The 57671-nt window shown below is 33.9% G+C and carries 48 protein-coding genes; 20 read left to right on the forward strand and 28 right to left on the reverse strand.

Annotated features, from left to right (window positions below; translation table 11 throughout):
• A partial coding sequence (locus tag AC1DY0_RS14550) for a T9SS type A sorting domain-containing protein (RefSeq protein WP_477189311.1) occupies positions 1-2465 on the forward strand: 2465 nt, incomplete at its 5' end.
• A 358-nt stretch (positions 2466-2823) separates the two neighbouring features.
• Here AC1DY0_RS14550 and AC1DY0_RS14555 read toward each other — a convergent pair.
• From AC1DY0_RS14555 to AC1DY0_RS14615, 13 genes are all read right to left on the reverse strand, one after another.
• Positions 2824-3492, reverse strand: coding sequence for a ferredoxin reductase domain-containing protein (locus AC1DY0_RS14555; protein WP_477189312.1), 669 nt, complete (start codon positions 3490-3492; stop codon positions 2824-2826).
• 5 nt (positions 3493-3497) lie between these two features.
• A complete protein-coding gene (locus AC1DY0_RS14560; RefSeq protein WP_477189313.1) occupies positions 3498-4271 on the reverse strand; it encodes a slipin family protein in 774 nt (257 codons plus the stop codon).
• A gap of 52 nt (positions 4272-4323) precedes the next feature.
• Positions 4324-5169 carry a class I SAM-dependent methyltransferase gene (locus AC1DY0_RS14565; RefSeq protein ID WP_477189314.1) on the reverse strand — a complete coding sequence of 282 codons (846 nt, stop codon included), beginning with the start codon at positions 5167-5169 and terminating at the stop codon, positions 4324-4326.
• A gap of 236 nt (positions 5170-5405) precedes the next feature.
• Positions 5406-6731 (reverse strand): ammonium transporter, encoded by a 1326-nt coding sequence (locus tag AC1DY0_RS14570; protein ID WP_477189315.1) that lies wholly within the window; start codon positions 6729-6731, stop codon positions 5406-5408.
• A gap of 629 nt (positions 6732-7360) precedes the next feature.
• The gene (locus tag AC1DY0_RS14575) at positions 7361-8677 is read right to left on the reverse strand and encodes an ammonium transporter (RefSeq protein WP_477189316.1); all 1317 of its coding nucleotides are present in this window, start codon (positions 8675-8677) and stop codon (positions 7361-7363) included.
• A gap of 342 nt (positions 8678-9019) precedes the next feature.
• Positions 9020-10090 (reverse strand): aminotransferase class I/II-fold pyridoxal phosphate-dependent enzyme, encoded by a 1071-nt coding sequence (locus AC1DY0_RS14580; RefSeq protein WP_477189317.1) that lies wholly within the window; start codon positions 10088-10090, stop codon positions 9020-9022.
• Positions 10091-10111: 21 nt separating this feature from the next.
• Positions 10112-11128: a dipeptide epimerase gene (locus tag AC1DY0_RS14585; protein ID WP_477189318.1), complete on the reverse strand. Its 1017-nt coding sequence runs from the start codon at positions 11126-11128 to the stop codon at positions 10112-10114.
• Positions 11129-11237: 109 nt separating this feature from the next.
• The gene (locus AC1DY0_RS14590; protein WP_477189319.1) at positions 11238-11615 is read right to left on the reverse strand and encodes a PH domain-containing protein; all 378 of its coding nucleotides are present in this window, start codon (positions 11613-11615) and stop codon (positions 11238-11240) included.
• A gap of 152 nt (positions 11616-11767) precedes the next feature.
• Complete coding sequence (locus AC1DY0_RS14595; protein ID WP_477189320.1) at positions 11768-12175, reverse strand: CPBP family glutamic-type intramembrane protease; 408 nt, start codon at positions 12173-12175, stop codon at positions 11768-11770.
• Complete coding sequence (locus AC1DY0_RS14600) at positions 12124-12567, reverse strand: hypothetical protein (protein ID WP_477189391.1); 444 nt, start codon at positions 12565-12567, stop codon at positions 12124-12126. The genes AC1DY0_RS14595 and AC1DY0_RS14600 overlap by 52 nt, the downstream gene beginning before the upstream one ends.
• 184 nt (positions 12568-12751) lie before the next feature.
• Positions 12752-13252: a GNAT family N-acetyltransferase gene (locus tag AC1DY0_RS14605; protein WP_477189321.1), complete on the reverse strand. Its 501-nt coding sequence runs from the start codon at positions 13250-13252 to the stop codon at positions 12752-12754.
• 154 nt (positions 13253-13406) lie between these two features.
• Complete coding sequence (locus AC1DY0_RS14610; RefSeq protein ID WP_477189322.1) at positions 13407-13778, reverse strand: nuclear transport factor 2 family protein; 372 nt, start codon at positions 13776-13778, stop codon at positions 13407-13409.
• 54 nt (positions 13779-13832) lie between these two features.
• Positions 13833-14381 carry a GNAT family N-acetyltransferase gene (locus tag AC1DY0_RS14615; RefSeq protein WP_477189323.1) on the reverse strand — a complete coding sequence of 183 codons (549 nt, stop codon included), beginning with the start codon at positions 14379-14381 and terminating at the stop codon, positions 13833-13835.
• A gap of 196 nt (positions 14382-14577) precedes the next feature.
• Between AC1DY0_RS14615 and AC1DY0_RS14620 the strand changes: the two genes are divergently transcribed.
• The 3 genes from AC1DY0_RS14620 (at position 14578) to AC1DY0_RS14630 (ending at position 17839) form a co-directional block, all read left to right on the forward strand.
• Complete coding sequence (locus AC1DY0_RS14620) at positions 14578-15066, forward strand: DUF1905 domain-containing protein (protein ID WP_477189324.1); 489 nt, start codon at positions 14578-14580, stop codon at positions 15064-15066.
• A 155-nt stretch (positions 15067-15221) separates the two neighbouring features.
• A complete protein-coding gene (locus tag AC1DY0_RS14625) occupies positions 15222-16199 on the forward strand; it encodes a Gfo/Idh/MocA family protein (protein WP_477189325.1) in 978 nt (325 codons plus the stop codon).
• A 104-nt stretch (positions 16200-16303) separates the two neighbouring features.
• Complete coding sequence (locus AC1DY0_RS14630; protein ID WP_477189326.1) at positions 16304-17839, forward strand: YifB family Mg chelatase-like AAA ATPase; 1536 nt, start codon at positions 16304-16306, stop codon at positions 17837-17839.
• A gap of 207 nt (positions 17840-18046) precedes the next feature.
• Here AC1DY0_RS14630 and AC1DY0_RS14635 read toward each other — a convergent pair whose 3' ends face one another.
• The 8 genes from AC1DY0_RS14635 to panB form a co-directional block, all read right to left on the reverse strand.
• Entirely contained in the window at positions 18047-19333 is a 1287-nt protein-coding gene (locus AC1DY0_RS14635; protein WP_477189327.1) for a DEAD/DEAH box helicase, read from the reverse strand.
• A 184-nt stretch (positions 19334-19517) separates the two neighbouring features.
• Positions 19518-20378 (reverse strand): KPN_02809 family neutral zinc metallopeptidase, encoded by an 861-nt coding sequence (ypfJ, locus tag AC1DY0_RS14640; protein ID WP_477189328.1) that lies wholly within the window; start codon positions 20376-20378, stop codon positions 19518-19520.
• A 78-nt stretch (positions 20379-20456) separates the two neighbouring features.
• Positions 20457-23849 carry a PAS domain S-box protein gene (locus AC1DY0_RS14645; protein ID WP_477189329.1) on the reverse strand — a complete coding sequence of 1131 codons (3393 nt, stop codon included), beginning with the start codon at positions 23847-23849 and terminating at the stop codon, positions 20457-20459.
• A 742-nt stretch (positions 23850-24591) separates the two neighbouring features.
• Positions 24592-25362, reverse strand: a complete 771-nt coding sequence (locus AC1DY0_RS14650) for a hypothetical protein (protein ID WP_477189330.1) — start codon at positions 25360-25362, stop codon at positions 24592-24594.
• A gap of 438 nt (positions 25363-25800) precedes the next feature.
• Positions 25801-27129: an aldehyde dehydrogenase gene (locus tag AC1DY0_RS14655; RefSeq protein ID WP_477189331.1), complete on the reverse strand. Its 1329-nt coding sequence runs from the start codon at positions 27127-27129 to the stop codon at positions 25801-25803.
• Between the two features lie 74 nt (positions 27130-27203).
• A complete protein-coding gene (locus AC1DY0_RS14660) occupies positions 27204-27893 on the reverse strand; it encodes an RluA family pseudouridine synthase (RefSeq protein WP_477189332.1) in 690 nt (229 codons plus the stop codon).
• A 51-nt stretch (positions 27894-27944) separates the two neighbouring features.
• Positions 27945-28295, reverse strand: coding sequence for a four helix bundle protein (locus AC1DY0_RS14665; protein WP_477189333.1), 351 nt, complete (start codon positions 28293-28295; stop codon positions 27945-27947).
• A 51-nt stretch (positions 28296-28346) separates the two neighbouring features.
• Positions 28347-29165 (reverse strand): 3-methyl-2-oxobutanoate hydroxymethyltransferase, encoded by an 819-nt coding sequence (gene panB / locus AC1DY0_RS14670; protein WP_477189334.1) that lies wholly within the window; start codon positions 29163-29165, stop codon positions 28347-28349.
• Between the two features lie 216 nt (positions 29166-29381).
• Between panB and AC1DY0_RS14675 the strand changes: the two genes are divergently transcribed.
• The 12 genes from AC1DY0_RS14675 (at position 29382) to AC1DY0_RS14730 (ending at position 44141) form a co-directional block, all read left to right on the forward strand.
• Positions 29382-30725, forward strand: a complete 1344-nt coding sequence (locus tag AC1DY0_RS14675) for a sigma-54-dependent transcriptional regulator (protein WP_477189390.1) — start codon at positions 29382-29384, stop codon at positions 30723-30725.
• A gap of 163 nt (positions 30726-30888) precedes the next feature.
• Positions 30889-31170 (forward strand): DUF7674 family protein, encoded by a 282-nt coding sequence (locus tag AC1DY0_RS14680; RefSeq protein WP_477189335.1) that lies wholly within the window; start codon positions 30889-30891, stop codon positions 31168-31170.
• A 112-nt stretch (positions 31171-31282) separates the two neighbouring features.
• A complete protein-coding gene (gene kdpF / locus AC1DY0_RS14685) occupies positions 31283-31360 on the forward strand; it encodes a K(+)-transporting ATPase subunit F (protein WP_072975519.1) in 78 nt (25 codons plus the stop codon).
• Between the two features lie 23 nt (positions 31361-31383).
• Positions 31384-33105, forward strand: coding sequence for a potassium-transporting ATPase subunit KdpA (gene kdpA, locus AC1DY0_RS14690; RefSeq protein ID WP_477189336.1), 1722 nt, complete (start codon positions 31384-31386; stop codon positions 33103-33105).
• 9 nt (positions 33106-33114) lie between these two features.
• Positions 33115-35148: a potassium-transporting ATPase subunit KdpB gene (gene kdpB, locus AC1DY0_RS14695; RefSeq protein ID WP_477189337.1), complete on the forward strand. Its 2034-nt coding sequence runs from the start codon at positions 33115-33117 to the stop codon at positions 35146-35148.
• A 78-nt stretch (positions 35149-35226) separates the two neighbouring features.
• Complete coding sequence (locus AC1DY0_RS14700) at positions 35227-35781, forward strand: K(+)-transporting ATPase subunit C (protein WP_477189338.1); 555 nt, start codon at positions 35227-35229, stop codon at positions 35779-35781.
• 214 nt (positions 35782-35995) lie between these two features.
• Positions 35996-37072, forward strand: a complete 1077-nt coding sequence (locus tag AC1DY0_RS14705; RefSeq protein ID WP_477189339.1) for a porin — start codon at positions 35996-35998, stop codon at positions 37070-37072.
• Between the two features lie 124 nt (positions 37073-37196).
• On the forward strand, positions 37197-38324 hold the full coding sequence (locus tag AC1DY0_RS14710) for a sensor protein KdpD (RefSeq protein WP_477189340.1): 1128 nt from the start codon (positions 37197-37199) through the stop codon (positions 38322-38324).
• Between the two features lie 85 nt (positions 38325-38409).
• Positions 38410-40146, forward strand: a complete 1737-nt coding sequence (locus AC1DY0_RS14715; RefSeq protein WP_477189341.1) for an ATP-binding protein — start codon at positions 38410-38412, stop codon at positions 40144-40146.
• A gap of 149 nt (positions 40147-40295) precedes the next feature.
• Complete coding sequence (locus tag AC1DY0_RS14720; RefSeq protein ID WP_116795341.1) at positions 40296-41408, forward strand: sensor histidine kinase; 1113 nt, start codon at positions 40296-40298, stop codon at positions 41406-41408.
• A complete protein-coding gene (locus AC1DY0_RS14725) occupies positions 41401-42087 on the forward strand; it encodes a response regulator (protein ID WP_116795340.1) in 687 nt (228 codons plus the stop codon). Before AC1DY0_RS14720 ends, AC1DY0_RS14725 begins: the two co-directional genes overlap by 8 nt.
• A gap of 110 nt (positions 42088-42197) precedes the next feature.
• On the forward strand, positions 42198-44141 hold the full coding sequence (locus AC1DY0_RS14730) for a KUP/HAK/KT family potassium transporter (protein WP_477189342.1): 1944 nt from the start codon (positions 42198-42200) through the stop codon (positions 44139-44141).
• 145 nt (positions 44142-44286) lie between these two features.
• On the opposite strand, the gene AC1DY0_RS14735 is transcribed toward AC1DY0_RS14730, so the two are convergent.
• The gene (locus AC1DY0_RS14735) at positions 44287-45714 is read right to left on the reverse strand and encodes an L-serine ammonia-lyase (RefSeq protein ID WP_477189343.1); all 1428 of its coding nucleotides are present in this window, start codon (positions 45712-45714) and stop codon (positions 44287-44289) included.
• 210 nt (positions 45715-45924) lie between these two features.
• Positions 45925-46332, reverse strand: a complete 408-nt coding sequence (locus tag AC1DY0_RS14740; RefSeq protein ID WP_477189344.1) for a hypothetical protein — start codon at positions 46330-46332, stop codon at positions 45925-45927.
• Positions 46333-46657: 325 nt separating this feature from the next.
• Here AC1DY0_RS14740 and AC1DY0_RS14745 point away from each other — a divergent pair, with 325 nt between their 5' ends.
• Complete coding sequence (locus tag AC1DY0_RS14745; protein ID WP_116795336.1) at positions 46658-46825, forward strand: hypothetical protein; 168 nt, start codon at positions 46658-46660, stop codon at positions 46823-46825.
• 72 nt (positions 46826-46897) lie between these two features.
• On the opposite strand, the gene AC1DY0_RS14750 is transcribed toward AC1DY0_RS14745, so the two are convergent.
• Both AC1DY0_RS14750 and arsC read right to left on the reverse strand, forming a co-directional pair.
• The gene (locus AC1DY0_RS14750; RefSeq protein WP_477189345.1) at positions 46898-49339 is read right to left on the reverse strand and encodes a TonB-dependent receptor; all 2442 of its coding nucleotides are present in this window, start codon (positions 49337-49339) and stop codon (positions 46898-46900) included.
• Positions 49340-49420: 81 nt separating this feature from the next.
• A complete protein-coding gene (gene arsC / locus AC1DY0_RS14755; RefSeq protein ID WP_477189346.1) occupies positions 49421-49762 on the reverse strand; it encodes an arsenate reductase (glutaredoxin) in 342 nt (113 codons plus the stop codon).
• Positions 49763-49868: 106 nt separating this feature from the next.
• Here arsC and AC1DY0_RS14760 point away from each other — a divergent pair, with 106 nt between their 5' ends.
• Positions 49869-50786, forward strand: coding sequence for a lysostaphin resistance A-like protein (locus AC1DY0_RS14760; protein WP_477189347.1), 918 nt, complete (start codon positions 49869-49871; stop codon positions 50784-50786).
• Positions 50787-50822: 36 nt separating this feature from the next.
• The gene (locus tag AC1DY0_RS14765) at positions 50823-51875 is read left to right on the forward strand and encodes an AMP-binding protein (RefSeq protein ID WP_477189348.1); all 1053 of its coding nucleotides are present in this window, start codon (positions 50823-50825) and stop codon (positions 51873-51875) included.
• An 83-nt stretch (positions 51876-51958) separates the two neighbouring features.
• On the opposite strand, the gene AC1DY0_RS14770 is transcribed toward AC1DY0_RS14765, so the two are convergent.
• From AC1DY0_RS14770 to glgP, 3 genes are all read right to left on the reverse strand, one after another.
• The gene (locus AC1DY0_RS14770) at positions 51959-52390 is read right to left on the reverse strand and encodes a DoxX family protein (RefSeq protein ID WP_477189349.1); all 432 of its coding nucleotides are present in this window, start codon (positions 52388-52390) and stop codon (positions 51959-51961) included.
• Between the two features lie 281 nt (positions 52391-52671).
• Complete coding sequence (locus AC1DY0_RS14775; RefSeq protein ID WP_477189350.1) at positions 52672-54300, reverse strand: acyl-CoA carboxylase subunit beta; 1629 nt, start codon at positions 54298-54300, stop codon at positions 52672-52674.
• Positions 54301-54686: 386 nt separating this feature from the next.
• Positions 54687-56351, reverse strand: a complete 1665-nt coding sequence (gene glgP / locus AC1DY0_RS14780; RefSeq protein ID WP_477189351.1) for an alpha-glucan family phosphorylase — start codon at positions 56349-56351, stop codon at positions 54687-54689.
• 293 nt (positions 56352-56644) lie between these two features.
• Between glgP and AC1DY0_RS14785 the strand changes: the two genes are divergently transcribed.
• The gene (locus tag AC1DY0_RS14785) at positions 56645-57559 is read left to right on the forward strand and encodes a phospholipase A (protein ID WP_477189352.1); all 915 of its coding nucleotides are present in this window, start codon (positions 56645-56647) and stop codon (positions 57557-57559) included.
• Positions 57560-57671 lie beyond the last annotated feature (112 nt).

Below are 57671 nucleotides of genomic sequence, written 5' to 3' on the forward strand. Positions count from 1 at the left end.
GTGCGGGAGGATTGAGTGCGGGAGGATTGAATTTGACCCCACCGGCAGATTATTCGAACAACACCGATGCTGGAACGGCCACGGCAAGTTATACTTATGCGGAAACCGCGAACTATTTGAGCAGCAGCGACAGCAAGACTTTTGAAATCGGCAAGGCGGTTACTACCACCGTGGTTACGATTAATGGAGGACCTTTCACTTACACAGGTTCGGCCCAAACTCCGGCGACAGTTAGCGTAACGGGTGCGGGAGGATTGAATTTGACTCCGCCGGCAGATTATTCGAACAACACCGATGCTGGAACGGCGACAGCAAGTTATACTTACACGGAAACCGCGAACTATTTGAGCAGCAGTGACAGCAAGAACTTTACCATCGGCAAGGCAGTTACTACCACCGTGGTTACGATTAATGGAGGACCTTTCGCTTACACAGGTTCGGCCCAAACTCCGGCGACAGTTAGCGTAACGGGAGCGGGAGGATTGAATTTGACCCCACCGGCAGATTATTCGAACAACACCGATGCTGGAACGGCCACGGCAAGTTATACTTATGCAGAAACCGCGAACTATTTGGGCAGTAGTGACAGCAAGATTTTTGAAATCGGGAAAGCAAATCCAATAATTTTGGTTACGCCTTACAGTGTTACCTACGATGCTTTGGCACATACCGCCATTGGAACAGCTAAAGGAGTTTTATCCGAAGCTCTAGCAGGATTGGTGGTAAGTGGTACAACACATACCGATGCTGGAACATATACTGGCGATGCTTGGGTATTTACCGATGTCACCGGAAACTACAATAATGCTAACGGAACGGTAGATAATAGCATAGGGAAAGCCGATGCTGATGTAACTGTTACAGGCTATACGGGTGTGTATAATGCATTGCCACATGGAGCAACAGGCTCAGTTGTGGGAGTTGCTCTTGATCCTACAGCGACTGGTAGTACATTAACTTTAGGTTCTAGTTTTACAAATGCCCCAGGCGGTACTGCAAATTGGAATTTTGTAGGAGGTACAAATTATCTTGATAAATCAGGAACAGTTGCAATAGTGATAGGTAAAGCCAACACTAGCGTAAGTGCAATAGGAGGTACTTTTGATTTTGATGATAATGTTCATTCAGTAACAGCTCATGCAATTGGTATCGGTGGAAGTACTATTACTACTCCATTTACTTTTAACTATGTTGGAACAAATTGCTTAGGTGCCTATAATTCTTCCTTGGCACCTTCTGCTCCCGGAACTTATACTGCAACGGCAACATTTGAAGGTAATTCCAATTATAATGGTTCTTCTGCAACAGCCAGTATTACTATTATATCAATAATGACTGCTAGCGCTACCGGTACCAATAATGTTTGTAATGCGGGTAATTTAGGAACAGCAACAGTTGTAGCAGCCCTTGGCAAGAGCCCATATTCGTATTTGTGGAGTAATGGAGCTTTAACCCAAACGATAACTGGTTTAGCAGCGGATACTTATAATGTTACCGTAACGGATGCTAATAATTGTACAAAAACAGCTTCTTATATCGTTATGCAACCGTCAGCTTTGTCTGCAACTATTGTTACTGATAAATCCACCCTCTACTTTGGTTATTCAGGTGATCAGTCTGCAAATATAACGGTAACACCATCTGGAGGAACTGCTCCATATACTATAAAAATAACGATGGTTAATGGCGTAAGCCCTTCTGTTGCACCAGCTGCTGTGAGGGTAGGTGGTAAACTAATCTGTGGATTTGTTAATACGGCAGGGAAAGAGGTTTGGACTCCAGGATTGAATACAAATGCAGCGCTGTCAACAGGTACTACTTGCACAACAAATTCGGTGGCTGCTTCGTCTACTTCAAATCCTATTAATGGTAGTTATTCCGTAAATGTGGTGCTCTTGACTGATGCAAGATTCGTAGCTACTGTAACGGATGCTAATGGATGTTCTTATACTACTCCATATGAATTGGCAGCTAGAGTTGATGCAGAAGATGTGCGTTGTTTTGCGGGTAATAGTGGTGTAGTTAAAGTAGCTCTATGTCATCAAACGGGAAGCGCTAAGAATCCTTGTACGGCTATTTGCGTTGATCAGTCGGCTGTACAGGAGCATCTTAATCATGGAGATTTTTTGGGTAAATGTACGAGTAACTGTAAAGCTCCAGTTTCTAATGCAAAATTGCTCCAATCTGATAAAACACTCGTAGAAACTACAGATGTAGAACCTGTTGAATTTGCCGTAAAAGTTTTTCCTAATCCAACTGAAAATCAGTTTACTTTAGTCTTGGAAGGAGGCGGTACTGAAAAAATTGAGGTATTGGTTTATGACATGCTTGCGCGTAAGGTGAAAAGCATTGAAAAAAATGAAAACCAACCGATTGTTTTCGGAGAAGAATTTCCTGCAGGGGAATATATCGTATTAATTAGACAGGGAGATAACGCAAAAACATTGAACCTGATAAAAAAATAAATTATTATAGAATTTAAAATTAAAGCCTTCCAGATTTTATTTTGGAGGGCTTTCTTGTTTTTGCATAAGAGATAGTTTGTTTATATAAAAAAAATACGTAACGGTCTTATATAGAATTAAATGGTAAAATATGTTACTCTTTTCTAGTTTTGAAAAGGGCTTGTGAAATGAAAAGAATATTGATTAAAACAAAATAATCTTGTGAAATACTAATGCCGCGTAAGGGATGGAAGCTAGCTACCGAAGTAGCGCGGATAGCCCGACCGCATAAGAGAAAGGGGCGAATAAAGACAACGATAAGTAAGCCCCTTTTTCTTATGGGGTTACGCCCAAATGAGCTTTAATGAATTGATTGTTTTTATTTTTCGAAAATTACTGTGCTTGCTGTTGCGCCAAGATCTAATAGGTGATTCGTGATATTTTTTACAAAATCAGTGGGGCCGCAGACATAAAAATTTTGACTAAAGTCTGAAATGGTATCGATTAGGAAATTACGATCTATTCTTTTTTCTTGAAATCCGATGACATTTTCTCTGGTGTATACTTTTAAAAAATCTTTCTTTAGCATTTTTTGTAATTCCTCTGCCATAATTACATCTTCTGAAGTTTTGTTGCTATAAATGAGTTTATTACCAACTAAGTACTGTTTTTTGTACAAATCACGGAAAATAGAAATAAATGGGGTGATACCTGCGCCACCGGCAATAAAAGTCCCTTTTCCTTTGTATTGAATGGCTCCGAAAACATCGTGAAGTATTAATTCAGTTCCTGCATTGATGCTTCCTAGTTTATTGGTCACGCCTTCATGATCTTTGTAAATTTTAATCATAAATTCGAGGTAATTCTGTTCCCTTAAATTGGTAAAGGTAAAAGGGCGTAATTTATCTTCCCATTCGGGGAGGTTTATGGAAACATCGGTAGCTTGACCTGGGCTAAAATCGTATCCAGCAGGTCTTTCGGTTACAAAGCATTTTACATCATGGGTGATGTAAAATGCTTTTAATATTTTAACAATATGAGTATCCATGTAGTTTAGGATTTGTCTAGTTTATTTTCATCAACAAGTTTTGTTAAACTTTTTGCCGCATTTGTAAAGTCTGATGGTATAAGGATTACGGTAGTTGTATTGTTGTCGATGCCTATTTCAGCCAGCATTTGCATACGTCTTAATTCTAATGCAATTGGGCTTTCCTCCATTTTTTTGGCTCCTTGGGTTAGTTTTATGGATGCTTCCAGTTCGGCTTCTGCTTTTACAATTCTCGCTCTTTTTTCTCGAATTGCTTCCGCTTCACGTGCCATGGCTCTTTGCATTGCTTCAGGAATTTCGACATCTTTCATTTCGACCATTTCGATTTTTATTCCCCAAGGTTCAGTTGCAGAATCCACAATTTTTTGAAGTGTTCCGTTGATTTGCTCTCTTTCTCGCAATACTTCGTCAAGAGAATGTTGTCCGATAATGTTTCTTAATGCGGTAACTGAAAATTGATAAACAGCCTTATTGTAGTCGGCTACTTTGATAATTGCATTTTCAGGACTCGTTATTTTGAACCATAGTACTGCATTTACTTTAATTGTTACACTGTCTTTTGTAATGGTTTCCTGTTGTTCCAGATCAACAGTTTTTGTTCGAATGTCTACTCGTTGTTGTCTTTCGATGAAAGGGATAATCCAATAAATTCCAGGACCCATTATATTTTTGAAACGACCAAGTCTAAATACTACTGCTCGTTGATATTCTTGTGCGATACGAATACCTGCTATAAGGAACATAACGAGTATGGTTACTATAATTTGTAATGGTGTCATGGATTACTTTTTTAAGCGTCGTTTTGTTTGTAATTTAAAGTTTTTTATGGTGTTATTTTTTACCATAGATTACAAGGGCACTCGAATCAATAATGACATTGTTGTCAGGATATTTTTGATTCACTAGTGAATAGACTTCTTCTTTTATTTTTTGTCTCATGATGTCATCTGTTTTGCTAAGGGCGGAAACTACAGGGGCGGCTACATCATTCATTAGACTCCAATACACATCGGTTGTTTTGCAATTTAATTTTCCTGTAACTTCATTTTCTGAAATATTTTTGAGACCAGCTTGCGAAAATAAATCAGACATAAATCCCGCTTTTGAACAACGAAACATTCCGGGAGCTCCAGGTGGAGGCGGAGGTATTTCTATGTTTTTGCTGATGGTCCCCATAGTGGCGGTTATCCAGAAATTTTTTTCAGGTATGTTCCAAACAGCGGACGCAATTTTGCCTCCGGGTTTTAGAACTCGTGTCATTTCTTTTATGGCCAATTGCATGTCTGGGAAAAACATAAATCCAAAACGGCAACTAATGGCATCAAAAGTATTATCAGCAAAGGGGAGTTCGCTAACGTCACAGACTATGGTTTCAAAATTTTTGATCCCTCTCTTTTTCGCATTTTCTTGGGCTACTTCGAGCATTCCTTCGGCTAAGTCAGTTGAGATTACTTTTCCTCCGTTTAAATGAGATGCAATAGTTAGGCCTGGTTCTCCAGTGCCTGCTGCGACATCTAGAACTACATCGTCGCTTTTTAAATTGAGTAGTTTGATGATTTCATCTCCCATGGGTTTTAGGAAATCCATTGTGAGTTCATCCCATTTTTTCCAACCGGGGGAAAATTTATTCCAAGTTTCTTTCTGTTGATCTCTAATTTGTTCGATTTCTAGTTCCATAATAGTATAATTTATTTGTTCTTAATTATATTCTGGACGACACTATTTTGTAGGGAAAGAAAGATGGGGATTTAAGGGGCTTTATTGTTTTGAAATGGGCTAATAAATTTAAGAATATAATAGGTCTGTATGTGTTAAAAACATCATATATTTTGTAATAATTGGTGAGATAATAATAAAAAAAACACTCTAAAATAAATTCTAGAGTGTTTTTTGAGGTATTTGAAAATTGAGTTTTATAAGAATTCTCCGTGTTGAGAAATGTCTAATCCAAGTTCTTCTCTTTCTTCAGTAACTCTTAAAGGAGTGATTTTATTTACAATAAAAAACAAGAAATAAGAAACACTGAAAGCAAATATAGATACAAGAACTAATGCTTTCAATTGAATTAAAAATAAAGTAGGGTCACCAAAAATTAAACCTTGGTTATCACCAACAATTGGGTTTATGGCTTTTGATGCAAAAACACCTGTTAAAAGCATACCTACCATACCACCAACACCGTGACAAGCAAATACATCCAAAGCATCATCAATTTTTCCTTTAGGGAATTTGCTCACAACAAGATTACTTACAATACTGGCGATGATACCAATTGCCATTGCATGAGGAATGCTTACGAATCCTGCGGCAGGCGTAATGGCAACCAATCCTACTACAGCACCGATAGAAGCTCCCATTGCTGAAAGTTTGTGCCCCATGATTTTATCAAGAAATACCCATCCCATTGCAGCGGCAGCGGCAGCTACAGTTGTAGTTCCTAAAGCTTGAGCAGCAAGACTACCAGCTCCAGCAGCAGATCCAGCGTTGAAACCGAACCAACCGAACCATAATAAACCAGTTCCTAGTAATACATAAGTGATACGAGCAGGATTTGCTTTTTGCACTTTTCTTTTTCCTAAGAACATTGCACCAGCTAGAGCAGCCCAACCAGCACTCATGTGCACTACAGTTCCTCCAGCAAAATCCAATACTCCCCATCCGAAGAATAAACCATCAGGATGCCAAGTCATGTGACATAATGGTGCATATACAAATAAGATGAACAATACCATAAATAATAAGTAAGCCCAAAAACGTACTCTTTCAGCAAAAGCTCCAGTGATTAAGGCAGGAGTAATGATTGCGAATTTTGCTTGAAACAAGGCAAATAAAATAAAAGGGATAGTTGGTGCTAATTCCCAAGCAGTGTTAGCACTTACGCCGTTAAAAAATAGGTTTGAAGTTGGATCACCAATAAAACCTCCAATTGAAGGACCAAAGCAAAGTCCAAAACCAACTACAACCCATAATATGGTTACTATAACCATAGCCATGTAGCTTTGTAACATAGTACTGATAACATTCTTTTTACCTACCATTCCACCATAAAAGAATCCAAGTCCTGGTGTCATTAATAATACAAGAGCTGTGGCTACAATCATCCAAGCCGTGTCTCCAGTGTCTAATTTTAATTCAATAACGTGTGCTCCTAGTTTTGATGATTCATTTAGTAAATGAATTGAAAAGATCGATAATACCAGGATTGTGATTAGAATCACACTTAAAATAATTTTTCGCATAGTTTTTCGGTTTTTAATTTTTTATAAAAGTATCAAATGATTTTATACCCTCCAAAAAATATGGGGTCTATACAAGTATTTTTACGGATATTGTATTTCGTACCCCTATATTTTGATGGGTGTTTAATTTTTGAAGTTAAAAAATAGAATGTGTTAATGAAATTTTAAGTTTTTTTTAAGTTTTGTTCTTGGATTAACTGATTATTCGTGAAATTATCACCGATTTTGGTAATTAAGCGAACTTTTTGTTAACGATAACTTAAAATTATTTTTTCTGAGATGGATTTCAACAGAGATTAATATTTAATATTTATGGCGGTTTGGGCGGTAGTAAATGGTGTTTTGAGGTTTTTTTTATTTTTAGCATTGTAGGTAAATTTGTTAAATTTATTAAAAATATGTTTAATATTTATAAATTATGTGATGATTTATCTGTTTGGTTTGAATTTATTAGATTGTGCTGGTTTAGTTTAAATTTGATTTTAATGTTTAAAAGGAATAACTGGTTTTTTCGGCTTGATGTGGTAGAGATAACGAAATTGGATGGGTTAGTTGGTGGTTGAATTGGGTATAAAAAAAAAACACCCTAATTTCTTAGAGTGTCTTGGTTTAATAGTTGAAAGGGGAATTTATAAATATTCTCCATGTTGTGAGATGTCCAAACCTAGTTGTTCTTTTTCTTCAGAAACTCTTAGAGGAGTGATTTTGTTAACCACATAAAAAAGAAAGTATGACATTGTGAAAGCGAATATGGAAACACCAACTAGAGCAATCATTTGATGAGTAAATAATTTGGTTTCTCCAAAAGCGAGTCCTTGGTCGATTACGGCGGGGTTGATATCTTTGGAAGCAAAAACTCCTGTTAGTACCATTCCGACCATTCCACCAACACCGTGACAAGCAAATACGTCTAAAGCATCGTCGATTTTAAATTTATGAAATTTACTAACCATGCAGTTGCTTATAATGCTTCCAATAATTCCGATTGTGATTGCGTGAGGCATACTAACATATCCAGCAGCAGGAGTAATGGTTACTAGTCCTACTACAGCCCCAATACAAGCTCCCATAGCCGAAAGTTTGTGTCCCATAATTTTGTCAATAAATACCCAAGCCATTGAGGCTGCGGCAGCAGCTACAGTTGTAGTTCCTAGAGCTTGAGAGGCAAGACCATTGGCTCCCATGGCAGATCCAGCATTGAAGCCAAACCATCCGAACCATAACAAACCAGTTCCTAATAATACATAGGTAATACGTGCGGGTGTTGGTTTTGGTGATTTTCGTTTTCCTAGAAAGATGGCTCCAGCAAGTGCTGCCCATCCAGCGCTCATGTGTACTACTGTTCCTCCTGCAAAATCCAATACTCCTAAATTGTATAATAATCCGTCTGGATGCCAAGTCATGTGGGCCAGTGGGGTATAAACGAATAGAATAAATAAGACCATGAATAATAGGTAAGCCCAGAAACGGATGCGTTCTGCAAAGGCTCCTGTTACAATGGCGGGAGTTATAATGGCGAATTTAGCCTGAAATAATGCGAATAATAAAAAGGGAATTGTTGGTGCTAATTTCCATGAGGTACCAATACCAACGCCTTGAAAAAAGATATAAGGAATAGGATTTCCTATTATTCCTCCTATAGATGGACCAAAAGATAATCCAAAAGCAATAAGCACCCATACTATAGTGACGATAATCATGGCCATAAAGCTTTGAAGCATAGTGCTGATGACATTTTTTTTGCCGACCATACCACCATAAAAGAAGCCTAATCCGGGAGTCATTAATAAAACTAATGCCGAAGCTACTAGCATCCATGCAATATCTCCAGTATCGAATTTTGAAATTTCAGAAAGGTTTGTTGGATTTTTTGTTAAAAAGTAATTAGAGCAATAGGATAGTACCAAAATCGTGATGAGAATCACACTTAAAACTATTTTTCGCATTTTGAATTATTTTATTATTTTTTTTGATGCAAAAATAAAAAATCATTTGAATCACCCTGTTAAAACAGATGTGTGTTTGTTATTTTTATCATTTTTGTATTTTGAACCCCCTATATTTTAGGTGTGAGGTGTAAAAATCATTAAAAAATAACAATAATTTAATTTTGGATGTTTTTTCGCCCCCTATACAAAAGGGTGCATATATAAATTGTAGCTGTTTATTTAAATTTATTGCGGGATTATCAGTTTGGAGTTACATATCTAATAATTGAGTTGTACATTGTTATAAAAAAAATTGACGCTTGCAATTAATTCTAGCCTATTGAATAAAAATGTAATAATCTATAATACAAATCTAATGTCTCCTTCAAAGCCGGAATTCATTTGTGTAAAAACATTCAGTTGTTGTACCATTTTATCCAAGTCAGTTTTGGTATGATGGGCGCTAATTACAATCCGACTCAATTTCCCAGAAGCTGTTGGATATGGAAAGGATGTTGGAATAATGTTATTGCCGAAGAGTAATTGAAGTAGTTCCTCATGATCAAAATAAATAGCTGGATAATCTTTGGTAAATGTAAAAGCAGCGTTGTGAATTAAATGCTTTGCAACATAATTTAAATTTTCTTTTAGTTGTTGTCTTTGCAAATGATAAAGTGTCTGAGCATTTACAAAGGTTTCCAAAAAGGCGGGATTCATTCCAGAGGCTCCTACAAAATTTTGTTGTTTTTTTATATCTCCTATAAATTGAGAATCTCCAGCAATAATACCACCCGATAGACCCATGGCTTTTCCCAGTGATGCAATAATTATTTTATGATGAACATTTGGAAGTTCATATTGATTTAATACGCCTTGTCCCTGGTCGCCTAAAATTCCGATACTGTGTGATTCATCAAGCAGCAAAGTAATTTCTTTATCACTAGGAATATTTTGCAGAATACTCAAATCAATAGGGGTAACTTCAAGTGAAGGTATAGCATCGGCAACGATTCCGATTCTTGAAACCGTTGGATCCAGAAGAAATGGATTCAGTTTTCCGTTTTGAATTAGTGGTAACGAAAAAGGATGCAATAAAGCGGGATGTGTATTTGGGAAATGAAAAACCAAATCGTTGGTATGTTGTAGTTGTTCCAAAGCCAGTTTTCCAGCCAGCATACCAGAGGAAATTGTAACAGCGGCTTCGGTACCAATTTGTTTAGCAAGTAAATCTTCTGCAGTTTTGTAAATCTCCAACTGGATGTTTGCCGAACGGGAACTTCCATAGCTCGTTCCCCATTTTTGGAAACTAGCCAACAGTATATTTTGAAACTCGGGTAGGGTAGTTACGCCCAAATAATTGGTGCCACCAAAGTACAGAAACTCTTCTCCGTTCTTGTAAAATATTCTATTTGGAATCTCGTTTAACTGCATTCGTTTATGATATTGTAGTTGTTATCTGTTTATTAAACTAGCACCAATTCCGTTGGAATCTGCATAATGAATAATTCCGTCAGTAATAGTAACACCAGTGGCGATATCTTCAGACAGTAATAAAGCACCATCCATGTCTACATAATCCAACTCCGGCAGTAAATGTGCAATAGCCGAAATACCAATCGTAGATTCTGTCATACAACCCACCATTGTTTTCATACCATATTGTTTGGCCTCAGCAATCATTCTTCTAGCAGGAGTAAGACCGCCACATTTCACTAGCTTTATATTCACCCCATGAAAATGATTATGACATTTAGCAACATCTTCTTCAATAATGCAACTTTCATCAGCAATAATAGGTAGGACAGAGTGTTTAAAAACTTCTTTGTGTGCCGCCCATTGATCTGCTTTCATAGGCTGTTCCAGGAATTCGACCCCCAGTTTTTTTAGAGCAATTGCATTATTAATGGTTTCAGTAACAGTCCAGCTACAATTGGCATCAATTCGGAAACGCGCATCGGTATGTTTACGCAATTCAGTAACAATGGCAATATCATCTTTGGTACCTAGTTTAATTTTATAGATTGGCCAAGGCATTTCTTTCAGTTTCATTACCATTTTATCCAATTTGTCAATCCCAATCGTATAATCGGTCTTAGGATTGTGCAAAGGAGAATTACCCCAAAGTTCGTATAGTTTTTTACCTTTTTTCTTGGCATACAAATCATTGTAAGCCATATCCAAAGCACATAAAGCAAACATATCATTCTTTAATAAAGCCGAAGCGGCATCCCAGAATTCCTCAGGAGTTTCGTCATTGTGTGATTCTATAAACGGAATAATAGCCTCCAAATGGGCCCTCATACTGTCCACCGTAATATTATAATATGGATTTGAAGTCGCCTCACCAAAACCAGAAAAACCCTCACTTTGCAATTCCACTATCAATGTAGGCTGAATATCGTGCGACTCTCTCGAAATCGTAAAAGTGTGCTTAAGCTTGAGTTTAAAAGTGCGTATAATTATTTTCATAGGAGGTAGGTTTTAAAAGAGTTAAGATAAAAGAAGAAAGAAGCAAGATGAAAGAGTCACGACAAAAATCTTTATTCTTGCTTCTTTCATCTATTTTCTTATCCTAAAATTACTTCAAAATATGTTGGCTCAGGATTTGGTACACTTCATTGATGTTATTTCCGCCTTTGCCAAATTGTTTAGAAATTGGATCCGCTTCTCCAGCCAACCAAATCTTTAATTCGGCATCCATATCTAGAATTCCGGCACTTTCTTTAGAGAATTTTTTAATAGAAGTATAGGGAATCGAAAGATAATCGACTTTACTGCCTACCAATTGTTTTTCGACCAAAATCAGTCTTTTATTAGTGAAAACAAACATATCTTTAATCACTTTGTATCCTTTCTCTATACTTTCACCATCTATCAATAAAGGTTCAAATTCCTTCGAAAGGTTTTCAATATTTACTTCCGATGCATTGCCCAGAATGGCATTAAATAGTCCCATGGTATTTTCTTTAAATTATTTGAATCAAATTTAAAGAATTTACTTGTTTCTGCATTACAATTTGCTACAAAATCATAAAGAGGATTTGTTTTGTCAGTATACTAAAACTTAAGTGGAGGTTGAGCTCAATAATATTGAGTTTAGGGTATTATTTATATTTTTTCCTTTTTGTAAAATAAAAGTAATGATGTAATACCAATGGTCATTGCTATAACGAATCCTGTCAATGCAATATTTTCAGCATGCGTTTCTTGTCCTTTTTCAACTATTTCCCTCCAAACCCCATTATTATTTTTAAAACCAAATAACCATTGGGTGAAATTCCAGGAAAAGTGTAATCCTAATGGCAAAGCTAAACCTTTCGTTTTGAGCGCGGCTAAACCAAATAAAACACCTCCAAGTCCTGGTCCCAAAATTGACATTTTCCATGACATGCCAGAAATGACATGTTCTAAGATAAAGATTATCGTTATGATAATTAATGCAAAAAAGGGATTTATAGAATAGGCTAGGCTAGGCTTCTTAATGAGTAAGAGCGAAAAACCAATTCTTCTCTGCAAGCAATAATAAAATAAAGTGATGTGGATGAAACTAAATCGAGTGCAGAAGTATTTGGAGACAAAGTGAATTTTACTTCGGCAAAATTCGATACTATTAAAACCTGAATAATTACCATGAAAATTCCAATTGCAAAACCACTCAAGAATCTTGGTAAGCTGTTTTTTTGAATTTTTATCCCAATTTCACTTAAAGTCAGTTTATTCCATTTTGCAAAAAGTATTACTAAGAAAAAGGTTAGAATCGAAGTGATTAAAATAGATAGATGATCTGCTAAATGAAAATTTTTGGTTAAACCGGAAACAGTAGTGAAGATTACAATACTCAAAAAATAAAAGAGTAAAACTCGGCATAAAAGATATAATAATTTTCTAGAGATGTAAGATGATTTCATAATTTAAAAATTCGGATTCTGTAGGTTGTTTTGCTTTTTGCATAATACTTTTTTACTATTGTGTTGAATTATTGAATGTAGTGGTAATATTGAAAACAAAATCTTTAGAGTATTGGCCATTTGTGCCTAAATCTGGATAACGAATGGTGATTTAAATCCACACGATTATTCATTTGAGAAAAAATTATGCATTATGTTTTAATTCGTATTCAATTTCGTTATCATTTAAATCTGCGATTTTAATAAAGTTAAGGTTCTCAAGAAGTTTTATTGCTTTTTCATTTTGTTTAGTAGTTACTGCCCAAATCCGTTTTAGTTCAATAGTATTTATTCCAAAGTCGATAGCCAATAACATAGCCGAAGTCATAAAACCTTGGCCACGATATTGAGGCAATAAAAGGCAACCAAGTTCTCCTGCTCCTTTGTCAAGTCCACGATAATAACCACAAGTCCCAATAAATTTATTTGTTGAATTGTTTGCAATGCCCCAATGAATGGAATTTCCATCAATATAGTCTTTATTTATTTTAGCCTGCATTTCTGTTGCTTCTTGAAAAGTGGCTGCCTGAATGGAATCATAAAATGAAATTTCAATAATATCTTCAATATCTTCACTCCCAATTTTTCGCAACGAGATTTTGTCACCGGTGATAATTGGGAAAATATCGTATGGAGGTAGTTTCATTTTATTTGTTTTTAGTTTTTTGTAGTTGCTTATTTTCTGTTAAACGAAAATACAAATTAAAAAGAGAACTCCATAAATGCATCATTTTGCTTAAAAACACAAGCTCGTTTAAAAACTATTTAAACGAGCTTGTTCTTTGTGATTATTTTGAAATTCATTTTTTGGATTCAACAATCGCAAGATTATTGATGATCTTCCATTCATTGTCTGTGTCTAATACGAGAGAGTTATACGAAACAAAATAATTTTCAGCACTTTCCAATCGTAGTTTTACCATAGCGATAGAGTCACTTTCGTCAATGCTTTCAATAATCATTTTCCTTGGCAATCCACCAAAAACACCTTCTTTTATATTTGATAAGTATTTTTCTTTGTCAATAATTGTTACGCCGGGCATTCCCATGAAACCATTATTGGTAACTCTAAAATCATTATGAAGTACTTTTTCCAATAATTGTACATCACTAGTATCTCCGCCTTTCACAAAATGAGTTATGGCTTGATTTATTTTTTCTCTTTGAGTCATCGTTTTTTTTTGTATTAAAGCTCTCGATTCGTTGTAGTTATATCAACTTATTTTTTATTTATCTTTATAAACATTAGGGTCAAAAAGCTCCATATATAATTCTGGTTTTGGCAATTTATTAAAACCATATTTTTCATAAAGCCAATCCGCTGTTGACGTCAGCAAGATCCAGCGCCTCAATCCTTGTAAGTTGGGATGTCCCATTATGACTTCCATTAGCTTTTTTGAAATTCCCTGCCCACGATAATTGTCTAAAACATAAATGTCACCTAAATAAGCAATAGTTGAATAATCGGAAATCACTCTTGCAAAGCCGATTTGCTTGTCTTTATGAAATAGTCCAAAGTTTAGTGAATTGTCGATAGAAATTTTTACTCTATCAAAAGGAATATTGTCACTCCATCCTGAATGCTTTGATAAAAAGTCGTGAATGGCAACAATGTCCAATTTAGTTTTGTCAGTTGTAATAAAAAAATCTCCAAAAGAGTATTCAACTATTTTCATTTTTACTTGTATGCTTTTTATTATTGAAGTTGGCATTTTAAAATGACCATCAACTCGTTTATAGACCAAATGTCTTGGTTCGATTAGTCTTTCTTTCAAATATAAAAATAATAACTAAAACAAGCAAAATGTAATTTTTGCTTATTTTAAGTTTAGAAAAAGTCAATTTTTAATTTGTATTTTCGTTAGCTATACAATGCTCTAATTGAAAACTAGAAATTTATATTTTAATTAAAATGCGCATTACAAGAAACTTTATTGCAACATTGGAACGCTTTATTCTTTAAATATGTATATGGGAACAAATAAATTTTCTGCAGAAATTCAAATAATAGGAGTGAACCCGTTTGTTTTTTTACCAGATACTGTTTTGACCTCTATTTTTAAGGAAGCCAAAAAAGACAAAGGAAAAATTCCGGTTAAAATAAAAATTGAAGGGCACGAATTTATTCAAACCTTAATAAAATATAGTGGTCATTGGCGGTTGTACCTAAATACGCCCATGAGGAAAATGGCCAAGAAAGAAGTTGGCGATACTGCCAACTTTGAAATTACTTTTGATCCAGAAGAAAGGGTGATTCCGATGCATCCCAAACTAATCACTGCATTAAGGGATAATCCAGAGGCACAAAGAATATTCGATAGTTTACGAGCATCATTGCAATTGGAAATCGTTCGGTACTTGTCCTTTTTAAAAACGGAGGAATCCATTGATAAGAATGTTTTGAGAGCCATAAATTTTTTGCTCGGAAAAGAAAGATTCATTGGGAGAGACAAACCCTAAGTTTAACCACAAAGTAGGCAGAAGGTTCGCAAAGCTTTGTAAGCTTAGTGTAAATCTTAATATACTTTGTGGTTAATTTTTACGGTAACCATATCAAATGCAGTTTAGTTTTTCTTCAAAACCCTTATATTTACTGTGTTAAAAAAAAAGTTTCAATGGGATATAATATAAAAATAAAATGGGGAATTGTAGGTTTGGGAAAGATTGCCAATAAATTCGCCAGCGAATTGCAATTGGTGGAATCGGCTGAGCTTTGTGGAGTTGCTTCCAGAAATCTGAACAAAGCTCAAGAGTTTGCCAATCATTTCCAATGTTCAAAAGCTTATGGTTCGTATGACGAACTTTTTCAAGACGAAAATATCGATATTCTTTATATTGCCACACCACACGATTCACATGCCGAACTAACTATCAAAGCATTGCAAAACAATAAGCATGTGCTGTGTGAAAAGCCAATTGCGTTGCATTATCAAGATGCTTTGCAAATGATTTCAACGGCTAAAAAGTATAATAAATTTTTCATGGAGGCGTTCTGGACTCGTTTTAATCCTTCGGTTCGTGAAGTACTGTACCACGTTCAAAACGGAGTAATAGGTGATGTGAAATACCTTAATGCGGATTTTGCTTTTGCAGTCGAAAACCTCGAAGACAACCGAATGACCAATATAAAACTCGGAGGTGGTTCATTGATGGATGTTGGTGTTTATCCGTTGTTTTTGGCCTATTTGATGTTGGGAATTCCAAAAGAGATTGTAGCTAAATCCAATTTTCATTCCACTGGTGCCGACTTGCAAACATCTATCATTTTACAATATGAAACTGCACAAGCGATATTGCACTCCAGTTTTTTATCTTCTTCTAATCTTAAAGCTACCATAAGTGGTACGCAAGGCCGAATTAATCTTAACTCTCCTTGGTACATGACGGAATCGTACACATTGATTCATGACGGCCATAAAGAGAAATTCAAAAGACCTACACTTGGCAAAGGCTATACCTATGAAATCGAAGAATGTCATGCCTGCATCAGAGCAAATAAAATAGAAAGTGAACTTTGGTCACATCAAAACAGTTTGGATCTTATTACAATTGTGGATAAAGTAAGGGAACAAATAGGGTTGGTGTATTCGTAATTTAAAGTACATTTAGGTACTAAAATGTTATATAAGTAGGAATTTGATTAAATATTTTTGTTTTAAAGTAAAATAGTGTTTACATTTAAATAAAACTATACTATATGTTAATCAAAGTTTACGGAAGTGCCGTTTTTGGAGTAGAAGCAACTACGATCACTGTGGAAGTGAATATTGATAAAGGCGTAGGCTACCATTTGGTAGGTTTGCCTGATAATGCAATAAAAGAAAGCAGTTACCGCATTGCAGCCGCATTAAAAAATAATGGGTATAATCTTCCAGTTAAAAAAATAACCATCAACATGGCTCCCGCCGATTTAAGGAAGGAAGGTTCTGCCTATGATTTGACACTTGCTATAGGGATTCTTGCCGCATCGGGGCAAATCAAATCAGATGAAGTGGGTAAATACCTCATTATGGGGGAACTCTCGCTAGACGGAAGTTTACAGCCTATAAAAGGGGGACTTCCTATTGCCATTAAAGCCAAAGAAGAAGGTTTTAAAGGTTTTTTCCTGCCCAAACAAAACGTAAAAGAAGCGGCTATTGTTGCCGGTCTTGATGTGTATGGTGTGGAAAATGTATTGGAAGTCATTGATTTTTTTGAAGGAAAAGGAACACTCGACCCCACGGTTATTAATACTCGTGATGAATTTTATAAAACCTTAGATTTCCCGGAATTTGATTTTTCCGAAGTACGTGGACAAGAATCCATAAAGCGTTGTATGGAAATTGCGGCTGCGGGGGGACATAATATAATTTTGATAGGACCTCCAGGTTCCGGAAAAACGATGATTGCTAAACGATTGCCGAGTATTTTGCCTCCAATGACTTTGAAAGAGGCTTTGGAAACTACAAAAATTCATAGTGTTGCCGGAAAAGTAAAGGATGTGGGATTAATGAATCAGCGGCCGTTTCGTAGTCCACATCATACAGCTTCTAGTGTGGCGCTTGTGGGTGGTGGAAGTTATCCGCAACCAGGCGAAATTTCGTTGGCGCACAATGGGGTTTTGTTTTTGGATGAATTGCCAGAGTTTAAGCGGGAAGTACTGGAAGTAATGCGACAACCATTGGAAGATAGGGAAGTAACCATTTCAAGGGCAAAATTTACGATAACCTATCCCTCGTCATTTATGTTGGTGGCCAGTATGAACCCGAGCCCTAGTGGGTTTTTTAATGACCCGGATTCTCCCAACACTTCATCTCCTCATGAAATGACCCGTTATTTGAGTAAAATTTCGGGTCCCTTATTAGATAGGATTGATATTCATATTGAAGTAACACCTGTTCCTTTTGATAAATTAACCGAAAAAAGAAATGGGGAAAGCAGCGTAGAAATCAGGAAACGTGTTACTTCGGCTCGTGAAATCCAATCCAAAAGATTCGAAGAAATGGAGCATATTCATTATAATGCACAAATGAGTTCGAAACAAATACGGGAGCATTGCGCACTAGATGACGCTTCATTACAACTGTTGAAAACTGCTATGGAAAGATTGAATCTTTCTGCCCGAGCTTTTGACAGGATTTTGAAAGTATCTAGAACAATTGCTGATTTAGAAGGGGTAGATCTGGTTGGTTCTTCCCATATTTCGGAAGCCATTCAATATCGAAGTTTGGATCGTGATGGATGGTTGGGTTAATGTTATTAGGCTGATTTTGAATGTGTTTTTTTTGATTTTTTGAAAATTTGAAAGAAATAAAAAACATGTATTTTAGCCCCGATTGCAGTGGAAATCCTTTTCCTTTTTTCTTTAAAAAGGAAAAGATTGCAACATAAAGCGGGAGTTATTTTCAAAAGAAATGAAATTATTCTGCTCCAAAAAAACAACTCCCGTTTTTAGATAATTTTATCGATTAGATCGTCTGTCATTATTTTGACTTGGACGTCTTGGACCAAAACTAGTATTGCTTCTGCTTGTTGTATCCGTTTTTGGTTTCTTAGGAGTTGAATTGCGTTGTTGTCTCCCTTGACCTTGTTTGATTGGTTCAGTTGATGCATTAGGGTCTGGCTCAAAACCTTTAATGTTTTCTTTAGGTAATTTTAAGCCAACCAATTTCTCGATATCGCGTAAAAAAGCGGTTTCGTCTGGACTAAATAAAGAAATAGCTTCTCCACTTGCGCCAGCTCTTCCTGTTCGACCAATTCTGTGGACATAATCTTCTGGAATATTGGGTAATTCAAAATTAACAACATGCGGTAATAATGGGATATCCAAACCTCGGGCCGCTATATCTGTAGCAACCAAAGCTGTTAGGCTTCCGTTTTTGAAACCTGCAAGTGCTTTGGTTCGGGCTCCTTGACCTTTATTGCCATGGATGGCTGCTGCTTTGATACCAGAACTAATCATACTTTCTGTAAGTTTGTTGGCACCCTGTTTGGTACGTGTAAACACCAAAATCTGTTTCCAGTTACCATCAGTAATAAGTTTAATGATCAATTCTGTTTTTTTCTCTTTTGCAACAGGATATATTTTTTGAATAATAGCATCAACAGTTGTGTTTTCGGGAGTGGCTTCAACTTGAACCGGATGGTGCAGAATACCCATTGCCAGTTTCTTAATGTCTTTTGAAAAAGTGGCCGAAAATAGTAAGTTTTGTCTTTTTGGAGGCAATACTTTCATAACGCGCTCAATATCTCTTAAAAAACCCATGTCCAGCATTCGGTCCGCTTCATCCAAAACCAAGATTTCTACTTTTGAAAGCGAAATTAGCCCTTGATTTTGTAAATCGATTAATCGACCAGGTGTTGCAACAAGAATATCAACTCCTTGGCGTAGTTGACTTACTTGTGGGTTTTGATTTACGCCACCAAAAATTACGGTACTGCGTAAATCTAAAAATGTACTATATTCTTTTATATTGGCTAATATTTGTGCAGCTAGTTCTCTTGTTGGGGTTAAAATTAAAGCACGAACGGGTCTGTGGCTTAGGTGTTTCCCCTGAGATAATAATTGTAATATGGGCAATGTAAATCCTGCTGTTTTTCCAGTACCTGTCTGTGCAGATGCTAATACATCTTTACCTTCTAAAATAGGTGGAATTGCTTTTTGTTGTATTGGGGAAGGAGTTGTATATCCTTTTTTGCTGATGGCTTTTAATAAAGCATCAGATAATCCTAATGAATTGAATGACATAAATATTGTTTATGAAGTAAACACTATTTATTTAGTTTACTCCTTTAAGTTGGCGCAAAGGTACTGCTATTTTTTTCGATCTGCCTTTGATTACCTTACTTGTTTACTTAAAGATAGATCGGATGTTGTTGAATCGTAGATGAGATGTTAATAATTTTGAAAATAACATTGATGAAATTCCGATTTACTCCATCTGCGAAAAAGTATCTCCTTTTTTGATATCTCCACTTTCAAAACCACGATTGAACCAATACATCCTTTGCTCGGAGGTTCCGTGGGTAAAGGAATCAGGAACAACTTGACCCTGCATTTTTTTCTGAATGGCATCATCGCCAACGGCATTTGCGGCGCTCAATGCTTCCTCAATATCGCCCTCTTCGAGCATGGCATTTTTATTTTCGTTATAATGTGTCCAAAGACCTGCATAAAAGTCAGCTTGTAATTCTAAAGCAACAGAAAGTTTGTTGCCTTCTTTTTCGCTTTTGTTTTGTTGTAATTGATGCACTTTTCCAGAGGTTCCTAATAAAGTTTGTATATGGTGCCCAAATTCATGAGCGATTACATATGCGACTGCAAAATCACCTCCTTTGGCTCCAAACTTGGTTCGAAGTTCCTCAAAAAAAGACATATCCATATAAATGGTTCTGTCTCCAGGACAATAAAAAGGTCCGGAAGCCGAACTGGCTCCCCCGCAAGCTGTTTCAACCTGACCACTAAAAAGTATAAGTTTTGGTGCTTCAAATGTGAGACCATTTTCTTCAAAGATTTGGGTCCAAACATCTTCATTATCTGCCAATAACGTTTTGACAAATTCTCCCTCTGTTTTTTCCGATTCTGTCAATGGCCTAGTTTCGGTTTGGGTAGTTTGCTGTTGGTTGAATTGCTCTAAAATAGGTGTTATCATTTGAGCATTTTCTCCACCAAAAACATTTACAAGTAAAATAATTATTCCAATTATTCCTCCACCAACAATGGTTTTGCCTCCAGAGGACATTCCTCTGCGGTCTTCTACATTATCGCTTTGTCTTCTGCCAATCCATTTCATATCTAGATAGTATTAGTTTTATAAGAATAAGTTATTGCCATTCTCCATCTACTTTATGATTTTGAAATCATGGCAATTTTATAATACGTTGCTTTTAGCTTTTAACCATTTTTCTAAAATATCTTCAAGTGTTTTTTTTACAATAGGTTTTGGTACATAATCATTCATACCCACTTCTATACATTTTTCTTTTTCCCCCATTACGGTTCCTGCAGTAAGAGCTATAATAATTGTGTCTTTAAATTGATCGATTTCTCGAATTTGTTTCGTCGCTTCATAACCATTGACTAAAGGCATTTGGATATCCATTAAAACGATATCTGGAATAACTTCCAATGCTTTTACAAGTGCCTTTTCTCCATCAACAGATTCATAGATAGTACATTTTGGAATAATCTGTTTGACTAATGTTTTGGTCAAGAGCATATTGATTTTGTTATCTTCAACAATCAATATTTTTGGTTCCTCATTTTCTAAGGTTAAAATACGATTTTCCAAAATACTTTTTTCACTATCTATTGCTTTTTTTTGTTTTGATTTATTGCTGCTTTTTAGCTTTATATCAAAGAAAAAAGTACTTCCTATATTGAATTGACTACTAATCTGTAATTTACTGTTCATTAATCCAAGCAATTGATTGGAAATAGTCAATCCTAATCCTGTTCCTCCAAATTTTTTGGTGGTAGAACTGTCTTCTTGTGAAAAGGCTTGAAAAATTATTTTTTGGTTGTTTTTTCGAATTCCAATTCCTGTATCTTTAACTGAAAAGCGCAATAGAGTTTGACTTTTTTGAATTTCTAATGCTGAAATGGTAAGGTCAATTTTTCCTTTTTGGGTAAATTTGACTGCATTGGTTAATAGATTGATAAGTACTTGTTTCAATCGTATATAATCTACCCAAATGTATTTTGGTACATTTTCATCGATAATGTAGTTTATTTCTAAATTTTTGGAATGGGCTTGATAATTGATTAATTCTTTTATTTGAAGAATAATATCGTCGACACAGTATTTTTCTATATTGAGTTCTAGTTTTCCTGATTCAATTTTTGAAAAATCCAAAATGTCATTTACCACTTCCAATAAAATATTAGCCGATTGGTTAATGGTGTTCATGTACTGTTTTTGGGTGTTTTCCAGTTTTGAATTCATTAATAAATCGGTATAGCCAATGATTCCGTTTAATGGAGTTCGTATTTCATGACTCATGTTGGCAAGAAATTCTGATTTGGCTTTATTTGCAGCTTCTGCCAATTCTTTTTCTTTGACAATGGATTCATTATTTTTCTTTTCAGTAATATCAATTAATATACCTTCCATGAAAGCAATTTCACCATTCTTTATGATCGAATCTCCAAACTCTTCTACCCAGATTATTGAACCATTTTTATGGATAATTCGATAAATAACATGCAATGGTTTTTTCTCTTCTAAGGCAATCTTATTTTTGGATAAAACATTTTCTAAATCTTCTGGAAGGATTAAGTCTATATAATATATTTTATTTTCTAAGAAATCAGATTTTGGATAACCAGTTAGCTTTTCTATTTCATCGTTTAGATAAATTTTGGTGTACTTTTCGTCATAATTAGATAAAAATACAGTACCCGGAATGTTATTGGCAAGTAATCTGAATCGTTCTTCACTTTCTTCAATAATGGCCTCGTTTATATTTCTTTCGATAGAGGAGGATATATTTTTTACCAATAAATGTAAAATGGAAATTTCATCGTTACTCCAAATACGTTCCTTGGTAGAATCATCGAAAGCAAAAAATCCATCAAATTCATTTTTTATAAAAACTGGAAAAAATAACATAGAGTTTGGGTTTAAACTCTCTAAATATGATTTTACTTTTTCATTTTGTACTTTATCCTTAATGCTTTCAAAAAATTGTTGTGGTGATATATCTTTTATATTATTATCAAATTCAGAAAAGGAGAGATTCTGTAATTTAGGATGCACTGTGTCAAAATCTTGTAGCTCATTTGTCCACATGCATTTTTGGTCAAACAAATGAGTTTTTGGATCTTTCTTAAAGTAGGAAATACGTTCGGATAGGGTTATTTTTCCTATCTCATTTATAATTCCCATAATGAGTTTACTAGTACTTTTTTGTAATAAAAATTGATTTGTGTTTTTATTGATAACTAAAAGTAGTTCACTTTTATAGGCCAGTCTTTGTTCTATTTCGAAGCGCATTTGAGAGGTTAATGCGATTACAATTAAATCAGAAATAGATTTGGCAAAATTAATATCTTCATTGTCCCAATTTTTGATTTCTTGTGTTGCTTCAAAAGAAAGAATCCCTTTTAGTTCTCCGTCAATAACGACAGGTGTATCCAGTGTGGAAAAGAGATTGTGTTTATAAATGTAGTTGTCATTTTTTTTATTGTTGGTAGAATGGGATCTAATGTTTGACAACACTACTTGTTGTTTGTTCTCTATTTTTTTAAAATAAGTTGGATTTTCATTTTTGTAAAAACGAGTGGTATTTTCAATATCATTTGTTTTGGAGTCATATATTTTTGTACTGCTGATATGGTCTTGTTCATATGACCAATAACCAGCTCTACTAATTCCCAATGCTAAAGCTATTTCTTTCAGGATTTTATAAATGGTGTTTTCGAAGGTTTCAGAATTTGAATGATTTAATACAGCAATATTTTTTAGAGTTTTACTGTATTTTTCTATTTTTTCTTGTCTTTTGTTTTTTTCTTCTTCTAAGTTTTTGAATAATGTGATATCTCTCGCAATACCTGAATATCCAGATATTTCTCCAAAACTATTTTTTCTGACAAAAACATTTTGTGAAACCCAAATTGCCTCACCATTTTTTTTGATGATTGGAAATTCAAGAGTAGTATAATTATCTTCAAAATATTGAATATTTTTATAAAAACTCATTGTATTTTGTACATAGTTTTTATGAATAATAGATTGGAAATCTTTGAGAAGAAATTCTTCTTTGGAATATCCCAAAATTTTTATGGCATAATCATTTACGAAAGTAAAGTTTCCTTTGTAATCTGCTTCAAAAATGATATCGACGGCAGTTTGAATTAAGGTTTCGTACTGATTTCGTATTTTTATTTCATTGGTTATATCTTGACCAATTCCAATTATGGAATCTTCAGAGAACTGTTTGTCAATCCATTGTATGAATTTATATTCCCCATTTTTACATTTTAATTTTCTAACGTATAGTCGATTGTCCACAAAATTTGTATGATAATCAATTCCAATAAATTCAGGATCTTCTGTCAGTTTCCAAAACCTCAATCCCATAACTTCATTTGGAGTATATCCTAATATTGAAGTAATGGTGTCACTACAAAAAGTAACTTCGCCTTCTTTGTTTGTGGCTATGGTGAGCGAATTTCCCTTGTTTACAATTTCATTGGTAAAATTAAATTTCTCTTGAATTTTTGCTAATGAGACGTGTCTTACATAGTTTATAATAAATACCATAAGACCGAAATTGATCAGTATAATACCCCTTTTGACAGGAATCAAATCAAAAGCATAAATTAGAAATAAATAGCAAAAGACAAGGCCTGAAAATATCCAATATTTTTTTATTGGTTTAATGATAATGTATGAAAATAGAAATAAAACTATAAATGCATAAGTAGGGATAATATCATCATGACGAAAAACAATATTGTATCCAACTAATAGCGAATAAAGATAAAATAAGTATATGAAAATAGTTTTAATTCTATTGTATAAGTATTTTGATTTTTCGCTTATTAAAAACAGTAACAGAAAAAAACAGCCTATTGAAAAGTTGATTATTAACAGACTTTTAGGTCTTACATGAAATAATTCAAATAGAATTTCAAAAAATGGAATTATTAATCCAAGAAACAATAAATAAAGTTGGTATTCTCGTTTATCTGATTCTTCTGTTGGAAGGTTATCTATGTTTTTTAAAATATAATTTATCCTTGAATTAGAATACAATAATGCTATTATTATGATAACAAGGAATATTAATAAAATTACATTTCTGTGGTTTGTAAATATTAAATGTGTTGACTCGAGGCTTAATAGCATAGGTATGCAAACTAAGCTTGATAAAGAAAAGTTGAAGTTTAAAGAGAGTAGTATGTTACAAAATAATAACATAGTTTCAAGGTTACTTTTTAATTGTATATGTTCTTAAAAATTTAATCAGATTAGTAGATAGCATTTATCTTGTTAGTACTGTTTACTGAATTTCACGAGGAGCATCAATGCCTACAATATCAGAATAGATAGCATAATTCATTGAATAGAGAAAGGGTAAAGTAAAAAATACACCAATGCAACATCCTATAAAACCTACTAATGAACCAATAAACGCAACTATTATTAATCCTAATATAACCAAAGGTTGTTTGAAGATAAGTAAAATACTGTATTTAATAGCTTCGATTGCTTTTAAGTCCCCAAAAACAATTAGTGGGATTGCAAGGAGAGTAATATAAGAAATAAAATAAGTTGTAACTGTTCCAAGAAGTTCTAAATGCACATATGAAAACAAAGTAGCTTGAGCAAAACCAATCGATGAAATTAAGAAGGAGGACACGATAATTTCTTTAAGATATGGAAGTTTATAATAACCAAATAAATCAGAAACATGAAACTCCTCATCTCGATCCCCACAATGTGCCATTTTTAAGAATGCTGCCTGAAAAGGGCTTAATAAGCAGGACGCAATAAGTGAAGTAATACCAAAAATTAAGTAATTGGATTCGGAAAGGTTTTCAATTTTCAATTTTTCTGGAGAAAGTTCTTTTGTCATTGCAGTTACACCTATTACAGATGCTAATGATACTCCAATAAAAATGGCAAATAAAACACTGAAAATAAAAAGTACTAATCCAGCATATAGCGCAATCTTTTTATAATTTTCGAAGGCATGATTAAAAATATTTGCAAAATCTATTTGGTATCCGTTTTTTTCAATATCGTATAATCTTTCTTGGGTTTCGTTCATTTTGATTAGGTTAATTATGTTGGTCAATTATGTTGGTTAAATTAAGCTTTATTTTAAAATAGATTTCATTAAATACCGTTCTCCATAATTTTTTTTGGATACAATAATCTAAAATTATGGTGATTTTGGATTCAGAGGGTAAAATTACTATTTTTTTTACTTTTAAGGAGTCAAAATCTTGCTTAGACAAATGTTGTACATATAGTAGTCACACTAATCGTGAAATTTTGAGCAACTAGCTCTGATTTTTTTGTGAGTAACAATCGACAAGTCATTTTTTGGATTTGTCTTTAAATAGGTTTGAATAGTCTGATAACCAGAAAAGAAAAGTACTTGATATATATCAGAATTCCTAAAAAAAAAACAATAAAATAAGATTAATAATTTTGAAAGAAATAATTTCTAGGTGTTTATAGATTTGCAATCAATTTTTTATAGTTAGAGCCAATTAAAAATTTTCTTTAAGGTATCTATTTTTTTTTCATAAGGTGCGTATCGTAAGTCCAAATCCAACCAATTAGCTTTTTTTACAATTCCTTTTTGATGTGAAAAAGTATCAAAGCTTAATTTACCATGGTATGCACCAATTCCGCTATGACCAACACCTCCGAAAGGGAGTCTTTTATTTGCAAAATGAATAACCGTATCATTAATACAACCACCTCCAAATGAAAAATTGGTAACTATCTTTCGGGCAAATTTTCTATCGTCTGTAAAAATATATAGTGCTAATGGTTTCTCGTATTTTGAAATAGTTTGCGCTATTTCCTTTTCGTTTTTATAGGTGATTATTGGTAATATTGGTCCAAATATTTCTTCTTCCATCAGTAAACTATCGAGAGAATTTTCTTCAATTAGAGTTGGAGAGATGTAACAATCTTCGATGTCAGTTTCCCCACCAAAAATCACTTTTTCTGGTTCAATCAAACTCATTAATCGGTGACAGTTTTTTTCGTTTACAATCCGAGCAAAATCTGGAGATTCTTTTGGGTTTTTACCATAAGATTTTGTGATTTCTTTTTTCAAAAATTCAACAAAATGACTCTTCATGTCTTCTTGAATCAAAATATAATCCGGGGCAATACAAGTTTGTCCTGCATTCAAAAATTTTCCCCAAACAATTCTCTTTGCAGCTAATTTTAAATTAGCTGTTTCATCAATAATACAAGGGTTTTTTCCACCTAGTTCAAGGGTTACAGGAGTGAGGTGTTCTGCGGCAGCTTTGGCAACAATTTTTCCAACTGCAACACTTCCGGTAAAGAAAATATAATCCCATCGCTGTGCCAGTAATTTTTGTGCGGTTTCGACACCACCTTCAACTACTTTTACATGCTGATGTTGGAAAGCTTTTTCGACAATTTTGAGCAGTATAGCTGATGTTCTTGGCGTCAATTCCGAAGGTTTTAAGGTCACTTGGTTACCCGCAGCTACTGCGGCTACCAAAGGACAAATCGCTAATTGAAAAGGATAATTCCAAGGGGCAATAATCAAAACTTTGCCGTAGGGCTCTTTAACGATATAATCAGTTGATGGAAAATTTAGTATAGAAGGAAAAACTCTTTTAATTTTACTCCATTTTCCAATGTTTTTTATAGTGTCTTTTAATTCGGATATGACATAATTGGTTTCGGTGGCAATCGATTCAAAAGGAGGTTTTTTGAAATCATCATGTAAGGCTTGAATGATCTCATTTTCATGCTTGATAATTACATCCAACAATTTAACTAAAGCTTCTTTTCTTGAACTAATGTTTAATTTGTAACTCATTGCAAAACAGATTACTTTATATACTGCAAGTTAAAATTTAATATTCATATTATAATATTTTTTTCATTAAAATATTAAATGGCCTTCCAAATTACTTCGTCTGGTGTAGGGGCAATAATAGTGGTTTCTTCTTTCGAAACAGGATGTACAAATACCAGTTTTCGGGCATGAAGATGGATTCCACCGTCAGGATTACTTCTGTCAAAACCATATTTTAAATCCCCTTTTATTGGAGAACCAATTGCTGATAATTGCGCTCGTATTTGGTGGTGTCTGCCTGTGTGTAGTTGAATTTCGAGTCCGTAATAATTGTCCAGTTCTTTGATGATTTTATACTCCAAACTAGCCAATTTACTATCAGGAACTTCTTTTGAGTGTGCTTTTGAAGTATTATTTTTCTCGTTTCTTTTGATGTAATGAACAAGAGTATCTTCATTTTTGGAAGGCCTGTTTTTGACTACCGCCCAATATGTTTTTTGAGTTTCCCTGTTGCTGAATAATTCATTCATACGAGTCAAGGCTTTACTGGTTCGGGCAAAAACTACAATTCCGGTAGTTGGCCTATCCAAGCGATGTACCACTCCCAGAAATACCTCACCGGGCTTGTTGTATTTGTCTTTAATATATTCTTTTACAACATCGCTCAATGGCTTGTCTCCCGTTTTATCTCCTTGCACTATATCACCTACACGTTTATTAACCACAATTAAGTGATTGTCTTCATGTAGGATTTGGAGATTGTTTTTATTTGAAATTATTTTCAAAAGAATGATTTTTAGATTGTTGGATTTTTAGATTTTTGGAGAGGTTGAAATTTAGTTCAACGTTGAACGAAATTTGGACGTCATTTTAATTATCTTGTTAATAGTGAAGGATAATTCATCTAGTTTTAGGTGGTCTATATAACCCAAATCTAAAGAAATTAATAGTTGTGTTTCAATTTCATAAATAGAACCAATCGCAATTTCAAGGAATCTAGAAAAATCTTTATTACTACTTCTAAAACAACCTTCTACTATATTAGAGGGAACGGATACTGAAGCACGACGAAGTTGGTTTGTTAAACCAAATTTTTCTGAGTCTGGGAAATTTGAAGTGACAATATAAATATCAGAACAAAACTTTCTGCTTAGTTTCCATATTTCTAAATCCTTAAATCGATGCATAATATATTTTTAATCAAATAATCGAATAATCCAACAATCTAAAAATCAATATTAATATTGTTCTTTCTCGTTTGGAAAATCCTCTGATTTTACATCTTCGACGTATTGACTGATGGCAGAAGTCATTCCTTCGTATAAATTCATGTAACGTCTCAAGAAACGAGGACTGAATTCATTATTCATACCCAACATATCATGAATAACCAATACTTGTCCGTCAACACCACCACCAGCACCAATTCCGATAACAGGAATAGAGATACTTTTGGCTACTTTTTCGGCTAAATTTGCAGGAACTTTTTCGATAACAATTGCAAAACAACCTAATTTTTCCAGTAATATGGCATCTTCAATTAATTTTTCAGCTTCTTGTTCTTCTTTGGCACGAACAGTATAAGTGCCAAATTTATAAATAGATTGGGGAGTTAATCCTAAATGTCCCATAACAGGAATTCCTGCATTCAAGATTTTTTTGATGGATTCTTTGATTTCTTTACCACCTTCCAATTTCACAGCGTGACCACCACTTTCTTTCATGATTCTGATAGAAGAACGTAAAGCCTCTTTAGAATCAGATTGGTAACTTCCAAAAGGTAAATCAACAACTACTAAAGCTCTTTCGACAGCTCTAACCACAGATGATGCATGATATATCATTTGGTCCAATGTAATAGGTAAAGTCGTTTCGTGACCCGCCATAACATTGGAGGCTGAATCTCCAACTAAAATTACGTCAATCCCAGCGGTATCCACAATTTTRGCCATGGTATAATCATAGGCGGTTAACATGGAAATTTTTTCACCATTGGATTTCATATCTATTAAAGACTTGGTGGTAATTCTTTTGTAATCTTTTTTTATTGCAGACATTGGATTTATATGTTTAATTCCGAAACGCTCGGTATTGATTTTATTTTGAGATTGTAAAAGTAATAAATTGAATTTTTTTAAATTGAATTTTTATGAGGAATATCATAAAAGAGAATAGGGAAATTATGGTATTACTATTTAACCAAACTATTTTAAAGAATTTCTATAACAAATAACTAAAATAACTAATTTTGATAATTAAACTCACAAAATACAATTTTGAAAAATATCCTCATTATTGACGACGAAGAAAAATTACGTCATCTTCTTGCTCGAATCATAAAATCAGAAGGTTTTGATGTATTTGAAGCTCCTGATTTAAAGTCAGGTTTCAAGAAATTGGAAATTAATGATATTGATGTTATTCTATGTGATGTCAAACTTCCCGATGGAAATGGTGTTGATTTTCTTCAAAAAATTAAATCTGTATTTCCATTAACAGAGGTCATTCTACTGACTGCTTTTGGCAAAATTTCGGATGGTGTGCAAGCAATGAAAAATGGAGCTTTCGATTATATAGTAAAAGGTGATGATAATGATAAGATTATACCGTTATTGTACAAAGCCTTGGAAAAAGTACAGCTTCAAAAGAAAGTCAAACAACTCGAAAAACGAATTTCTGATAAATATTCTTTTGACGGCATTATAGGAAAATCAAAAGGATTAGAGCAAATAATTGATTTGGCCAAAAAAGTTTCCAAAACAGATTCAACCGTACTTTTAACTGGTGAAACAGGAACTGGAAAGGAAGTTTTCGCGCAAGCCATTCACGAAAACAGTAACAGAGCAGGAAAATCGTTTGTAGCGTTAAATTGCAGTACTTTCAGCAAGGAAATTCTGGAAAGCGAATTGTTTGGACACAAGCAAGGGGCTTTTACTGGAGCCATGAAGGATAAGAAAGGATTTATTGAAGAAGCCAATGGGGGAACTTTATTCCTGGATGAAATAGGGGAGATGCCATTAGAACTGCAAGCTAAATTGTTAAGGGTTCTGGAAACGAATGAATATATACAAATTGGCGATACAACTCCGAGGAAATCAAATTTCAGATTGATTGCAGCAACCAACAGAGACTTAAAAACTGAAAGTGAAGAACACCGTTTTCGTTCGGATTTGTACTTTAGATTGAATATTTTCGAAATTAAAATTCCACCATTACGAGAAAGAGTAAAAGATATTGTACCGTTAACCAATTATTTTGTGGAGCAATTTTCATCAAGAGGCAATAAAAAGACTTTGAGTATTGATCATGATTTTATGTCTAAATTGGAAACTTACCATTGGCCTGGGAATGTTCGTGAATTGAGAAATGTGATAGAACGTTCTGTAATTTTAGTGGCTGATGATATTTTGACACAAGATGTTTTGCCTTATGAAATTCAGCACCAAATGGATCATACAAGCAAAACATTGTCGGCATTTTCAATGCAAAGCGTTGAAAAACTTCATATCCAAAAAGTATTGAACTACACCAAGGGTAATAAAGCCGAAGCTGCTCGCTTACTCGAAATAGGTGTTGCAACACTTTACCGAAAATTAGACGAATACAATATTCAATAATAAAATTATCGTTTTGAGAAAAGCCTATCATTTTGATAGGCTTTTTTTATGTCTTTTTTTGACTTAAAAATGACAATGTCATAAATAACAATACTTTACATTTTTTTATTTTTTTAGGAATGCTTTTTGGCATAAGGGATGAAGAACATAAAAATTCATACTTATGAAAAATCAAGTCACAACGTTTTACAAACAGGCAGAACGTTTTGCCGAAATCACAAAAACGGCAATTATTACTGGAAATATAAATCGGGCAAAAAAATGTTTAGCATTGGCTGAACGACTCTTCGAAACAGGAAGCAACGAAACTAAAAATGCTATTTCGAATGTATATGTTTTTTCGGTTTCTTCTTTTTTGGAACTGCGTCATTGCAGTATTTCCAATCTGTTTCCAAAAGTGTTAAAGGCAGAATATATTAAGCAAATCAATAGCTCAGGACTTTAAATCTAACCTTTATTTTAATAAAAATGATAATTACAATTCTTTTACTAGCATTAGGAGCTTTACTCTTTGCGATTTGTTTTAAATCCGTCGAATTTTTTGAAAAAATATAATTATGACAGCACTATTTATTATTTCGATCGCTGTTTTCGGTTATTTAGTTTATGTACTAATTAAACCTGAGAAGTTTTAAAATCTATAATCTAAACTTAAATTATGAACACAGAATTTTTTGGCGTCATCAGTATTTTCATCATCTCGATAGTTTTGGCAATTCCTGTTGGAAGATATATTGCCAAAGTTTATTTGGGAGATAAAACGATGCTCGATGCCATTTTCAACCCAATAGAAAAAAATATTTTCAAAATCAGTGGTATCAATTCTATTGAAGAGATGAACTGGAAACAACATTTAAAAGCACTGTTGAGTGTTAATATGTTTTGGTTCTTTCTATGCTTTTTTATTTTAATTTTTCAGGGAAATTTACCTTTAAATCCAGATGCTAATCCATCGATGACATCGGATTTGGCATTCAATACAGCCATCTCATTTGTTGTGAACTGTAATTTGCAGCATTATTCGGGAGAGACGGGATTGTCTTATTTGTCCCAATTGTTTTTAATGTTCCTACAATTTGTTTCAGCAGGTACAGGAATGGCCGCCGCCGCTATGGTTTTTGTAGCCATGAGGGAGAAAACCACGGATAAACTAGGTAACTTTTATAATTTTTTCATCAAAAGTTGTACCCGTATTTTATTACCTCTTTCTGCTATTGTTGCAGTTGTTCTAGTATTTAGCGGAACACCTATGACATTTGAAGGGAAAGATAAAATCGTGACTTTACAAGGCGATACTGTTGAAGTTTCTCGTGGCCCTGCCGCTGCATTTATTGGAATCAAACATATTGGTACAAATGGAGGTGGTTTTTTTGGAGCCAATTCGGCACATCCATTCGAAAACCCTACGTATTTTACAAATGCGGTGGAATTGTGGGCACAATTAATCATTCCTTTTGCAATGATTTTTGCCTTGGGTTTTTTCCTTAACAAAAGAAAATTGTCTTATATCGTTTTTGGAGTAATGACAGTTGGGTTTTTACTCTTGGTAATACCGACAGTTATCAGTGAGTTAAACGGAAATCCTGCCATAGAAAAAATGGGCGTCTCTCAAACTACAGGTGCTATGGAAGGAAAGGAAGTCCGATTTGGGCCTGCTATTTCTGGATTCTGGAGCATTGCGACCACTGTGATTTCTACAGGTTCTGTTAATAGTATGCACGATAGTTCGATGCCAGTTTCTGGAGCGATGCAATTATTGGCAATGATGGTCAATGCCTTTTATGGCGGTTGTGGAGTAGGGTGGTTGAATTTTTACATTTTTATAATTTTGGCTGTATTTATTTCAGGTTTAATGGTGGGACGAACACCAGAATTTTTAGGAAAGAAAATTGAAGCCAGAGAAGTGAAAATCGCTGCTATCATTGCTATTCTTCATCCGTTATTGATATTATCAGGAACGGCTTTGGCTTCCTATTTTGCTGCCAATGATACCGCAATGGGTTATTGGTTTAGCGGAAACGCAACTGGTTGGCTAAACAATCCCGGACACCATGGATTTTCAGAAATGCTATACGAATACACATCGAGTGCTGCCAATAACGGTTCTGGTTTTGAAGGTTTGGGAGATAATAATCCGTTTTGGAATATCACGACAGGGATTGTATTATTATTGAGTCGTTTCATTCCTATAATTGGACCACTGGCTATTGCAGGATTATTAGCCAATAAAAAATACATTCCAGAAAGTGCAGGAACTTTAAAAACGGATACTACTATTTTTGGTGTGATGGTTTTTGCCGTAATCGCGATTATTGCCGCTTTGTCTTTCTTTCCAGCATTGGCACTTGGACCTTTAGCGGAGTATTTTACATTAAAATAATATAAAAAAATGACTAAAAATAAATCCAAATCATTGTTTGAAAGCAAGCAGGTAAAAGAAGCCTTAATGCAGTCTTTTGTTAAGCTGAACCCAAAAACAATGTTCAAAAACCCGGTAATGTTTACCGTAGAAATCGGTACTGCCATTATGTTTGCTGTGTGTATAGCCATTTTGTTTGGCGCTCATGACCAAGGCAGTTTTGCTTATAATTTTATTGTATTCTTTATTTTACTGGCAACGCTTTTATTTGCCAATTTTGCCGAAGCCATTGCTGAAGCCCGTGGAAAAGCACAAGCGGACAGTTTGAGAAAAACGCGAGAAGAAACACCAGCGAGACAAGTTTTAGCCAATGGCGAAATCAAAAACATCAGTTCATCTGAACTAAAAAAAGGTGATGTTTTCATCTGTGAAGCTGGGGATTTGATTGCAACTGATGGAGAAATCATTGAAGGATTGGCTACTATAGATGAAAGTGCCATTACAGGTGAAAGTGCTCCCGTAATTAGAGAAGCTGGTGGAGACAAATCATCGGTTACAGGAGGGACAAAAGTATTATCGGATAAAATTAAAGTAATCGTAACATCAGAGCCAGGAGAAAGTTTTTTGGACAAGATGATTGCTTTGGTAGAAGGAGCAAGTCGTCAGAAAACACCAAATGAAATTGCTTTGACAATTCTTTTGGCAGCGTTTACCCTAATATTTGTAATTGTTTGCGTGACTTTGAAACCCTTTGCTGATTACGCCAACGCACCAATTACAATCGCAGCTTTCATTTCTCTTTTTGTATGTTTAATTCCAACAACTATTGGTGGATTATTATCTGCTATCGGAATTGCGGGTATGGATAGAGCATTGCGTGCCAATGTAATTACAAAATCTGGAAAAGCAGTGGAAACAGCCGGTGATATTGATGTATTGCTTTTGGATAAAACAGGTACAATCACTATCGGGAACAGAAAAGCAACTAATTTTTATCCTGCAAAAGGAGTTATGCTAGAAGATTTTATTAAGTCTGCAGTATTGAGTTCACTAGCTGATGATACTCCGGAAGGGAAAAGTATTGTGGAATTGGCTGGATTGGAATTGGCTCAAAAGTTATCAATTGAAGGAGCTACTTTAATAAAATTTACTGCTGAAACCAGAACTAGTGGAGTTGTTTTAAAAGACGGAACCAATATTAGAAAAGGAGCCCAGGATGCTGCCAAAAATATTGCGCTGCAAGCTGGTAAGGTTTTTCCAGGCGATATTGCCGAAAAGGTTATAACTATATCTTCAAATGGGGGAACACCATTAGTAGTTTTGAAAAATAGTGAAGTTCAAGGAGTTATTGAATTGCAGGATATTATCAAAACTGGAATGAAAGAACGTTTTGAACGTTTGAGAAAAATGGGTGTAAAAACTGTGATGGTTACCGGAGATAATCCTTTGACAGCCAAATTTATTGCCGAAAAAGCAGGTGTTGATGATTTTATTGCCGAAGCCAAACCTGAGGACAAAATGAATTACATCAAAAACGAACAACAAAACGGTAAATTGGTAGCGATGATGGGGGATGGTACCAATGATGCTCCCGCTCTTGCCCAAGCCGATGTAGGTGTGGCAATGAATAGTGGAACGCAAGCAGCCAAAGAAGCTGGTAATATGGTCGATCTAGACAATGATCCAACTAAGTTAATTGAGATTATTGAAATTGGTAAACAACTGTTAATGACCAGAGGAACTCTTACCACATTCTCGATTGCAAACGATGTTGCCAAATATTTTGCTATTGTTCCTGCACTTTTCATAACTGCAATTCCGGCTCTCGAAGGATTGAATATTATGCAGCTGCATAGCCCTGAGAGCGCTATTTTATCTGCCGTGATTTTCAACGCAATTATCATTCCGATATTGATTCCGCTAGCATTGAGAGGGGTTGATTATAAGCCAATCGGCGCTAGTGCCATTTTGAAAAGGAATCTGTTGATTTACGGTTTGGGGGGAATAATTGTTCCTTTCATTGGAATCAAAATAATCGATTTGGCTGTGGCTTTATTTATGTAGAAAGAAAGAATTCTAAGGCTCTAAGATGCTAAGAATCTTAGAGCCTTAGAAACTCAGAACCTTAGAAAATTTAAAAAAATGAAAAATATATTTTCAATATTAAAATTCACCGCGTTAACGGTAGTTTTATTCTCGGTTATTTATACGATGGCAATTTTAGGAATTGCACAATTTGCCCCAAATAAGGGAAAAGGAGAAACCATTTCTGTAAATGGAAAAGTAGTAGGCTATCAAAAAATTGGTCAAAAATTTGACAAACCCAATTATTTCTGGGGACGACCGTCGGCGGTTGATTATAATGCTGCGGGAAGTGCAGGAAGCAACAAAGGCCCGAGCAATTCTGAATATTTGGCGTTGGTTCAAAAAAGAATTGATGCTTTTTTGATAGCGCATCCGTATTTGAAAAAATCGGAGATTCCATCAGATATGGTGACGGCTTCGGGGAGTGGTTTGGATCCTAATATTTCTCCAGAAGGCGCTTTGATCCAAGTAAAAAGAGTAGCAAAAGTTAGAAACCTTTCTGAAGAAAAAGTAAAAGCATTGGTCGAAACCAAAATCAATAAACCAACTTTAATGGGAACTTCAACCGTAAATGTTTTAGAGTTGAATGTAGCCTTGGATGAGTTGAAATAGTTTCAATGCCAATATCAATATCAATTGCAACGGTAATTTTAATAGCAACATCAATTGCAATGGCAATATCAATTTAAAAGAACGAGTGCCAAGTAAAAAAAATATCTTTAAAAACGAGATGCCCTAGCCCAGATGGAAACGGCATCCTTTCCTTGCCTCCTTTAGGCAAGGAAAGATATAGTGGACAGCTGGATTAGCTCCTAAAAATAATTAAATGAAAAAAATAATAGTTACAGCTTTTATAGCTTTTGGTTTTACGACAATAAACGCTCAAGAAGAATCAAAAAATCCAATTACTTTCTCTGGTTATGTGGATGTGTATTACAGTTATGATTTTGGGAAACCGGATAATCATACCAAACCAGGATTTATTTACAGTTACAATCGATCCAACGAAGTGAATTTGAATTTGGGTATGGCCAAAATGAATTATACAAAAGAAAATGTTCGGGGGAATTTGGCCCTTATGGCTGGAACGTATGCACAATACAATATGGCTGCGGAACAAGATTTGTTGAAAAACGTTTATGAAGCTAATGTGGGTGTTAAAATTTCAAAAGACAATAATCTTTGGATTGATGCAGGAGTTATGCCATCACATATTGGATCTGAAAGCGCAATTGGAAAAGATTGTATGACTTTGACCAGAAGTATTGGAGCCGATAATTCTCCATATTATGAAACAGGGATTAAAGTTGGATATACTTCTGAATCGGAAAAATGGTATTTGGCGGCAATGTATTTGAACGGTTGGCAATGTATCCAAAAAATCGATGGCAATCATACGCCAGCTTTTGGAACTCAGGTGGTATTTAAACCAACGGCAAAAGTGGCATTAAACTGGAGTACTTATGTTGGAAATGAGCAACCTGATATTGACAAGAAATGGCGTTATTTTAATGATTTTTTCGGAACATTTAAATTGACCGATAAAACAAGTGTTATTGCTGGTTTTGATATTGGATCACAACAATCTGCTAAAGGAAGTAGTGATTACGATGTTTGGTATACTCCATCTGCAATCATTCAGTACAAGCCAACGAACAAAATTCAATTGGCTGTCAGAGGTGAATATTATCAAGATGAAAAAGGAGTAATTATCGCAACAGGAACTCCAAACGGTTTTAAAACCTATGGTTTCTCGGCAAATTTTGATTATTTGCCAGTAGATAATGTAATTTTTAGATTAGAAGCCCGAACTTTGAATAGTAAAGATGATATTTTTTTGAGGGATAACAATCCTACTGATAACAATGTGTGTATAACTACATCTTTGGCGATTTCAATTTAAAATTGGTCAATAAAGAGTAAATTTTTATTGAAACCATTAAGTGATTAAGTTTATTGAAACTTAGTTTCTTAATGGTTTAAAAAGTTTTTATTGTAAATAAAAGGATTCAACTGTTAGTTAACTTATGGACTACGAAAAAGAAAATAATGTCAAACACTTTCTCGATTTAATTCAAAAATCACGTAAAGGGAAGTTTAAAGTCTATATTGGGATGAGTGCTGGTGTGGGCAAAACTTTCAGGATGTTGCAGGAAGCCCATACGCTGTTACGAAATGGAATTGATGTAAAAATTGGTTATGTCGAGACTCACAATCGTAAAGAAACTCAGGATTTGGTAGAAGGTTTACCAATTATTCCAAGACGAACTCTTTTCTATAAAGGAAAACAGCTTGAAGAAATGGATTTGCAGGCTATTATTAATTTGCGTCCAGAGGTGGTGATTGTTGATGAACTTGCTCATACGAATATTGAAGGCAGTAAGAATGAAAAACGTTGGCAGGATGTTTTGGAGATTTTAGATGCTGGGATTAATGTGATTTCGGCAGTAAATATTCAGCATATTGAGAGTTTAAATGAAAGTGTAAAGCAAATTACCAATGTTGATGTCAAGGAGAGAGTTCCTGATAATGTCTTGCGATTGGCTGATGAGGTGGTCAATATTGATTTGACTTCGGAGGATTTGATCGATCGATTGAAAGAAGGAAAAATTTATTCCCCCGATAAAATTCAGACTGCTTTGAACAATTTTTTCAAGTCTGACCAAATTTTGCAATTGCGGGAATTGGCTTTGCGTGAAGTGGCTAGTCAAGTAGTTAGGAAAGTGGAGAGTGAAGTTCCTAAAAACCATGCTTTACGACATGAGAAGTTATTGGCCTGTATTAGCAGTAACGAGAAAACTGCAAAAATAGTTATTCGAAAAACAGCACGATTGGCCAGTTATTACAATAGTGACTGGTATGTGTTATATGTGGAAACACCGAAAGAGAGTCCTGATAAAATAGCACTTGACAAACAACGACATTTGATAAACAATTTTAAATTAGCAACACAATTAGGAGCTGAGGTAATTAAAATCGAGAATAAAAACATTAGCGATGGTATACTAAAAATTGTGGAACAAAAGCAAATCACAACGGTTTGTGTGGGAAAACCTCATTTTAGTTTGTTTAAAGTGATATTATCGACTACTATTTTCAATCGGTTGTTGAATAATTTATCATTATCTAATATTGACCTTGTAATTCTATCATAAAATGAAATTGTCATGATTCTAAAACGAAAAAATAATTGAAGAATGGCGATACCATGTTGCTTTAAAAAACAAATATTATCTTCTCATGAAAATTAAAACTAAATTAAATCTAGGTGTCGGATTGTTGTTTTTACTGATAATCATCCTGACGTTAGTGAGTGCTTTTTATATTTTTTCGATAAAAAAAGACACTGAGAATATATTGAAAGCCAATTATAATACATTGGAATATTCGAGAAATATGTTACTTTCATTAGATGACATAAGTAATAATGCAGAGAGTTCGATTGTTATTTTTGAAAAAAATCTCAATAAGCAGTCAAATAATATTACCGAAGTTGGTGAACATGATGCAACTCTAAATTTGCAAAAAAGTTTCAATCTTTTGAAAACAAATAGAGCTGATGAAAGATTAAAAAGTCAAATTCGACAAGATATCTTCGCGATTATGAAGCTGAATATGGCTGCTATTAAACAAAAAAGTGATATCGCCAAACACACTGCCGAAACCGCTAATATGTGGATTGCGATAACAGGAACACTTTGCTTTTTGATAGCCTTTAATCTGTTGGTGAACTTGCCCAATAATATAGCAGACCCAATTAAGGAACTTACGGCGAGTATCAAAGAGATTGCCAAAAAAAACTATTCAGAAAGAGTGCATTTTATGAGTCATAATGAGTTTGGCGATTTGGCAAAGTCATTCAACACAATGGCACAGAAATTAGAAGAGTACCACGATAGCAACCTTTATAAATTATTGTTTGAAAAGAAAAGATTGGAAACTTTAATTAATAAGATGAATGATCCTATTATTGGATTAGATAATCAAGATATGGTTTTGTTTGTTAATGATGAAGCTTTGAAAATCATCGGATTAAAGTCGGAAGACGTGCTTGGAAAAACGGCAAAAAACTTAGCCTTGACAAATGATTTGATGAAATCATTAATTGATAAAAATAGTGAGAATGAAGGTGGTTTACATGGGCGGAAAGCGCTGCCTATGAAAATTTTTGCCGATGGAAAAGAAAGTTATTTTGAAAAAGAAAAAGTAAACATAACAATTCAGCCCACAGGCGAAGACCAAACAATTGATATTGGTGATGTGATTATCTTGAGAAACATCACTCCATTTAAAGAATTGGATTTTGCCAAAACCAATTTTATAGCGACCATTTCACACGAATTAAAGACACCTATTTCAACTATGAAATTAAGTTTGAATTTATTGGAAAATGAGCAAACAGGACCTATGAATAATGAGCAAAAACACCTGATAGAAAGTATCAAAGACGACGGTGAGCGTTTGTTGAAAATTACCGGAGAATTATTAGAACTTACGCAGGTTGAAACCGGTAATATAAAACTTAACATAGAAAAAAGCAACCCTTATGAAATTGTGCATTATGCCACCGAAGCAGTGAAAATACAAGCAGATCAAAAACAGATAGAATTGCTTGTAGAAACAGGTGATAATCTTCCTATGGTAAAAGCGGATAGTGAAAAAACATCTTGGGTGCTGATTAATTTTTTGACTAATGCCATTCGTTATTCTTCCGAAAAAAGCATAATAAGAGTGAAATTGGAAAGTGATAACCATCAAATTTCGTTTACGGTTATTGATACCGGAAAAGGAATTGATAATCGTTATTTAACTAAAGTTTTTGATAAATATTTTCAAATTCCAGGAAGTCACAAAACGGGTACTGGATTGGGATTGGCTATATCCAAAGAGTTTATTGAAGCCCAAGGAGGTACAATAGGAGTTGAAAGTGAATTGGGCTTGGGGAGTACATTTTATTTTAAACTATTGAGTGTTTAAGCAGAAAAGTTTGCATTCTCTTTGTTGAAACTTAATTCATATTGGTTAATAAAGTAAATCTTTATAAAATCTTTATATTCTAGTTTGTTATATTATAAAATACTTACATCATATCCTTTAACTTTGTATTAACAAATAAAGACTAGGGTATGAGTAGTATTTTGGATCAAATCAAAATAAAAAATCAATATTTAGTAAGCATACTATCTATTGGTATAGTAGCTTCACTGTGTTTATTTACCCGAGATTATTTAGATTATAAAATTGTAGGTTATATTTTACTGGTTGTAGTTTCAATATTGTCAATGTTTTTGTCAATTTTACCACTACTCCTTAGTGCTGTTTTATGTGCATTGATATTGAATTTTTTCTTCATTCAGCCCTATTATACTTTTCATATTAGTGATGCCGAAGATTCTTTGTTATTGGTGCTATTCTTCATTATTGCTCTAGTAAATGCGGTTTTGACTAATAAAATCAGAAGAGCGGAAAAAATATTACAGGTAAAGGAAGTTAGGGTTAATACTATGAAACTTTACAACGCCTTACTTGATTCTTTATCCCACGAATTGAGAACACCTATTTCTACGATAATGGGAGCTATAGATACTATTCAAAGCAAATCAGTGCATATTTCTGAAGAAAATAAAGAAAATTTATATGCAGAAATAGAGAAAGCATCTTTGAGATTGAATCATCAGGTCGAAAATTTACTGAATATGTCCCGATTAGAGTCGGGGGTTATTGAAGCTAAAATGGATTGGTGCGATCTAGAAGAATTGATTTATAATGTCTTGGATCATTTAAAGGATGACCTGCAATTTCATAAAGTAGTCGTAAAAACAGACGAAAATTTGCCGCTTTTTAAATTGGATTATGGCTTGATGCAACAGATTATTTTTAATTTGGTTTTTAATGCATCACAATATACACCCAAAGGAGCAAAAATAGAAATTAAAGTCTCCTATAATGTGGATGTTGATTTTGAATACAATCCCGATAAATTATACCCTTGTGTAATCACAATTGCAGATGATGGCATTGGTTTTCCAGAAAATGAAATAGACAAGGTGTTTGATAAGTTTTATCGTCTTCAAAATTCCAAAACCGGTGGAACAGGTCTTGGTTTGTCTATCGTGAAAGGATTTGTCGAAGCACAACACGGAAAAGTAACACTCGAAAACAGAGAAGAGGGAGGTTCAGTTTTTACACTAAATTTTCAAACTTTAACTATGAATACCAAAGAAATTTCAAATGAATAATAGTGCTCAAATATTAGTCATTGATGATGAAATTCAAATTAGAAAACTACTTGAAATCACGTTGAATTCAAATGACTATAGAACAATTTTTGCCGTCAATGCAAAAGAAGGATTGTCTATGGTAGCAAATCATCAGCCGGATTTGGTTATTCTTGATTTAGGTTTGCCTGATGAAGACGGACAAGTTGTTTTGAAACGATTACGCGAATGGTATAACAATCCAATTATTATTTTAACGGTGAAAAGTGCCGAAGAAGAGATTGTAAAAGCGCTTGATAATGGAGCCAATGATTATTTGACTAAACCGTTTCGTACTCAAGAATTACTAGCTAGAATTCGAACTGCTTTGCGAAATTCGGTTACCGATGAAAAGGAACCTATAATTGAGTTTGGTTCGGTTTCAATTGATTTGGCTTCTCGAATTGTGAGGTTGAATAATGAAATTTTGAAACTCACAACGACTGAATATAATTTACTTTCTATTTTTATAAAAAATGAGGGACGAGTATTAACCCATCAATATTTATTGAAACAGGTTTGGGGAAACAGCTATGCCGATCAAACGCAATACTTGCGTGTCTTTGTTGCGCAACTTCGAAAGAAAATTGAAGAAGACCCCAATCATCCTAAATTTATTATCACAGAATCCGGTGTAGGATACCGGTTTAACACTAGTTAAAATCAATTAAAATATTCAAAAAAAGAATAAAACTTGAAGTGTGCAAGCATCTCATATAGGGCTTTTTGTGCTCTAAAAAAATGAATTAAAAGAATATAAATTAAAACAAAATGAATAAATCAACGGTTCAAAAAGTAACAGCAGCTTCCCTTTTGGTGGCGCTCGGAATTATTTACGGAGATATAGGAACCAGTCCGTTATATGTTATGAAAGCCATTATAGGGCAAAGAGAAATATCGAAATTATTGGTTTATGGAGGGATTTCGTGTATATTTTGGACACTTACTTTTCAAACAACTTTCAAATATGTATTACTGACACTTTCAGCAGATAATCACGGTGAAGGTGGAGTTTTCTCGCTTTATGCTTTGGTTAAACGATTTGGAAAAGGAAAATTAATAATCCCAACCATTTTGGGTGCTACCACACTTTTGGCAGACGGAATTATTACGCCTCCTATTTCTGTGACTTCAGCTGTTGAAGGATTAGGCGATATAGTTCCAAATATTCCAATTCTACCAATTGTTATTGTTATTATTTCAGGATTGTTCTTTTTTCAGCGTTTTGGAACTCAAAAAGTGGGCTTCTTTTTTGGACCGGCAATGGTAGTTTGGTTTTCGATGCTTTTTGTTTTAGGATTTGTTCAGATATTAGATCATCCAGCAATCTTGACGGCATTGAATCCTTTGTATGCTTATGAATTATTGGTTGAATATCCACACGGATTTTGGTTGCTAGGAGCTGTTTTCCTTTGTACCACTGGAGCCGAAGCTTTATATTCGGATCTGGGGCATTGCGGAAAGAGCAATATTAGAACCACTTGGGTTTTTGTGAAAATTGCATTAGTTGTTAATTATTTGGGGCAAGCGTCTTGGTTAATGAATCAAAGTAATCATTTCTTGGTTGGGAAAAATCCTTTTTATGCAATTATGCCACATTGGTTCATTTTATCTGGTGTTATTATTTCGACTTTTGCGGCAATTATTGCTTCTCAAGCATTGATAAGTGGTTCGTTTACTTTAATCAACGAAGCAGTTTCTCTTAATTTTTGGCCACGTGTCACTATGAAAAACCCGACCAATTTGAAAGGGCAAATCTATATTCCTTCGGTGAATACTATTTTATGGGTCGGATGTATTTTGATGGTTTTGTATTTTAGAACCTCTTCAAATATGGAAGCGGCTTATGGATTTTCGATTACTATTGCCATGTTAATGACTACGGTTCTTCTTAATTATTATTTGATTTATATTAAAAAATTAAACAGAATTCTTATTGGTGTAATCATTGCAATTTTTGTAGCCATTGAAATTGCTTTTTTTGTTGCAAATATTATTAAGATCAAAGAACGTTGGATGTTTTTGTTCTTCGAGCTTTTTATATTTATGACAATGTATGTTTGGTTCTTTTCCAGAAAAATCAATAATAAATTTGTGAAATTCACCAATTTGACTGAGTATACCGCTAAGTTGGAGGAATTGAGCAACGACATTACAATTCCGAAGTATTCTACGCATTTAATTTACTTATCAAAAGCGGACAGAAATTATGAAATTGAAGAAAAAATATTAAATTCCATTTTTTCTAAAAAACCAAAAAGGGCTGATGTGTATTGGTTTTTTCATATTAACAGAACCAATTCACCTTTTGATTTAAATTATGAAGTTATAGAGTTATTGGATGATAAAGTAATCAAAATTGTCTTGAATATTGGTTTCAGAATTCAACCAAAAGTGGAATTGTATTTTAAAAGAATAGTTCAAAATCTTGTTGACAATAAAGAACTGAATTTGCATATTCGTGATGATGGTTCAACAAAATACAACTCAGAACCTGACTTTAAATTTGTCATTATTGAAAAGTTCTTATCTGTTGAAAATGAGTTTTCTGTAAAAGATGGACTATTGTTGAATTCCTATTATATGTTGAAAAATATGTCGTTGTCAGATACTAGAGCCTTTGGACTTGATAAAAGTGATGTTGTCATTGAAGAAATTCCTACCGTGTATCAGCCTATTGCAAAATTAGAGTTGGAGAGAAAATGTTTAAGTTAGCAGGTTTCAGATAGCAGAAGGCAGATTTCAGTTTGCAGTAAGCAAAAAAAAGATTTCAGATTAGAAGAATAACCTTCTTGTTCTGAAATCTTTTTTTATTCTTCTATTTTCTGTATTCTAAAATCTGCCTTCTGCTATCTGAAACCTAGCAGTCCGCCATATTCACGGCAATTGCAAGTCCTCCTTCTGAAGTTTCTTTGTATTTTGAATTCATATCTTTGGCTGTTTGCCACATAGTGTCTATTACTTTATCCAGAGATACTTTGGCATTTTTAGCATCGGTTTCCAAGGCAAGTTCAGCTGCATTAATGGCTTTTATAGCTCCCATTGTATTTCTTTCTATACAAGGAATTTGCACCAAACCACCAATTGGATCACAGGTTAAGCCCAAATGATGCTCCATTGCAATTTCGGCTGCGACTAATACTTGATCTGGAGTTCCACCCATTAACTCACATAAGGCGCCTGCAGCCATAGCGCTCGAAACACCGATCTCGGCTTGACATCCTCCCATTGCGGCAGAGATGGTAGATCCTTTCTTGAAAATACTGCCTATTTCTCCAGCAACCATCAGAAATTGTTTGATTTCCTTTTCGCCTGCTTGATGGTTTTCAATAACCAAATAATACATTAAAACGGCTGGAATTACTCCAGAACTTCCATTGGTTGGAGCAGTTACAACTCTTCCTAGTGCTGCATTTACTTCGTTTACCGCCAATGCAAAACAGCTTACCCATTTTAGAATTTGACGAAATTTAACTTCGGTTTTTCTAATTTCTTCCAACCATTCTTGCGGATTGGAATAATTGGATAAACCAATCAAATTCTGGTGCATGTCAAATGCGCGTCTTCGTACGTGCAATCCGCCAGGAAGTATACCTTCGGAATGGCAGCCAATATACATACATTCCAACATGGTATTCCAAATGCGCATTAATTCATGGTGAATTTCCGCTTCGGGACGCATTGATTTTTCGTTTTCGTAAACGATTTCCGAAATAGATTTATTTTCTTTTGTACAATAGGCTAAAAGTTCACTTGCTTTATCTATAGGGAAAGGAAAAGCACATTTAATTGCTTCCTTGTTTTGAGCATTTTCTCGTTCCTCTTTAACTACAAATCCTCCTCCTATGGAATAAAAGGTAGAACTGTATGCGGTATCATCATTAAAATAGGCAGTAAAAGTCAATCCATTAGCATGGAAAGGAAGAAAGTTTTTATTGAAAACAATATCTTGAAGAAAATAAAAAGGAATATGAATTTGGTTTCCCAAATTGATTTCATTTTTAGCTTCAATTGATTTGATAATTCCGTCTATATTTTGGATAGGGATGTATTCAGGATCTTGACCACTTAGTCCGAGCATAATGGCCAAATCTGTTGCATGTCCTTTTCCAGTTAATGAAAGAGAACCGTATAAATCAACTTTTACTCTCGTCACTGTATTGATGTTATATTCACTTCTCAGTTCGTTTAAGAAACGTTCAGCCGCTCGCCAAGGGCCAAGTGTATGCGAACTTGATGGTCCAACACCAATTTTTAGCATATCAAAAACCGAGATACATTCTTCCATAAAAGTTTAATTTATTTGATGAACAAATATAAATATTAATTGAACTATAATAGAAAAATTTATATCTAAAAATGATAATTTGATAATATTATCAAAAAATAAGCTTGTTGCTTTGATGGATTGTTAAAAAAATAAAATCTAAAATTCTAGCTTTATGTTTTTTTGTGGAACAAACAATATAGTGATTTTAAAGTAGAATTGCTGTAAGATTTAGGCCTCTGAAACAGTGTAGTATTGATGGTTGTATTTTCCCGCTACACAAAAAGCACCACTTATTAATACTAGATTCTTGATAATGTATTGGCCTACCAATGTTGGGCAGTATGGAAAGGAATCAAAGCAGATTTTAGGTAATATAAAAAGCGGAAAAAAAGTGGCAGCCATATGAAACAGCAAAATTACAATGGTAAAGGGAATTAATTTTTTGAATAAAAAGCCAATTCCAATACATACTTCAACAAAACCTAATGTAGGAATAAAAATCTCTGGTTTGAACCAAAAAACGGTTTGTTCTACTAATTCACCAGCGGGGCTCATTCCTATTAATTTTAAAGTTCCAAACCAAATATAGACAATTGCTAAGGCATATCTCATGAAATCGACACTGTGATTTTCCATTTTTTTGCTAATTTGAAAATATAGGGAGTAGAATGTCTTGTTCATTGGGGTGGTTTTTGGGGTTATTTGTTTTTTGGTAAAACAACAGTACGTAAATTAAATTAAAAAAAAAGAATAAATGCTATGTTTTTTTGTGATTACCGATGTTTATTTTGTTAAAAAGTGATTAATTTTTTGAATACCAGATAGTAAAGCTGTCTTGCTAATTTCTAATTATTATTGGTTTTAAATAATTTGTAAATTGCTCTATAGTTTTTGTTGATTTTATTGGTACGAAAAGATTTAAAACTTATATTTGTCGCTACATTCAAAAATTCCGGAAAACATGTTTGAATTTCATCAGTATTTAGGCTTTTTACTTTTCTTAACCATCCTAACAATGGGATTTTGGTTAATGTTTTTCCTTGTTGGTTTCGTATCCTATTGGGTAGGTGGAGCAACTTGGGAAGCTTATAAAGAAAAGAAAGCAAAACAAAAAGAAGAAGAAGCTTAGTCTTATTTTTACTTTAAAATAAAAAAGGATTCGTAATTACGAATCCTTTTTTTATTATATCTGGTCTGAAGATTATCCTGGGAAATCTGCATCTCCACCACCTTCATTTTTAGGTTGTGTCTTTTCTTTATCACTTTTAGATTTGTTGAAACGGTAGGTGAACGATAAATTGAATTGACGTTTACGAAATTGCATTTCACCATACGACGTTTGGTTTTCAAGATACGTGTAAGATCTCATTTTTCTCGTGTTGAAAATATCACTAATATTGAATGCTATTGTTGCTTTGTCTTTCATTAAATCTTTACTGAAAGCCGTATTCATTCCAAATTGATCTAGGTTCTTTCCTTGTGCTGTTTTTTGTTCACCATTGTAGGTTGCATTCAATTGCCAATCAATTTTGTATGGTAATGTTAGTTTTGAATTAACTCTTGCGAACCAAGTTGTAGCTTGGTTGTCAAGATTCTGAACTACAAGTACCCCATTGGTATCAGTATAGCTGTGCTCTCCAGTTGTTTTTACATTATATAAATTGAAATTACTGTTTATTCTCCATATTTTAAATGGGTTATAATTTAAGGTAAACTCAAAACCAAATTTTTGTTCTTTTCCTAAGTTAATAGGTTGGCTTTTAATAACTGGAATTCCATTTACTTCATCACCTGTAGGAGATCGTACAAAACTGAAAACATCTTTTGTGTTTTCAAAATAAGCAGATGTATTAAATGTTATCTTTTCCCAACGTTTGATATACCCAATATCAAATTTGTCAGTTAGAGAAGGGTCTAGGTCAGGATTCCCTTGAAAAATATTAACGTTACTTGAATAGTTTACGGCTGGATTCATGAAACGTCCTCTAGGTCTTGATAAACGTTTACTGTAGCTTGTAGTGAAGTTACTTTGATCTGAAACTTGATAACTAATAAAAGCACTCGGGAAAAAGTTGTTGTACTTTTTAGTATTAAAATCGTTGGTGTCTAATAAGTTCACATGAACATTGGTATCTTCCCAACGTAGCCCGAACAAATAAGAGAATTTATTTTTTTTGAAACCATACTGTGTATAAAGAGCATTGATGTTTTCTTTGTATTCTAAAGTATTTGATAAATTATCTATTCTTACTCCTTGGTCGTCAAGAACGTAATATTCGTTGTTTAAATCACCAAAACTTCCTTTATATCCTGCTTCAAATTGACTTCCTTCACCTAGTGGTAGTACATAATCAGCTTGTAATTGTACTTGTTTTTGAACCTGATTGTTTAAAGTGTTGTTATAATTGTCAGAACCAGTAATAATACTTTGGCTATCATCAGTATTTCTTGAAATAGTACCATCAACGGTAAGTTTGTGTCCTTTGTCGTTAAAGTTTTTTATTAAGTTTGAAGTATATGATGCGTTTTCACTACCAGTATCTCCATTGTTCAAACGGTAAGTTGTTCCTGTGAAAATATGAGATGCATCATAGTTATTGTAGTTGATTAAATCTTCGTCATTACCAGTATTTTTTTCGTAATTGATGGCATTTGTCCAATATGTATTTGGTGCCACTGTCCATTCAACACCAGCTCTTCCATTGAAACCATCTCTGGTTCTCTTTGTGTCACGATCTTCATCTAAGTAGTTTTTGATAGAACCGTCTTCATTAAAATATTCTGAATAAGTTTTACCGCCACCTTCATTTGTTCTGTGATTGTAACCCGCAGTTGTGAAGTAGTTTAGTTTTTCTGTTTTATAATTTACATTGGCACTTAATCCATAAGTCTCAGGAATACCTGTTGAGGCTATAATAGTTCCATTGAAACCTTGATTTTTTCCTTTTTTAAGAATGATATTGATTATTCCAGAACCACCTTCCGCATCATATCGTGAAGATGGATTAGTGATAACTTCAACTTTATCAATAGCATCAGCAGGAATTTGTCTTAAAGCTTCTGCAATATTTACAGCATAGGATGGTCTTCCATCAATTAAAATTCGGATATTATCACTTCCTCTTAAGCTTACATTTCCTTCGGTATCAACAGAAACAGAAGGGACATTGTCTAAAACATCGCTTACGGTTCCACCTTTCACCATCATATCTTGACCAACATTGTATACTTTTTTGTCTAGTTTTATTTCAACTGATGATTTTTCGGAACGAACAACTACTTCGTTTAGTTGCGAAGCATCATCTTCAAGCGCAATAGTACCTAGTGAAGTTTTTTCGGTTATGTTTTTTCCTTTTATCTCGATTGATTTAAACGAAATGAATTCAATAGTAATATCATAAATTCCTGGAACTACATCAGCTTCAAATTCTCCTTTGTTATTTGTAATTCCTCCAGAAAGGGCTTTAGGATTTTTTTGATTTTTTAAGGTGATAGTTGCATCTTCCAAGGGCTGGTTGCTCCTTTTATCTACAATTTTTCCAGTCACTTTGATTTTGCTAAATGTTGGAGGGCCTTGTTGTGCAAAGTTGGATAGTCCAAAAAGCAAAAAGAAAAGGACTAGAGTGAGGTTTAATTTTTTCATTAGTAATAAATAAGATTTCTCCATTGGATAGGGAAAACTTTAAAAGGTTTAAAGATGATTTTCCTAAAGTTATGTTAATGTCTAGATAAATGGAATTACCTTCTCCAAATCTCGGCCTATAATTGCTTTAGTTCCATTAACCACTATTGGTCGTTCAATAAGAATGGGATTTTCGACCATCGCCTGAATGATTTCATTTTCAGTCAATGTTTTTCCTTTGTAATTTTCTATCCAAATAATTTCTTTTTGGCGTACTAATTCAATTGGTTTTAAATTTAGTTTTTGAAGTAATACAGTTAATTCACTTACGGTTGGTGGGGTTTTTAGATAATTGATAATTTCAATTTCTTTATTGGATTCTTCCAAAAGGAGTAAACAATTTCTTGATTTTCCGCAACGTTGATTGTGGTATATTTGTATCATTTTTGTAGGTATGATTTGGTTTATACTAAAATAAAAAGTTACTTTAGTTCGAGCAAAAATAAGATTTGAAATACCATTTTAAGTATAATTATAGAAAAAATAACAAATGTTTATAGAACAAGGAATTGACAGAAATAATAAATTTTGGAAATATATCTTAGGCTCAATGTTTATAATTGGGGCTTCTTTTGTGGGACAATTACCAATGTTGGGTTTGTTGCTGTTTCAAACATTTTTTAGAGGAAAAAATTACCCAACCACCGATGAAGAATTAATGCATTTTTTTGAGCCAAATTTAAATTTGTTTTTATTACTCATTTCATTTGTATTTACTTTAGGCGGAATTTATTTTGCTGTTCGTTTTTTGCACAAGCAAACGTTACTATCCATTACTACAGCCAGAAAAAAAATGGATTGGAAAAGAGTGTTTTTCTCTTTTTTTGTTTGGTCAATATTTACTGTAGTTTCAACTCTGTTGATTTGTTATTTGAATCCAGCCGATTTTAAAATTAATTTTCAACTCATTCCTTTCTTGATTTTGTTCGTAATTGCCACTCTTTTGGTACCAATTCAAACAAGTGTTGAAGAATTAATTTTCCGCGGTTATTTGATGCAGGGTTTTGCAAATTTGTGGGGTAATAAATGGTTTCCTTTATTGATGACGTCGAGTATTTTTGGATTAATGCATTTTTTTAATCCTGAAGTAACCAAGATGGGAAACATAATTATGGTTTATTATATAGGGACAGGTTTTTTGTTAGGGATAATGACTTTGATGGATGATGGAATGGAATTGGCTTTGGGGTTTCATGCTGCAAATAATTTAATTGGAGCATTATTGGTAACCTCAGATTGGTCTGCTTTTCAAACATATTCCATTTTTAAAGATGTATCAGAACCTGAGGCAGGACTTGATATTATCTTCCCAGTTGTTGTTATTTATCCTCTACTTTTGATTATATTTGGAGTAAAATACAATTGGTCTGGTTGGAAAGAAAAGCTAACGGGAACTATTGTAAAATAGTCTGAATTTAATACCCAAAAAATCAAAACAACCATTATGGATAATACAGTAACATACAAAAATGTACACAACCATTTTAAATTAAATGGATTTCATTTAACAAAAGAAGATTTATGTAGAATAGCTTATAGTTTTATAAAAGAGGGGGAAGATTTTGAGCAGTCGGTAGGTGATTTTTTATTGGACTGGTTTGATGACAAATCCTATATTGATATGTACACTTCTGGAACGACAGGGAATCCGAAATCCATTAGAATTGATAAAAATGCGATGGTTCAATCTGCTATAGCTACTGGAGACTTTTTTGGCCTTCAGCCTGGGAATAGAGTATTACATTGTTTACCGGCTAATTATGTTGCGGGTAAAATGATGTTTGTGCGTGCGTTTGTCTTAGGTTTGGATATGGATTTTGTGCCTCCAAGTTCTCATCCTTTGGAACACAATGATGAGAAATATGATTTTGCTGCTATGGTGCCGCTACAAGCCAAGAATTCTATTGACAAATTATCGAATATTAAAAAGATAATAATTGGTGGAGTAAAAATTCATAAATCATTGGAACAGGAATTGGTTAAACTGCCAATCGAGATTTATGAAACATACGGTATGACTGAAACAATTACACATATTGCTGCTAAGAAAGTAGGAGTGGAGGCTTTTACTACTTTGCCAAATGTTACAGTTTCTGTTAATGAGCATCAATGTTTGGAAATTATAGCCAAAAATATTGGAATTGAAAAAATTGTAACTAACGATATTGTAAAATTAATATCAGATACACAATTTGTTTGGTTAGGGCGCTTTGATAACGTAATAAATAGTGGCGGAATAAAAATCATGCCCGAGCAAGTAGAAAGTAAATTATCGACTTTAATACCAAGACGTTATTTTGTGAATGGAGTGTTAGATGAAACTTTGGGAGAAAAAGTTGTTCTTTATGTGGAAGGTTTGCCAATGGATATTGATCATTCTGTATTTGATGTTTTGGATAAATATGAAAAACCAAAAGAAATTGTTTTTATTCCTAAATTTAAAGAAACCGCTACCGGTAAAATAATGAGAGAAGAAAGCAAAAATATAGCTGTCTAGATAGAAAATAATAGATTTTAATAACAAAAAAGAGAGGATGGTTATTCCTCTCTTTTTTGTTGTTATATAAATTTTGGTTGGAATTATTTTTGCATTTTAAAAAAATAATCTGCCGAATTTTTTCCGCTGCCATATATTAGAAAAAATATACATACTGCTAGTGTTACCATTGCTAATAATAAATTTTGGTGATGCATATGTCCCATAAAATTAATAATGATGGCGCAAATTAGAATGGGCAATTGTGATATAATGGCCCAACGTGTCAATAGCCCAAAGAAAATTAAAATACCACCAACTAAATGTGCTGGCGCTATATAATGAATTAGAAACATACCACCTCCAATATGGTCTATTTGATCGATTGGTGTTAATAGATCAACTAGATATTGGATATTTGAAAAAAAGTAGACTCCTTTCATGAATAAAAACACACCAAGAGCCATTCGTAATAAATCAACAGGTAAATAAGTATGTGCGTTTGCCCACTTATTTAAGGTTTTTACATTGTTCATAATACCTTAAGTTTTAAATTAGTTATACTAAGTTACTAATTATTAATGATATATAGATAATTTTTTATGATATTTATTGATAATACCTCTTCTATTTTGTATTGTAATTATAGTATTAATAAAATTGTAAGATAAAAGCATTCTAATTGATTATTGATTTTTTTTGCAAGACTTATTTAGGCTGCTGTAATATGAATGTTTTTTTTTATTTTTTTTGCAAAAAAAACTCCTGATTTATCAGGAGTTTTATAGAATCTTTAAAAGTATCAATTGGTTTGCGATTAAACCTGAATTACTCCCAAATTAAATTTCTTTTCAATAGGTGAGTGGTTAGCGGCTTCAATCCCCATAGAAATCCAAGTTCTGGTTTCCAAGGGGTCGATAATAGCATCTGTCCACAAATGAGCTGCTGCATAATAAGGAGATACTTGCTCGTCATAACGGGCTTTGATTTTGGCAAATAATTCGGCTTCCTTGGCTTCGTCAATAATCTCGCCTTTTCCTTTTAGAGAAGAAGCTTCAATTTGAGCCAATACTTTTGCGGCTTGTGTACCACCCATTACAGCGAGTTCTGCACTTGGCCAAGCAAAAATTAATCGAGGGTCAAATGCTTTACCACACATCGCATAATTTCCTGCTCCATATGAGTTTCCAACCACGACGGTGAATTTTGGTACCACTGAATTGGAAACGGCATTTACCATTTTTGCACCGTCCTTTATGATTCCTCCATGTTCCGATTTTGAACCGACCATGAAACCAGTCACATCTTGAACAAAAACCAATGGGATTTTCTTTTGGTTGCAATTAGAAATAAAACGAGTTGCTTTATCTGCGGAATCCGAATAGATTACTCCTCCAAATTGCATTTCTCCTTTGGTTGTTTTGACCACTTTTCTTTGATTGGCAACAATTCCCACAGCCCAACCGTCAATTCTGGCATATCCTGTAATAAGTGATTGTCCGTACCCTTCTTTGTAAGCTTCAAATTCAGAATTGTCTACCAATCGATTGATAATTTCCATCATGTCATATTGTTCATTTCTGGCTTTTGGCAGAATACCAAAGATTTCTTTTTCGTCCAAAGCAGGTTTTTCTGCTTTGATACGATTGAATCCTGCTTTGTCAAAATCACCAATTTTATCGACAATATTTTTTATTTTGTCCAATGCATCTTTATCATCTTTTGCTTTGTAATCTGTTACTCCCGAAATCTCACAATGTGTTGTTGCTCCGCCCAAAGTTTCGTTATCTATGCTTTCACCAATGGCCGCTTTGACCAAATAACTTCCGGCCAAGAAAATACTTCCTGTTTTGTCTACAATTAGAGCTTCGTCACTCATAATGGGAAGGTAGGCACCACCTGCAACACAACTGCCCATTACGGCTGCAATTTGGGTAATTCCCATGCTGCTCATTATAGCGTTGTTTCTAAAGATGCGCCCAAAATGTTCCTTGTCTGGGAAAATTTCGTCTTGCAAAGGCAAATAAACACCGGCACTATCAACCAAATAGATGATAGGGAGACGATTTTCCATTGCGATTTCTTGAGCTCTTAAGTTTTTCTTTGCAGTAATAGGAAACCAGGCACCCGCTTTTACAGTAGCGTCATTAGCTACGACAATGCATTGTTTTCCTTTGACGTATCCTATTTTTACAATTACACCTCCCGATGGACATCCTCCATGTTCAACGTACATTTTTTTTCCAGCAAAAGCACCAATCTCAATAGATTTTGCATTCTCATCCAATAGGTAATCAATACGTTCCCGAGCGGTCATTTTGCCTTCGGCATGAAGTTTTTCGATTCGTTTTTCGCCACCTCCTAGTTTGACTTTGGCAAATTTTTGTCTGAGTTCAGACAATAAAAGTTTATTGTGATCTTCGTTTTTATTGAAGTTTAAATCCATAGGTGTAAAATGTATTTTTTGAAACGAGTGCTAATTTACGAAAACGATTGAAATTTTTCAATTTATATAGATAATTTTCAATTTTTAGCAATTTAATGTTCTTTAAAATAATATAAAAATAAAAACCTCGCTATTTTTTTAGATAACGAGGTTTTGTATTAATCTTTTTTAGTTTAACTGCTATATTCTAAAATTAAAGTGCATTTAATTTTAAACATATGAGTCATGTAAGTTAAAAAAAGAAGTTGTTTTGTCAAAAGGTTAAAAGGGGATATAAGTTAAAAGCGTTCTTAAATGAACTGTTTATTTTACTTAATTTTTTTCAAATTTAAAGCTTATATGACTTATATGTTTTAACAATGTTTTTAATAAATGTTATTGAAATTTTAATTGTACATTTTGGTGTAATATTCATCGACCATTCGAGCAGAATCAAAATAGGGTACAATTTGTTTCATGCTAGTTTCTACTAAATCCCACCATTCGTCAGGAGTATCGTAATATAAAGGCAGTATTTCATCTTCTAGCATTCGGTATAAATTATCTAAATCCATTTGGTCTTGCTGATATGTTGGAATGTTATGATCGACAATCGGTAACACAAATGAATTTTTGGTCTCATTTAAATCTTTGAATTCACGAACCCATCCGTCATTGGTCGAAAAATTRATGGAACCATTCATTGCAGCAGTCACTCCCGATGTTCCAGAGGCTTCTCTGGTTACTCTAGGATTGTTTAGCCAAACATCGGATCCTTTTTTTAATTGGCGGGATAATTTTAATTCATGGCCTATAAGCACAGCCATGTTTTTGAAGCCTTTACTAATGTGCGAAAGATTGTCAAAATTATGAATAGCTCCGTAGTCCGTTGGGTACGGTTTGCCGGCAAATATAATTTGGATAGGTCTTTCGGTATCATTCATTATCCTTTTGAATTTTTCAAAATCACGAGTAATCAAATCGGGCCTTTTGTAATCAGCAAAGCGTCTTGCCCATACGATTGTGAGTATTTCGGGGTCAAATATTTTTCCTGTTTGGTCAGCTACAACTTCAAATAGTTTGGTTTTAAGTCTCTTTTTTCTATTGATTAACTCTTCTCGGTCTTTACTTGCATGGGCATCATCCAGCCATGGATCTACCCAGTATTTTTTGTTTTGGGCATTGGTAATATGTGTTATTGGGCAAATTCCGCTGAAATCTTTCCACATATCTCTAGAGACTTCTCCATGTAATTTTGAGACTCCATTTGCTTTATGGCTCAATCGTAATGCCACGAGTGAATGATTGAAAGTATTATCATGAATACCAGTTATTTCTCTAACGGTTTCCAATGGTATGCCATCAAAGAAACTTAAATTTTCCAGTAAATAAATATCGTGTTTTTCATTTCCAGCTTCTTCGGGAGTGTGGGTGGTAAAAACCATTTTTTCTCTGATTTTCTCAACGCTTTTGTATTTGTTGTACAAATGAAAAACAGAAGAAACGGCATGCGCTTCATTTAAATGATAAATATCCGGCTCGTAGTCCAAGGCGTCCAGTAATTTGGCGCCACCGAGTCCCAGAACCATTGTTTGAGCTATTTTGGCACTAGGATCAGAATCGTATAGCCTAAATGTTGTTGATTTCGCCAGATAATCATTTTCGGGTAAATCTGTGGAAAGAAAAAACATGGGTACAGTTCCAAAGATTTCCGGTTTCAAGAAATAAGCCCTAATCCAAACATCATGATTATTTATTTTTATGGTGAATCGTATGTTGGTGTCTTCAAGAAAACTGTAATTTTTCTCTCTGAAAAGCGATCCCATGGAAAGATCTTCTTTTAGGTATTGATCATAATATCCTTTCTTCCACAAAATTCCGATTCCGATTAAGTTTTGTTTCAAATCATAAGCGCTCCGCATGTGTGATCCTGCCAAAAAACCTAATCCCCCTGAATAGATTTTGAGGCATTGGTCAATGGCAAATTCCATAGAAAAATAAACTGCCGATTTTTTGTATTTTTTATCAAATGCGTATGGATGTCTGTATTTTTCGGGTAAACTCTTACTCATATTGTGCAGGTATTTAAAGTTTGATGCCTAACAAATTTAAATAATTTGTTTTTGAAATAGCGCTTTTGGATGTTATATATTGTACTTGTATTGTGTTATTTATCAGTTTCTTTAGCGATATCGTTTTAGCGATAATTATTATAAAAGCAGAATGTGAATTTTTAAATGATTCTTAATTGTTTTTTGTGAAATATAAACATCATAAATTAAAATGTGAATTATATAAGTTTTAAAATTAAATGTATAATAGTCTATTTTTATTGAGAATCTAACTTTGGATAAAATTCAAAGCCGTGATATCACCTATAAAAGCATCTACATTATTACTTTTTTTTCTTTTTTTTGTTTTTTCTTCAAATGCTCAAGTTCAAGCATTGTTTAATGATAAAGTTGAACTCAAAACAATGGTTGCCCGTTGGGAATTAGATTCAACTGCGGCAAGAGGAACTTTCTTGGTTACTCCCTACAAAGCAATTTATGTTTTGCCTTTTGTGTGGACCAGTAATCCAAATGAACAACCTCATTCGGGAAATCCATCACCAGAATATATCCCGCCAGCGAAGGTTGACTATGATGTTGTCGAAATGAAATTTCAGTTGAGTTTTAAAACTAAAATTTTGCAGGGCTTTTTATGGGGACATGCCGATTTATGGGTGGCTTATACCCAAATATCGCATTGGCAAATATATAATACAGAACTATCACGCCCATTTAGGGAAATTAATTACGAACCAGAAATCATTCTTAATTTTCCAGTTAAGTTTAAAGTTTTAGGATTTAAAACTAGAATGGTTGGAGTTTCATTTGATCATGAATCGAATGGAAAAAGTTATCCCAATACCAGAAGTTGGAATAGAGTCATTTTGATGACAGGTTTCGAACGGAAAAATTGGAATATTTATATCAGACCTTGGTATGTGATTCCAGAATCAAAAAGTGATAATCCTGATATTTCAAGTTATATAGGTAATGCCGATGTGAACATTATTTATACAAAAAATAAAAGTGTTCTTACTTTTATAGGAAGTCATAATTTTAATTTTGACGGAAATATGAGAGGGAGTTCTACTTTTTCTTGGGCTTATCCTATAAAAGGAAATCTGAGAGGCTATTTACAGGTTTCTCATGGTTATGGAAATTCACTGATTGATTATAATCACGATCAAACTACAGTAGGTGTTGGCGTTTCATTGATTGAATGGCAGTAGACTGTGATTTTTAGGTTAAGAAAGTATGTCACAAACGATACAACAAGATTGGTTTTATTATATATTCAAAAAGAAAATGCCTTTCAAAAAAATATTTGAAAGGCATTTTTGT

The sequence above is a fragment of the Flavobacterium sp. P1_E4 genome, from assembly GCF_056405915.1.

Coding starts and splice junctions, on each gene's coding strand:
- AC1DY0_RS14555 (WP_477189312.1), bottom strand. CDS start 3,492: ATGGATACTCATATTGTTAAAATATTAAAAGCATTTTACATCACCCAT.
- AC1DY0_RS14560 (WP_477189313.1), bottom strand. CDS start 4,271: ATGACACCATTACAAATTATAGTAACCATACTCGTTATGTTCCTTATA.
- AC1DY0_RS14565 (WP_477189314.1), bottom strand. CDS start 5,169: ATGGAACTAGAAATCGAACAAATTAGAGATCAACAGAAAGAAACTTGG.
- AC1DY0_RS14570 (WP_477189315.1), bottom strand. CDS start 6,731: ATGCGAAAAATTATTTTAAGTGTGATTCTAATCACAATCCTGGTATTA.
- AC1DY0_RS14575 (WP_477189316.1), bottom strand. CDS start 8,677: ATGCGAAAAATAGTTTTAAGTGTGATTCTCATCACGATTTTGGTACTA.
- AC1DY0_RS14580 (WP_477189317.1), bottom strand. CDS start 10,090: ATGCAGTTAAACGAGATTCCAAATAGAATATTTTACAAGAACGGAGAA.
- AC1DY0_RS14585 (WP_477189318.1), bottom strand. CDS start 11,128: ATGAAAATAATTATACGCACTTTTAAACTCAAGCTTAAGCACACTTTT.
- AC1DY0_RS14590 (WP_477189319.1), bottom strand. CDS start 11,615: ATGGGACTATTTAATGCCATTCTGGGCAATGCATCGGAAGTAAATATT.
- AC1DY0_RS14600 (WP_477189391.1), bottom strand. CDS start 12,567: ATGAAATCATCTTACATCTCTAGAAAATTATTATATCTTTTATGCCGA.
- AC1DY0_RS14605 (WP_477189321.1), bottom strand. CDS start 13,252: ATGAAACTACCTCCATACGATATTTTCCCAATTATCACCGGTGACAAA.
- AC1DY0_RS14610 (WP_477189322.1), bottom strand. CDS start 13,778: ATGACTCAAAGAGAAAAAATAAATCAAGCCATAACTCATTTTGTGAAA.
- AC1DY0_RS14620 (WP_477189324.1), top strand. CDS start 14,578: ATGGGAACAAATAAATTTTCTGCAGAAATTCAAATAATAGGAGTGAAC.
- AC1DY0_RS14625 (WP_477189325.1), top strand. CDS start 15,222: ATGGGATATAATATAAAAATAAAATGGGGAATTGTAGGTTTGGGAAAG.
- AC1DY0_RS14630 (WP_477189326.1), top strand. CDS start 16,304: ATGTTAATCAAAGTTTACGGAAGTGCCGTTTTTGGAGTAGAAGCAACT.
- AC1DY0_RS14635 (WP_477189327.1), bottom strand. CDS start 19,333: ATGTCATTCAATTCATTAGGATTATCTGATGCTTTATTAAAAGCCATC.
- ypfJ (WP_477189328.1), bottom strand. CDS start 20,378: ATGAAATGGATTGGCAGAAGACAAAGCGATAATGTAGAAGACCGCAGA.
- AC1DY0_RS14645 (WP_477189329.1), bottom strand. CDS start 23,849: ATGGTATTTATTATAAACTATGTAAGACACGTCTCATTAGCAAAAATT.
- AC1DY0_RS14650 (WP_477189330.1), bottom strand. CDS start 25,362: ATGAACGAAACCCAAGAAAGATTATACGATATTGAAAAAAACGGATAC.
- AC1DY0_RS14655 (WP_477189331.1), bottom strand. CDS start 27,129: ATGAGTTACAAATTAAACATTAGTTCAAGAAAAGAAGCTTTAGTTAAA.
- AC1DY0_RS14665 (WP_477189333.1), bottom strand. CDS start 28,295: ATGCATCGATTTAAGGATTTAGAAATATGGAAACTAAGCAGAAAGTTT.
- AC1DY0_RS14680 (WP_477189335.1), top strand. CDS start 30,889: ATGAAAAATCAAGTCACAACGTTTTACAAACAGGCAGAACGTTTTGCC.
- kdpF (WP_072975519.1), top strand. CDS start 31,283: ATGACAGCACTATTTATTATTTCGATCGCTGTTTTCGGTTATTTAGTT.
- kdpA (WP_477189336.1), top strand. CDS start 31,384: ATGAACACAGAATTTTTTGGCGTCATCAGTATTTTCATCATCTCGATA.
- kdpB (WP_477189337.1), top strand. CDS start 33,115: ATGACTAAAAATAAATCCAAATCATTGTTTGAAAGCAAGCAGGTAAAA.
- AC1DY0_RS14700 (WP_477189338.1), top strand. CDS start 35,227: ATGAAAAATATATTTTCAATATTAAAATTCACCGCGTTAACGGTAGTT.
- AC1DY0_RS14705 (WP_477189339.1), top strand. CDS start 35,996: ATGAAAAAAATAATAGTTACAGCTTTTATAGCTTTTGGTTTTACGACA.
- AC1DY0_RS14710 (WP_477189340.1), top strand. CDS start 37,197: ATGGACTACGAAAAAGAAAATAATGTCAAACACTTTCTCGATTTAATT.
- AC1DY0_RS14715 (WP_477189341.1), top strand. CDS start 38,410: ATGAAAATTAAAACTAAATTAAATCTAGGTGTCGGATTGTTGTTTTTA.
- AC1DY0_RS14720 (WP_116795341.1), top strand. CDS start 40,296: ATGAGTAGTATTTTGGATCAAATCAAAATAAAAAATCAATATTTAGTA.
- AC1DY0_RS14725 (WP_116795340.1), top strand. CDS start 41,401: ATGAATAATAGTGCTCAAATATTAGTCATTGATGATGAAATTCAAATT.
- AC1DY0_RS14730 (WP_477189342.1), top strand. CDS start 42,198: ATGAATAAATCAACGGTTCAAAAAGTAACAGCAGCTTCCCTTTTGGTG.
- AC1DY0_RS14735 (WP_477189343.1), bottom strand. CDS start 45,714: ATGGAAGAATGTATCTCGGTTTTTGATATGCTAAAAATTGGTGTTGGA.
- AC1DY0_RS14740 (WP_477189344.1), bottom strand. CDS start 46,332: ATGGAAAATCACAGTGTCGATTTCATGAGATATGCCTTAGCAATTGTC.
- AC1DY0_RS14745 (WP_116795336.1), top strand. CDS start 46,658: ATGTTTGAATTTCATCAGTATTTAGGCTTTTTACTTTTCTTAACCATC.
- AC1DY0_RS14750 (WP_477189345.1), bottom strand. CDS start 49,339: ATGAAAAAATTAAACCTCACTCTAGTCCTTTTCTTTTTGCTTTTTGGA.
- arsC (WP_477189346.1), bottom strand. CDS start 49,762: ATGATACAAATATACCACAATCAACGTTGCGGAAAATCAAGAAATTGT.
- AC1DY0_RS14760 (WP_477189347.1), top strand. CDS start 49,869: ATGTTTATAGAACAAGGAATTGACAGAAATAATAAATTTTGGAAATAT.
- AC1DY0_RS14765 (WP_477189348.1), top strand. CDS start 50,823: ATGGATAATACAGTAACATACAAAAATGTACACAACCATTTTAAATTA.
- AC1DY0_RS14770 (WP_477189349.1), bottom strand. CDS start 52,390: ATGAACAATGTAAAAACCTTAAATAAGTGGGCAAACGCACATACTTAT.
- AC1DY0_RS14775 (WP_477189350.1), bottom strand. CDS start 54,300: ATGGATTTAAACTTCAATAAAAACGAAGATCACAATAAACTTTTATTG.